The organism is Lysinibacillus sp. OL1 (assembly GCF_004332175.1).
Lineage (GTDB): Bacteria > Bacillota > Bacilli > Bacillales_A > Planococcaceae > Lysinibacillus > Lysinibacillus capsici.
The window spans coordinates 57,672-115,342 of record NZ_SJDS01000007.1 but is presented as its reverse complement, the minus strand read 5'-3'; the positions used below and the strand labels follow the sequence as shown (position 1 = coordinate 115,342).

At 37.1% G+C, this 57,671-nt stretch carries 48 protein-coding genes (2 of these 48 cut by a window edge); 16 read left to right on the top strand and 32 right to left on the bottom strand.

Features of this window, described 5'->3' with window-relative positions; translation table 11 throughout:
- Positions 1-1,142, bottom strand: partial view of an acetate--CoA ligase gene (gene acsA, locus EW028_RS13985; protein WP_371824157.1) — the 5' portion only. The gene continues 586 nt to the left of window position 1, outside the view; the window shows 1,142 of its 1,728 coding nt (coding positions 1-1,142); it begins with the start codon at positions 1,140-1,142; the stop codon falls past the left edge of the window.
- Positions 1,143-1,463: 321 nt separating this feature from the next.
- Between acsA and EW028_RS13980 the strand changes: the two genes are divergently transcribed.
- From EW028_RS13980 to EW028_RS13970, 3 genes are read left to right on the top strand one after another with little or no spacing between them, the layout of a single operon-like run.
- The gene (locus tag EW028_RS13980; RefSeq protein WP_131521315.1) at positions 1,464-2,096 is read left to right on the top strand and encodes a GNAT family N-acetyltransferase; all 633 of its coding nucleotides are present in this window, start codon (positions 1,464-1,466) and stop codon (positions 2,094-2,096) included.
- Between the two features lie 24 nt (positions 2,097-2,120).
- Positions 2,121-2,768 carry an acetoin utilization AcuB family protein gene (locus EW028_RS13975; RefSeq protein ID WP_131521314.1) on the top strand — a complete coding sequence of 216 codons (648 nt, stop codon included), beginning with the start codon at positions 2,121-2,123 and terminating at the stop codon, positions 2,766-2,768.
- Positions 2,768-3,928 (top strand): acetoin utilization protein AcuC, encoded by a 1,161-nt coding sequence (locus tag EW028_RS13970; protein WP_131521313.1) that lies wholly within the window; start codon positions 2,768-2,770, stop codon positions 3,926-3,928. The genes EW028_RS13975 and EW028_RS13970 overlap by 1 nt, the downstream gene beginning before the upstream one ends.
- Before the next feature lie 172 nt (positions 3,929-4,100).
- Here EW028_RS13970 and ccpA read toward each other — a convergent pair whose 3' ends face one another.
- Both ccpA and EW028_RS13960 read right to left on the bottom strand, forming a co-directional pair.
- The gene (gene ccpA, locus EW028_RS13965; RefSeq protein ID WP_048393506.1) at positions 4,101-5,105 is read right to left on the bottom strand and encodes a catabolite control protein A; all 1,005 of its coding nucleotides are present in this window, start codon (positions 5,103-5,105) and stop codon (positions 4,101-4,103) included.
- Positions 5,106-5,279: 174 nt separating this feature from the next.
- Positions 5,280-6,365: a bifunctional 3-deoxy-7-phosphoheptulonate synthase/chorismate mutase gene (locus EW028_RS13960; RefSeq protein ID WP_004226108.1), complete on the bottom strand. Its 1,086-nt coding sequence runs from the start codon at positions 6,363-6,365 to the stop codon at positions 5,280-5,282.
- A gap of 173 nt (positions 6,366-6,538) precedes the next feature.
- Between EW028_RS13960 and pilM the strand changes: the two genes are divergently transcribed.
- Positions 6,539-8,692 carry a pilus assembly protein PilM gene (gene pilM, locus EW028_RS13955; protein ID WP_131521312.1) on the top strand — a complete coding sequence of 718 codons (2,154 nt, stop codon included), beginning with the start codon at positions 6,539-6,541 and terminating at the stop codon, positions 8,690-8,692.
- Positions 8,693-8,745: 53 nt separating this feature from the next.
- On the opposite strand, the gene EW028_RS13950 is transcribed toward pilM, so the two are convergent.
- The 9 genes from EW028_RS13950 to EW028_RS13910 form a co-directional block, all read right to left on the bottom strand.
- Positions 8,746-9,246, bottom strand: a complete 501-nt coding sequence (locus tag EW028_RS13950) for a YtxH domain-containing protein (protein ID WP_131521311.1) — start codon at positions 9,244-9,246, stop codon at positions 8,746-8,748.
- 130 nt (positions 9,247-9,376) lie between these two features.
- Positions 9,377-9,880: a DUF948 domain-containing protein gene (locus EW028_RS13945; RefSeq protein ID WP_131521310.1), complete on the bottom strand. Its 504-nt coding sequence runs from the start codon at positions 9,878-9,880 to the stop codon at positions 9,377-9,379.
- Positions 9,881-9,989: 109 nt separating this feature from the next.
- Complete coding sequence (gene murC, locus EW028_RS13940) at positions 9,990-11,303, bottom strand: UDP-N-acetylmuramate--L-alanine ligase (protein WP_131521309.1); 1,314 nt, start codon at positions 11,301-11,303, stop codon at positions 9,990-9,992.
- A gap of 229 nt (positions 11,304-11,532) precedes the next feature.
- Entirely contained in the window at positions 11,533-14,682 is a 3,150-nt protein-coding gene (locus EW028_RS13935) for a DNA translocase FtsK (protein ID WP_131521308.1), read from the bottom strand.
- A 262-nt stretch (positions 14,683-14,944) separates the two neighbouring features.
- Complete coding sequence (ytpR, locus tag EW028_RS13930; RefSeq protein WP_131521307.1) at positions 14,945-15,559, bottom strand: YtpR family tRNA-binding protein; 615 nt, start codon at positions 15,557-15,559, stop codon at positions 14,945-14,947.
- A 2-nt stretch (positions 15,560-15,561) separates the two neighbouring features.
- Positions 15,562-16,380, bottom strand: coding sequence for a DUF1444 domain-containing protein (locus EW028_RS13925; RefSeq protein WP_131521306.1), 819 nt, complete (start codon positions 16,378-16,380; stop codon positions 15,562-15,564).
- 70 nt (positions 16,381-16,450) lie between these two features.
- The gene (locus tag EW028_RS13920) at positions 16,451-16,969 is read right to left on the bottom strand and encodes a hypothetical protein (RefSeq protein WP_131521305.1); all 519 of its coding nucleotides are present in this window, start codon (positions 16,967-16,969) and stop codon (positions 16,451-16,453) included.
- Between the two features lie 94 nt (positions 16,970-17,063).
- Positions 17,064-17,585: a DUF84 family protein gene (locus tag EW028_RS13915; protein WP_131521304.1), complete on the bottom strand. Its 522-nt coding sequence runs from the start codon at positions 17,583-17,585 to the stop codon at positions 17,064-17,066.
- Positions 17,586-17,644: 59 nt separating this feature from the next.
- Positions 17,645-18,721 (bottom strand): M42 family metallopeptidase, encoded by a 1,077-nt coding sequence (locus tag EW028_RS13910; protein WP_004226091.1) that lies wholly within the window; start codon positions 18,719-18,721, stop codon positions 17,645-17,647.
- A 165-nt stretch (positions 18,722-18,886) separates the two neighbouring features.
- Between EW028_RS13910 and EW028_RS13905 the strand changes: the two genes are divergently transcribed.
- On the top strand, positions 18,887-19,201 hold the full coding sequence (locus EW028_RS13905) for a hypothetical protein (protein ID WP_004226089.1): 315 nt from the start codon (positions 18,887-18,889) through the stop codon (positions 19,199-19,201).
- Between the two features lie 217 nt (positions 19,202-19,418).
- Here the strand turns inward: EW028_RS13905 and EW028_RS13900 are convergent, their stop codons facing one another.
- From EW028_RS13900 to pepV, 10 genes are all read right to left on the bottom strand, one after another.
- Positions 19,419-20,645: a carboxylate--amine ligase gene (locus EW028_RS13900; RefSeq protein WP_131521303.1), complete on the bottom strand. Its 1,227-nt coding sequence runs from the start codon at positions 20,643-20,645 to the stop codon at positions 19,419-19,421.
- Between the two features lie 127 nt (positions 20,646-20,772).
- On the bottom strand, positions 20,773-21,636 hold the full coding sequence (locus EW028_RS13895; RefSeq protein ID WP_048393489.1) for a YtnP family quorum-quenching lactonase: 864 nt from the start codon (positions 21,634-21,636) through the stop codon (positions 20,773-20,775).
- Positions 21,637-21,647: 11 nt separating this feature from the next.
- The gene (gene trmB, locus EW028_RS13890; protein ID WP_016991781.1) at positions 21,648-22,298 is read right to left on the bottom strand and encodes a tRNA (guanosine(46)-N7)-methyltransferase TrmB; all 651 of its coding nucleotides are present in this window, start codon (positions 22,296-22,298) and stop codon (positions 21,648-21,650) included.
- A 95-nt stretch (positions 22,299-22,393) separates the two neighbouring features.
- Entirely contained in the window at positions 22,394-23,326 is a 933-nt protein-coding gene (locus EW028_RS13885; protein WP_131521302.1) for a diacylglycerol/lipid kinase family protein, read from the bottom strand.
- Between the two features lie 3 nt (positions 23,327-23,329).
- Positions 23,330-24,334, bottom strand: a complete 1,005-nt coding sequence (locus EW028_RS13880) for a nuclease-related domain-containing protein (RefSeq protein ID WP_131521301.1) — start codon at positions 24,332-24,334, stop codon at positions 23,330-23,332.
- Between the two features lie 320 nt (positions 24,335-24,654).
- Positions 24,655-25,977 (bottom strand): GntP family permease, encoded by a 1,323-nt coding sequence (locus EW028_RS13875; protein WP_131521300.1) that lies wholly within the window; start codon positions 25,975-25,977, stop codon positions 24,655-24,657.
- Positions 25,978-26,035: 58 nt separating this feature from the next.
- Positions 26,036-27,319 carry a histidinol dehydrogenase gene (gene hisD / locus EW028_RS13870; protein WP_131521299.1) on the bottom strand — a complete coding sequence of 428 codons (1,284 nt, stop codon included), beginning with the start codon at positions 27,317-27,319 and terminating at the stop codon, positions 26,036-26,038.
- A gap of 253 nt (positions 27,320-27,572) precedes the next feature.
- Positions 27,573-28,559 carry a LacI family DNA-binding transcriptional regulator gene (locus EW028_RS13865; protein WP_227744953.1) on the bottom strand — a complete coding sequence of 329 codons (987 nt, stop codon included), beginning with the start codon at positions 28,557-28,559 and terminating at the stop codon, positions 27,573-27,575.
- 138 nt (positions 28,560-28,697) lie between these two features.
- Positions 28,698-29,549 (bottom strand): D-amino-acid transaminase, encoded by an 852-nt coding sequence (dat, locus tag EW028_RS13860; RefSeq protein ID WP_131521298.1) that lies wholly within the window; start codon positions 29,547-29,549, stop codon positions 28,698-28,700.
- A gap of 27 nt (positions 29,550-29,576) precedes the next feature.
- On the bottom strand, positions 29,577-30,983 hold the full coding sequence (pepV, locus tag EW028_RS13855) for a dipeptidase PepV (protein WP_131521297.1): 1,407 nt from the start codon (positions 30,981-30,983) through the stop codon (positions 29,577-29,579).
- A 357-nt stretch (positions 30,984-31,340) separates the two neighbouring features.
- Here pepV and EW028_RS13850 point away from each other — a divergent pair, with 357 nt between their 5' ends.
- Positions 31,341-31,562: a DeoR family transcriptional regulator gene (locus EW028_RS13850; RefSeq protein ID WP_004226074.1), complete on the top strand. Its 222-nt coding sequence runs from the start codon at positions 31,341-31,343 to the stop codon at positions 31,560-31,562.
- 395 nt (positions 31,563-31,957) lie between these two features.
- Complete coding sequence (locus EW028_RS13845) at positions 31,958-33,127, top strand: MDR family MFS transporter (RefSeq protein WP_004226066.1); 1,170 nt, start codon at positions 31,958-31,960, stop codon at positions 33,125-33,127.
- Between the two features lie 58 nt (positions 33,128-33,185).
- Here the strand turns inward: EW028_RS13845 and EW028_RS13840 are convergent, their stop codons facing one another.
- The 4 genes from EW028_RS13840 to asnB form a co-directional block, all read right to left on the bottom strand.
- The gene (locus tag EW028_RS13840) at positions 33,186-34,703 is read right to left on the bottom strand and encodes a diguanylate cyclase domain-containing protein (protein ID WP_131521296.1); all 1,518 of its coding nucleotides are present in this window, start codon (positions 34,701-34,703) and stop codon (positions 33,186-33,188) included.
- A 165-nt stretch (positions 34,704-34,868) separates the two neighbouring features.
- Complete coding sequence (locus EW028_RS13835) at positions 34,869-35,582, bottom strand: pseudouridine synthase (RefSeq protein ID WP_131521295.1); 714 nt, start codon at positions 35,580-35,582, stop codon at positions 34,869-34,871.
- A 10-nt stretch (positions 35,583-35,592) separates the two neighbouring features.
- Entirely contained in the window at positions 35,593-37,206 is a 1,614-nt protein-coding gene (locus EW028_RS13830) for a putative polysaccharide biosynthesis protein (protein WP_081011001.1), read from the bottom strand.
- A 263-nt stretch (positions 37,207-37,469) separates the two neighbouring features.
- On the bottom strand, positions 37,470-39,320 hold the full coding sequence (gene asnB / locus EW028_RS13825) for an asparagine synthase (glutamine-hydrolyzing) (RefSeq protein WP_131521294.1): 1,851 nt from the start codon (positions 39,318-39,320) through the stop codon (positions 37,470-37,472).
- A 287-nt stretch (positions 39,321-39,607) separates the two neighbouring features.
- Here asnB and EW028_RS13820 point away from each other — a divergent pair, with 287 nt between their 5' ends.
- Positions 39,608-40,858 carry a BaiN/RdsA family NAD(P)/FAD-dependent oxidoreductase gene (locus EW028_RS13820; RefSeq protein ID WP_131521293.1) on the top strand — a complete coding sequence of 417 codons (1,251 nt, stop codon included), beginning with the start codon at positions 39,608-39,610 and terminating at the stop codon, positions 40,856-40,858.
- A 41-nt stretch (positions 40,859-40,899) separates the two neighbouring features.
- On the opposite strand, the gene EW028_RS13815 is transcribed toward EW028_RS13820, so the two are convergent.
- Positions 40,900-41,592: an AIM24 family protein gene (locus EW028_RS13815; RefSeq protein ID WP_036118779.1), complete on the bottom strand. Its 693-nt coding sequence runs from the start codon at positions 41,590-41,592 to the stop codon at positions 40,900-40,902.
- 268 nt (positions 41,593-41,860) lie between these two features.
- Positions 41,861-43,129, bottom strand: a complete 1,269-nt coding sequence (locus EW028_RS13810; protein ID WP_004226054.1) for an L-lactate MFS transporter — start codon at positions 43,127-43,129, stop codon at positions 41,861-41,863.
- Positions 43,130-43,960: 831 nt separating this feature from the next.
- Between EW028_RS13810 and EW028_RS13805 the strand changes: the two genes are divergently transcribed.
- The 7 genes from EW028_RS13805 to EW028_RS13775 all read left to right on the top strand — a co-directional run bounded on the left by EW028_RS13805 (position 43,961) and on the right by EW028_RS13775 (position 51,829).
- Positions 43,961-45,532, top strand: a complete 1,572-nt coding sequence (locus tag EW028_RS13805; RefSeq protein ID WP_227744952.1) for an ATP-binding protein — start codon at positions 43,961-43,963, stop codon at positions 45,530-45,532.
- On the top strand, positions 45,529-46,197 hold the full coding sequence (locus EW028_RS13800) for a response regulator (RefSeq protein ID WP_131521291.1): 669 nt from the start codon (positions 45,529-45,531) through the stop codon (positions 46,195-46,197). The genes EW028_RS13805 and EW028_RS13800 overlap by 4 nt, the downstream gene beginning before the upstream one ends.
- A 280-nt stretch (positions 46,198-46,477) precedes the next feature.
- Positions 46,478-47,512, top strand: coding sequence for a DctP family TRAP transporter solute-binding subunit (locus EW028_RS13795; RefSeq protein ID WP_131521290.1), 1,035 nt, complete (start codon positions 46,478-46,480; stop codon positions 47,510-47,512).
- Between the two features lie 57 nt (positions 47,513-47,569).
- Positions 47,570-48,616 (top strand): DctP family TRAP transporter solute-binding subunit, encoded by a 1,047-nt coding sequence (locus EW028_RS13790; RefSeq protein ID WP_131521289.1) that lies wholly within the window; start codon positions 47,570-47,572, stop codon positions 48,614-48,616.
- A 245-nt stretch (positions 48,617-48,861) separates the two neighbouring features.
- Complete coding sequence (locus EW028_RS13785; RefSeq protein WP_048391136.1) at positions 48,862-49,359, top strand: TRAP transporter small permease; 498 nt, start codon at positions 48,862-48,864, stop codon at positions 49,357-49,359.
- Positions 49,340-50,608 carry a TRAP transporter large permease gene (locus tag EW028_RS13780; protein ID WP_048391134.1) on the top strand — a complete coding sequence of 423 codons (1,269 nt, stop codon included), beginning with the start codon at positions 49,340-49,342 and terminating at the stop codon, positions 50,606-50,608. The genes EW028_RS13785 and EW028_RS13780 overlap by 20 nt, the downstream gene beginning before the upstream one ends.
- 9 nt (positions 50,609-50,617) lie before the next feature.
- Positions 50,618-51,829 carry an MFS transporter gene (locus EW028_RS13775; protein ID WP_131521288.1) on the top strand — a complete coding sequence of 404 codons (1,212 nt, stop codon included), beginning with the start codon at positions 50,618-50,620 and terminating at the stop codon, positions 51,827-51,829.
- Positions 51,830-51,849: 20 nt separating this feature from the next.
- Here the strand turns inward: EW028_RS13775 and EW028_RS13770 are convergent, their stop codons facing one another.
- The 4 genes from EW028_RS13770 to EW028_RS13755 form a co-directional block, all read right to left on the bottom strand.
- A complete protein-coding gene (locus tag EW028_RS13770) occupies positions 51,850-52,749 on the bottom strand; it encodes a DMT family transporter (RefSeq protein ID WP_131521287.1) in 900 nt (299 codons plus the stop codon).
- 157 nt (positions 52,750-52,906) lie between these two features.
- The gene (locus tag EW028_RS13765) at positions 52,907-54,118 is read right to left on the bottom strand and encodes an amidohydrolase (protein ID WP_131521286.1); all 1,212 of its coding nucleotides are present in this window, start codon (positions 54,116-54,118) and stop codon (positions 52,907-52,909) included.
- Positions 54,115-55,365 (bottom strand): amidohydrolase family protein, encoded by a 1,251-nt coding sequence (locus EW028_RS13760; protein ID WP_131521285.1) that lies wholly within the window; start codon positions 55,363-55,365, stop codon positions 54,115-54,117. Before EW028_RS13760 ends, EW028_RS13765 begins: the two co-directional genes overlap by 4 nt.
- Positions 55,366-55,408: 43 nt before the next feature.
- Positions 55,409-56,968, bottom strand: a complete 1,560-nt coding sequence (locus EW028_RS13755; protein ID WP_131521284.1) for a glutathione ABC transporter substrate-binding protein — start codon at positions 56,966-56,968, stop codon at positions 55,409-55,411.
- A gap of 181 nt (positions 56,969-57,149) precedes the next feature.
- Between EW028_RS13755 and EW028_RS13750 the strand changes: the two genes are divergently transcribed.
- Positions 57,150-57,671, top strand: the 5' portion of a protein-coding gene (locus EW028_RS13750) for an ABC transporter permease (RefSeq protein WP_131521283.1). The gene runs 381 nt beyond the window's last position; 522 of the gene's 903 nt are visible here — the first part of the coding sequence; the start codon lies at positions 57,150-57,152; its stop codon lies beyond the right edge, outside the window.

Sequence of the window (57,671 nt, the reverse complement as noted above, 5' to 3'; positions counted from 1 at the left end):
GAACCTGGCTTAATATCCATCGATGGATAATTACAAATCATATGCGCTCCAGTCTCTGTCATCCACCATGTATCATGTATACGATGACCTAGTTCCTCTACTCCCCAGCGAATAACTTCTGGATTCAAAGGCTCACCAACAGACAGCACATGGCGTAAAGATGTTAGATCATAGCTTTCAAGCAAGCCACTACCTGCACCCATCAGCATACGGAATGCTGTTGGCGCACTATACCACACTGTCACACTATAATCTTCAATAGCCTGATACCATGCTTGTGGTGAAAATCTCCCTCCGACGATTAGCATTGTTACACCGTTTAACCACGGACCAAAGATGCCATAGGCTGTTCCTGTAACCCATCCAGGATCAGCTGTACACCAATAAATATCATCTTCACGTAAATCAAGTACCCATTGTGTCGATTGATATTGCTGAATCATAGCATTATGAACATGCAATACACCCTTTGGAGCACCTGTTGATCCAGAGGTATAGTGAAGAATCATCCCATCTTCTCTGTCTACCCACTCTATATCAAAATGAGCTGAAGCTTCTTTTAAATGTTTAGTAAAGTCCAGGATTTTATCTGTTTCCTCAACGCCCTCCCCTACTAAAAAGATATGCTCCAATTTAGGTAATTTAGCTAAAGGTACACGTTCAAGTAAAGCAGGTGTCGTGACTAATACTTTCGCCTCACTATCAGCAAGTCGATCATACACAGCACCTTCCATAAAAGCTTCAAACAATGGTCCAACAATAACCCCCATTTTCAACGCACCTAATAATGAAAAATAGAGCTCAGGTGAACGAGGCATAAAAATAAATAAACGATCACCTTTCTGCAGATTAGTAGTCGCTTTAAAAACATTTGCTGCTTTGTTTGTTAACCTTTTCATTTCATTAAATGAATATGCCTCTTTCCGTTTACCATCATTAAAATACAATGCCACCTTATTTTTGCGATGTGTTTCTGTATGGCGATCAATAGCCTCATATGCCATATTCACTAAACCTGTTTCGCTCCAACTAAATGCCTTTTCCGTATCTGCCCAATTATGAGATTCTGCCACTTCTTCATAATTCGTTAAATGGTGTTGACCAGGTAAAGCCATTAACTTCTCCTTCATTTTCATCCCCATGAAAATACCCCTTTCTTTGCTTTTGTTTTTGACTAAATTTCAACAATCCCCCCTGTGGAAATTCAGAGAATTTTCCAAAAGCAAAATTGATATGTAGCATTTGTTATATAACAGATATCCATAGTATTAATGTTGAAATCCCTAATAGCACTACTTTTATCTGTTAAATAACAGAAGCAATATAATCCTATTTTACACGAATTCGGATAGATTGTCTTAATATTTTTATTTTTCCAAAAATACAGGTATATTTTGCAAAAATAAGCGTTTTTACGCAAGAAATCAGCTATAATGGAATTATTAAACTCAGGTGGTGTAATTATGGAACATAAAAAAACTTTTTTTTCTGTCACAAAGGAAACAAAGCATGGTACTGTGTATGTGGAAGGACCTGTGCCTCCAGAAAAATTAGCTACATATTCATTCCATGAAGGCTTGGTTGCCTTCAGACCTCCAAAACAGCAACAGCAGGCCATTATAGAAATTGCTGGACTACCCGAAGGCCGAATTATTATTATTCGAAACGAAGATATTATTGTAGGCTATGTTACCTATCTTTACCCTGATCCACTTGAACGATGGGCAGAAGATCGTATCGATGACATGATCGAATTAGGTGCCATTGAAGTCATTCCAGACTACCGTGGTACTGGTGCAGGGAAAGCACTATTAGCCGTTTCATTTATGGGGGATGAAATGGAAGATTATCTTGTGATTACTACCGAGTACTATTGGCATTGGGATTTAAAAGGAACTGGTTTAAATGTTTGGGATTATCGTAAAATGATGGAAAGAATGATGAGTTCTGCTGGTTTCGAATATTTTGCAACAGATGATCCTGAAATTACATCACATCCAGCCAATTGCCTGATGGCACGCGAAGGAAAACGGGTGCCTCCTGAGACAATGGAAAGATTTGATAGACTTCGTTTTAGAAATCGTTTCATGTATTAAAACTAATACAAAGGGGATGCATATATGATTGTAGAAGAAATTATGAATGATAAGCCTTATACATTAGCTCCTACCAATACAGTGCAGGAGGCACTAAAGTTAATGCGTGAAAAGAAGGTTCGTCATTTACCAGTTGTAGATGAAGAACATCACGTTTTAGGTGTAATTACTGAACGAGATATTAAAGAGGTCTTGCCCTCATCTTTGCAGGATGAACCAAACTCTCCTATTTTTAATGCAAAAGTAGAGGATATTATGGTGAAAGACCCACTTATAGGTCATCCACTAGATTTTGTTGAAGAGGTAGCACTTACTTTTTACGAATCAAAAATAGGCTGTTTACCTATCGTCTCTGGAGGAAAATTGGTAGGCATTGTTACGACAACAGATTTACTCTATACATATATAGAGCTGACTGGTGCTACAGAGCCTGGGTCAAAAATCGAGATTCGGGTATCCGATACACCGGGAGTTTTATTTGAAATTACAAAAATATTTCATCAACATCATGCCAATGTTCAAAGCGTCTTAGTTTATCCTGACTCTGAAAATACACAAAACAAAATTTTAAGCGTCCGAGTAAAAACACTAAATCCTTTAGCAATGATTGAAGATCTACGCAAAGAGGGCTTTGATGTCCTATGGCCAAATTTACCGGGTGTTTCGCTATAATGAAAAAGGCCGTATTCGTATACTCGCCAGAACAACTCGGATATAAATTTTCAGATACACATCCTTTCAATCATAAACGCTTGACGCTAACTATGGATCTACTAAAAAATATAAATGCTCTCGATGATGTAGATATTGTACCAGCACGTGTTGCAACAGAAGAAGAGCTATTGCTTGCACATGATTCAAAATATATAGATATCGTAAAAAAAGCAGGACATGGTGAATTATCAGAAGCTCAATGTGAAAGCTATGGAATTGGTACTGAAGATACCCCCATTTTTGAAAATATGCATGAAGCAAGTGCACAGCTAGTTGGTGGAACTTTAACCGCTGTTGATTATGTAATGGAAGGAAAAGCCGAACACGCCCTTAACCTTGGTGGAGGACTCCATCACGGTTTCCGTGGTCGTGCATCCGGTTTTTGTATTTACAATGATAGCACAGTAGCTATTCGTTACTTGCAGGAAAAGTACAACGCGCGTGTACTTTATGTAGATACAGATGCTCATCATGGAGATGGTGTCCAATGGAGCTTTTATGAGGATCCTAATGTTTGTACACTGTCCATACATGAAACTGGTCGTTATCTATTCCCTGGAACCGGAAATATTACTGAACGCGGCAATGGTCAAGGCTATGGGACCTCGTTTAATTTTCCCATGGATGCATTTACTGAGGATGAAAGTTTCCTAGAGATCTATGAACAGTCCATGCGAGAGATTTTTGAATTTTTCAAGCCAGATGTTGTATTAACGCAAAATGGTGCAGATGCACATTATTTTGATCCATTAACACATTTACATGGAACAATGAATATTTATCGCGAAATTCCTAAGCTAGCTCATCAATTAGCACATGAATATTGTGATGGTCGATGGATTGCAGTGGGTGGCGGTGGCTACGATATTTGGCGAGTGGTACCCCGTGCCTGGTCCATGTTATGGTTGGAAATGACTGACCAAGCGTTACCAATAGGACCACTCCCTCATGCATGGCTGGATCGCTGGCAACCAGAAGCCCCCGTTCCTTTTATTCCAACATGGGAGGACCCGATTCCTTTATATGAGCCCATTCCTCGTAAAGCAGAAATAGAGGAAAAGAATGCTCAAATGTTAGCCAAAGCGCTACATATTATTCGGAATGAAAGACGGGATTAATTTGTTGGCCTCACGATATTCGTGGGGCTTTTTTTGATTGCTTTTGGTCGTATATCCATCAATTCTATTGTTCTATCCCTCACTTTTGAAACGCTATCCGCTATTTTTGACGTTCCATCCAGCAAAGAAAAACACGCAAATCCTTCATAAGCGATTTACGTGTTAGGTATCATTATTTACTTTTGACAGATTGTCGATGCTCAATACGGTGTGGTAAAATAACCGCTTCGTCCTCGACAGTTTCCTTGCTCATTAATTTTGTCAGCAGGCGCATTGCAACAGCTCCAATATCGTAAAGCGGTAGCGCGACACTTGTTAACTGTGGCCGAACCATTCGTGCTAACTTTGAGTTCTCAAAGCTGATAACTTCAATATCTTCTGGAACATTTTTGCCCGCATCTTGTGCGCCATGAATTAAACCGATGGCCAATTCATCACTTCCTGCAAAATAAGCTGTTGGTGGCTGTTCAAGAGCAGATAAAATCTCCCAAGCCTCTAAGCCCATATCATAGCTGGACTCTTCTGCAGCAATTAATGCTTCATCTATTGGTAAACCAGCATCCTGCAATGCTTTCTTATAGGCTGCTAGCTTGAATTTTCCGTTAATTGTATACGAAAGTGGGCCAGTTACAAAACCAATCCGTGTATGGCCATTTTGAATAAGTAATGAAATAGCTTCATAAGCCGCCTGGAAATAATCGATATTCACAGTTGCAATTGTTTGGGATTCATCCACAGAGCCTGCAAGCACAATTGGTACTGGCGAATGATCCATCGTTTGCTGCATCTTTTCTGTAACCTCATCACTCATCATGACAATACCATCAACCTGTTTTCCAAGCATTGTATCCAGTAGCTGTAGCTCTTTATCTTCATGTTGATCTGAGTTGGCTAAAATAATATTGTAACGATACATTGTGGCAATATCCTCTACACCACGAGCCAGCTCCGCATAAACATTGTTTGCAATATCTGGGATAATCACGCCAACTGTTGTTGTTTTCTTACTTGCTAAACCTCGCGCTACTGCGTTTGGACGGTATTCTAATCGTTCAATTACTTCTAGTACTTTTTTTCGTGTTGCTGGTTTTACGTTTTGATTACCATTGACTACACGAGAGACCGTTGCCATGGAAACATTTGCTTCTCTTGCAACATCATAAATTGTAACAGTCATCGTACGTGCCTCCCTTTTTTCCTATTATAGCCTTATCATACGATAATTTTCATATTATTTTCAAGAAGAACTACGTGAAAACCAAGTACTAATAGTCCTATTCTAGACATTATTTTGTCACGATATAACAAACACCGCCTGCCGAAGTAAGCAAGCGGTGTTCGCTGTTAACAATTAAGCATGAATTTCATGATTTTTCATGAATTTTTGTAGCGTTTCATAGAATGCGTCAAATGTTGGGATGTCCATTTGTTGTTGTGAGTCAGACAATGCCACAGATGGATCTGGATGCACCTCTGCCATAACGCCATCAGCACCAATTGCAATAGCTGCTTTTGCACATGGTAATAATAAATCACGACGCCCTGTTGAGTGTGTAACATCTACGAATACTGGCAAATGCGTTTCTTGTTTTAAAACTGGTACGGCTGAAATATCTAATGTATTACGTGTTGCTTTTTCATAAGTACGAATACCACGTTCACAAAGGATAATATTTTCATTTCCTTTAGACATAATGTATTCTGCAGCATGAATGAATTCATCAATTGTTGCAGCTAAACCTCGTTTTAATAAGACAGGTTTATTTGTTGCACCTGCTGCTTTTAATAATTCAAAGTTTTGCATATTACGTGCACCAATTTGAATGACATCAATATAATCCAATGCTTCCTCTAAATGACCTGGTGTCACGATTTCGGTAATAACACCTAAACCATATTCCTCAGACACACGTTTTAAGATTTTCAGACCTTCTAATCCAAGACCTTGGAAGTCATAAGGAGAAGTACGTGGCTTATAAGCACCACCACGAATTAACTTTTCACCTTTTGCTTTAATAGAAGCGGCAACTGCTGCTACTTGCTCATAAGACTCAACCGCACAAGGACCGAATACGAAAGAAGGTTTTCCTTGACCAATTAATTCACCATTGATATTAATAATTGTATCTTCTGACTTCTTCTTACGAGATACAAGCAACTCTTTCTTCTTATCAGCTTCAAGTTGTTTTAAAGCTGTTTTAAAGATTTGCTTAAATATATAATCAACCGTCATTTGGTTTAATGGACCTTGATTGTGTTCTTTAATAAGATCAAGCATGTGTCTTTCACGCAGCGGATCATAGCGATTCACACCTTGTTTTTCTTTAATTTTACCGATTTCATCAACTACAGCTGCACGTTCATTAATTAGACGAAGAATTTCTAAGTTTAAACCGTCTATTTGACTACGTAAGCTTTCTAAATCTTTTTGGCTCATGCTTTCTTGCTCCTCTCCTCATGACAGACACTTTCAGAACTCTGAAATGTATGTTACATTTTTAGATAATAGCATTATTATAATCAATGTTGTTCAGAATGTCACGCATTTTTAATTTAGCGCTTCAACTCGCTAAATTATTTTCAAGTATGACGCGAAAGGAAGCGATTACATTGAGTTCTAAACTATTCGCACTTGATATTGGCACTCGCTCAGTGGTCGGGATTATTCTACAAGAAGAAAATGACCATTTTCATGTGGAAGATATTTTGGTAAAAGAGCATAAAGAACGTGCCATGGTAGATGGACAAATACATAATGTCATGTATGTGGCAGATTTAATTAATGAAATAAAACGTGAACTTGAAGAGAAACATGGGCCTCTTACAAAGGTAAGTGTTGCTGCAGCAGGTCGATCTTTGAAAACTGAACAAGCTAGTGTGACCATCCATATACGTAATCGACCCATTTTTACTGAAGAAGATATTAGTCGCTTGGAACTTCAGGCTGTTCAACAAGCACAGCAGCAACTCTTGCAACAAAAAGAGGATGCAAAAATTAGCCACTATTATTGTGTAGGCTACTCAGTCCTGTATTATCGCTTGGATGGCGAGGAGATTGGAAGCCTGTTGGATCAACAAGGGGATGAAGCCCAAATCGAAGTGATAGCAACGTTTCTACCTCGGGTAGTGGTGGAATCATTGATTGCCGCTCTTAAACGAGCTGATTTAGAGATGGAAGCATTGACGTTAGAACCGATTGCTGCTATTAATGTGCTGATTCCTCCAACGATGCGTCGCTTAAATGTGGCCCTTGTTGATATAGGGGCAGGGACATCAGATATTGCCATTACGGATAAAAGTACAGTTGTAGCTTATGGCATGGTCCCTACAGCTGGCGATGAAATAACAGAAGCTTTAAGCGACCACTATTTGCTAGACTTCCCTGTAGCTGAAGAGGCTAAACGTCAGCTACAAACAGCTGAAGAGATATTGATTCAAGATATTCTAGGCTTTGATCAGTTCTATCCCAAGGAAGAAGTTTTTTTAGCAATTGAGCCTGCAGTGAAACAGTTGGCGAAGTCGATTGGAGAAGAAATTTTACGACTCAATAACCGAGTAGCACCCAAAGCCGTTATGCTGGTTGGTGGCGGTAGTTTAACACCCAACCTTACGATAGAACTAGGTCAAGTTCTAGATTTACCAGCTAATCGTATTGCTGTTCGAGGCATTGATGCTATTCAAAACTTGACAAAAGAAGAACACATAAAAGCCTCACCTGAATTAGTCACTCCTATTGGCATTGCCATTGCTGCTAAAAAGATGCCGATTCAATATATGAGTTTAACAGTCAATAATCAAGTGGTTCGCCTTTTTGAACTAAAAGAAATGACTGTGGCTGATGCCTTTCTAGCTGCAAATATTCGCGCAAAGCAATTATATGGAAAACCAGGACATGGGCTATCTATCAGTGTCAACGGACAGGACATTTTTATACCAGGTGAACATGGCCACCCTGCTGAAATAATGGTAAACGGGCAACAGGCATCAACTAAAACCCTGATTAAAACTGGCGATGCCATTCAGTTAATCGAAGGCCAAGACGGACAGCAGGCGACGGCTACAGTAAGAGATCTTATAGATGAGGCAGCAATAAAGACAGTGACAATCCAAAACACCAAATATGTGATTGAGCCAAAAATTACTGTCAATAACTCTTCTGCATCACTCGATACCGTTTTACATGATCGTGATATCGTCGCTTTTGATATAGCTGAAACAATTGAGGATGTATTTAAAATCACTAATAATTGGCATTTGTTAAAGCAATTTGAGTCCTATACGATTCAAGTGGATGGACAACCTTTATATTTACCAGAATTTTCTCCTCAGTTAATGATTAATGGAAAAGTTGCTAAATTGAGCTATGCTGTACAACATGGAGATGTGATAAGCTTCCAACAACCATCTCTACCCACAGTACAACATATCGCGGATCAAATGAATCTTTTGCTAGAGGATAAAATCATTATTCATTTCCAACAGGAAGTTTTGGAACTAAAGAAGACTGCAAATGAAGCGATTGTTAATAAAATGGTTGTATCTCCACAGTCCACTGTACACAATGGAGCGACTTTAGTATTTAAAGAAAAGGATCGCAGTCGTTGGATTTATCAAGATGTTTTTCGATTCTCTAATTGGCAACTACCAAGTGCCTTTAAGGGGAATTTTACGATTTTAAGGAATGGTCAGCCGGCGAGCTTTGATACAGAAATATTTGGTGGCGATCAATTAGAAATAATACTAGAAGCTACACCTATCATTTAAAAAAAGGGATACGTTACAACTTTATCTTGTAACGTATCCCTTTATATTATGCATTATGCACGAACTTCTTCAGTTGTTTCTTCTTTTTGATCAGCTTTTTCTGTCGTTTCTTCGGCTTTTGGTTCCTCACTTGGAATGTAATCCTCTAATGGTTCTTCCCCTTCAAAGGAAACTGTACCATCATCAAAAACAGTTGGTGCTTTTGCCGTTTTTAGTGTTTTTACTTTCTCTACTAATTGTGTAGATTGCTCTTGAATTTGTTTAGAAAGTTGAACTGTTTTATCTTTTGCAGTTGTCGAGAAGTCTGCACTCTTATCTTTTAGCTGAACAGCTTGTACAGCCACATCACTGCGTAAATCTTTTCCTGACTTTGGAGCTAACAGTAGACCTGCAGCAGCCCCTACGATTCCACCAACTAATGCGCCAATCACAAAATCCTTCATGTTTACACGCTCCTCTTCATAAATCGAGTCTTGCGGATGATAAAGCTGAGGCAAAGAACTTTCAAGCTGCTGTTCCTTTACTTCGTTAAAATTTGGCTTTTGAGTTGTCATGCAACAATTCCTCCCCATCTAATTATCAAATTTGTCTAGACTGGTTGTCCATCTCAAAGATGCATCTTCAACTTATATGTCTAAGACTTTATTTTTATTCAGCCAGCATAGAATACTCACTGAATAATTATCATTTTTTACGACCCCATTTTCTTTTTGGTGTTTCTTCTACTTGCACAGTTTCAAATGCATAGACATCTGGTGATACCGCTTCCTGCTCGATGATTTTGCGCTTTTTCCATTTATCAGCAATACCCATCGCAACATTACTCCATTGTACAACTTGTGCAATTTTTTCTTCATTTTGTTCTACGCTTTTAGAAACTGAAGAAGTGATCTGCTGAACAGAATTATTTAAACCATTAACGGAATCACCAATACCCTTAACAGCTTGAACTACTGAATTTAATTGTTCAGATTTATGTTGAATATCCTCTGCTAAGCTATTTGTTTTTGTTAATAAAGACGTTGTTTCGCGAGTGATGCCTTCCATTTGGCCTTCAATCCCAGATAATGTCCCAGCTAAGCTGTTTAGAATGGATTTAAGCGAGAATAATGTCATGCCCACGCTCACACATAAAATTAAAAAACCGATTGCAGCAATAATGGCTGCAATATACAAAATCACTTCCATAAGTTTACCTCCTGCTAGTAAATTGTCTTTACTATTACTTTCCCTATCTTCGACAAAAAAAACGGAATTCCTGCTTAAATTTGAGAAAAAACAGCTTAACCCCTACGGACTAAGCTGTTTCATTGTTTTTAAGCACGTCTTCAAAAGCATCTTGGAACTTGTGAACATCACCAGCGCCCATAAATAAGAATACTGCGCCATTATGTTTTGTTAATATATCAATTCCTTCAGTGGTAATCACTGCACTGCCTTCAATAAGTGACGCTAAATCATGAATAGAAAGCGCGCCTTGCGTTTCTCTCGCAGAACCAAATATATCACATAAATAGGCTGTATCTGCAAGGCTCAAACTATCCGCAAAATCTTGTAAAAAAGCTTGTGTACGTGTAAATGTATGTGGTTGGAAAATCGCAACTAGCTCACGTTCAGGAAATTTTTGTCGTGCTGATTGAATTGTCGCGCGAATTTCCGTTGGATGGTGTGCATAGTCATCTATTAAAACATTATCCCCTATGTCCGTCTCAGTAAAACGTCTTTTTACACCTTTATATGTGTGTAAACGCTCCTGAATAATATCTGGAGAAATGCCTTCATACTCACATAGCGTAATAACCGCCAATGTATTTAGAACAGCATGGTCTCCAAATAATGGGATAAAGAAAGTGCTATAAAATTCATTACGTACAAAAACATCAAATTTTGTACCCTCAGTTGTTTTTTCAACATTACGTGCTTCAAAATCATTTTCAGCACCAAATCCATAATAAACAACTGGTACTTTTGCTTGAATACGTTGCAGCTGTTCATCATCACCACATGCTATAATTGCTTTTTTCACTTGTAATGCTAATGACTGAAATGCAGAATATACGTCCTCTATATTAGCGAAGTAATCTGGATGATCAAAATCGATGTTCGTCATCACAGCATAATCAGGATTATATGCTAAAAAGTGACGGCGGTATTCACACGCCTCCATTACAAAGAAATCAGCATTTTCATGACCTGCCCCAGTACCATCACCAATCAAATAAGATGTCGGTTTATAGCCACCTACCACATGCGCCATTAAACCAGTCGTAGACGTTTTACCATGTGCACCTGTGATGGCAATGGATGTATAGTTGCCAATATATTCACCTAAAAATTTATGGTAACGAATGACTTCTACACCTATTTCTCGAGCACGTACTAATTCAGGGTGATCATCGGAAAATGCATTACCTGCGATCACTGTCATACCTGCTTTAATATTATCTGCATTAAATGTAAAAATTGGAATATTACGTTCACGTAACGGCTGCTCCGTGAAGAAATATTTATCGACATCTGAGCCCTGTACTTGTTCACCAGCATCAAATAAGATTTGTGCAAGCGAACTCATGCCAGAACCTTTAATGCCTGTGAAATGAAAAACTGTCATTAATTAAACCCCCCGGGAATTTCAATATCCCATCTATCATCTATTAGGTGTATCGTATTATTTGACGAATGGTTAGGTATTAATACCTTCACAAGTGTTAAAAAATACGTACTATTCAACACATCTTGTCTATTATAGCACTTTTTATGCATAAGGATAGATGTGTAACTTTTCTAAAAAAACTAAATTCGACGTAAATTAGATAATCTAGACGAAAACAATGCAATTCTTATTCAAACATAGTAATTAAATCTTCTTCTGTAATGTAACTTTCACGTGGCTTACTTCCTCTTGCCTCCGAAACAAAACCATGTGATTCTAACATGTCAATTAAACGAGCAGCACGATTATAGCCAATATGATACTTTCGTTGAATCAATGAGGTAGAAGCGCCACCTTGCTCATAGACAAATCGACAAACATCTTCAAATAAATCGTCCTGTTCTGCCGACACCTCTGTTTTCTTTAATAATTCCTCTTGATCGAAAATATAATCAGGCTCACCCTGTTCACGAACATGCTCAATAATTGATTCAATTTCATCATCTGTAACAAAAGTTCCCTGTAAACGCACTGGCGCTGACATACCATTACCTAAATATAGCATATCCCCTCGACCAAGTAACCTTTCTGCTCCCTGCCCATCTAAAATGGTACGAGAATCAATTTGAGAGGAAACTGCAAAGGCAATACGTGTAGGAATGTTTGATTTGATTAACCCAGTAATAACATCCACTGAAGGTCTTTGCGTTGCAACAATTAAATGAATACCACATGCACGTGCCTTTTGAGCAATACGGCAAATGGCCTCCTCTACATCTGCTGGAGACATCATCATTAAATCAGCTAACTCATCAATGACAATTAAAATGTAAGGCAACTTCAGGCTATGTTCATTATTTTTATCCGCTATGGCGTTAAAACGTGTAATATCACGTGCACCTGCATGAGCAAATAGTTGATAGCGGCGCTCCATTTCTTCAACTGCCCATTTTAGTGCAGCCGTTGCCGCCTTTACATCTGTAATGACAGGACTAACTAAATGTGGAATATGGTTAAATGGCGCCAGCTCTACCATTTTAGGGTCGATCAGCATGAGTTTTAGCTCGTGTGGTGCAGCTTTATATAATAAACTAACCAAAATAGAATTAATACAAACAGATTTACCCGAACCTGTTGCACCAGCGATTAAGCCATGTGGCATTTTACGTAGATCTAACGTAACAGGCTTTCCAGTCAAATCAAGTCCTAATGCTGCCTCTAATGGTGAATCCGACTCAACGAAGGAGGCACTATTTGTTACCTCAGATAAGCGAACAGCTCGTGATACTCGATTTGGGATTTCAATACCGATTGAACTTTTCCCAGGAATTGGTGCTTGAATACGAATATCTTTTGCTGCTAAGGCCAGTTTTAAATCATCTGCTAAGTTTCGAATTTTACTCACCTTTGTACCATGGCTCACGGTTATTTCAAATTGAGTAACAGCAGGACCTTGCATAATCGATTCAATTTGCGCAGAAACTTGGAAATAAGATAGCGCTTCGACTAATGTTTCTCCCTGTTGCTCCATCCAATCCGTATCCTGTGTTTTTTCCTCTGGTGGCTCTAGGTATTCATCAGTAGGCTTTTGATAGACGTGTACAGGCTTTGCTGGTATCTCAGCTTCTACTTCTACTACTTGTGGTGCTACTTGATTCTCAACAGATTCTACTGGAGCATACTCTACAATTTCTGAAACTACTTCAGGTTCAATAGCTTGTTCTGGTTCTGACACTTGTTCCTGTTCTGAAGCTAGTTCTGGTTCTGGTTGTAACTCAAGCTCTGGCTCAATAGTTGCAGAAATTTCATCAGCAGTTGCTTTTTCAATTTCTATTCTTTCATTTGTTGAGATACTTGACATTGATGTAACAGGAGCCATTTTAATTACAGCAATAGGCTCTTCAGCACTGCTTTTTGTAGTGACACTTTCTACTTCATCTTTTATATCAAGTTGCACTGGACCATCTACTTGCAATTGAACATTCTCTGTCATATAGAAATCGTTGTCATCTTCTGGTGGTGAAACGGACATTTCATTTGTTGTCATACTGTCTAAGGACGATGATTTTTCTGACATCACATCCACTAGTTTGTTTTTCTCTGTTTCTGGCTTTCTCTCTACACGTAGAGGCTGCTGAGCCATCTTCAATTGCTGTTGGATTCTCCATTTTTCTTTATCTGTTTTTAACATTAGTACATTAAATGGAATTCGACTTTTTTCTTCCCTCGATGCAGTATCAGGAGATTGGTCATCCATTGACGGTTGAACGACAGTAACTTCTCCAATATGGATCGTAGAATTTTCAATTTGTACTTGTTCCACAATCATTTCTTTGACATGGATTTCGGATTGATCTGCTGAAAGTTGTTGAACTGTTTGATCTTGAACCACAGCCTCCTTCTCTTGCCCTTCAAAATCCATAGCAAAAGAAGTCGTTTGAGGCACAGCTACATTTGATGACAAATTTTCCTTGTCATCGTTCTCTTCAACCAACAGTTCTTCCTCAAAAATAATTGGTTCACTTACTGTCGAAAGTTCTTTCGATTGAATGATCTCATGATGTTCCGTTACAACCGTTTGGTTTGTGCTAGCCGGCTCTTTTTCTTCTAGTATATTTTCATTGACCTCATTTGTTGTCGCTTCTTTTAAAGGCTTTACAACAGTAACCGCTTCAACTGCCTGTACATCGGTTTCTTGCTTCTCGTATTCCTCTTTTCTTTTATCTAATAATTCTTTGATGGGACTTGGTTTTGCAAAACCATAGACAGGTGAAGGCACATCTGTTGGAACAAATCGTTTGCGATTCTCAGGCATAATATTTTCAACTTTTTGTTCTTTTCGCTGACTCTTTTCTTTTGGTTCAGGTGCAGTCATAGGGCTTATAGTAGCTGTTTCATTTTGTGCATCTCGAAACACTAAGCTTGCTCTTGAACGAAATTCTTGTTCTGGAGGCTGACTTTTCATCATTGTTTTTCTACCTGTACGTTTAGAGCGATTTGCGAGTAAATCTCGTATTCCTGAAACCTCTACATCATAAACACTTGAATCGACAATATGATGATTTAAATGTTTTGGTAACGATAAATCCCCAATTTGTCCATAATCATCATCTTCCATTTGATCATACATTTCGTTTGAGGACGTATAGGATGCCTCACCTTCATTATCGTCAATCAAAGGGAAACGGAAAGTCTTTTGCTTAGCGATTGGTGGTTCTTTTTGTGTATGTAATTGCTCCGACTGAACTTCTCCATAATCCTCATAATATTCCTCATACTCATAGTCTTCATCTTCTTTATTAATAAATTTACTAATTTGTTTTTTAAACCAGTTCACTTCGTTTCACTCATTTCTCTTACACTTCATTTATAGCATTGTCTAGTTTTAAATTTATCAATAGCTCAATGTCTACATCAAAAAGCATACCATAAAAACGGTCTTGAAACTTGCATTTAGAGGCTCATTCTAAACAAAAAAATCGTTATGCTACTAGCATATTAGTAACATAACGATTTAGGGCATTTCACCTTGATACAAGGAATAATATCATGATAAAACATTTAAATTTTAATAATTTCTTTTTTTAATAGGGGGATTTTTATTTAGTTGGTGCTTCAAAAGCACTACCTACTATAGCATCCTCTGGTAATACTAAAATTCCTTTTTCAGATGGTGCATTAGGAATCGCTAATTCACGCGCTGAACAAAGCATGCCGTAAGACTCAACACCACGTAAATTCCCTTCTTTAATAAGCATTCCTGAAGGCATTACGGCACCAATTTTCGCAACAACTACCTTCTGTCCTGCTTCTACATTCGGAGCACCACATACAATTTGTAGTATCTCCTCTCCTACATTGACTGAACAGATACTCAATTTGTCAGCATTTGGATGCTTGTCCTTTGTTTCTACATAGCCAACCACAAATTTTGGTGAAAAATCTACATCAAGATTAATATTAGCTCCATTTTTTTCGATTGCCACTGCTAGCTGTGCTACTAATTCTGGAGTCACTTCTACTAATCCTTTTGCATCTGTTTGGATGTAACTGCTCGCATTAAATAAATTGAAGGCTTTAATTTCTCCCGTTTGAGCTTCCTTTAAAATAGCAATATCACCAGCACGCTCTACTTCTGTTTTCACAATGGCCTCTGTTGCTAGTTGAACTAGTAAGACATCTCCTACATGCTCTTTGTTGTAAAATACGTTCATTGTTATTCTTGCTCCTTTTTCACTCTGTTTTTTGCTAAGATAAAGATTGGTTCTAGTTCCCCATCTTCATAAATAAAAGATAATGACGTAATCGGTACAGTACCAACTGCAAAGAAATGCATCGTCATCTGTGCTAATACATCATACCCTGTTTCATTACGAATATCACCTATAATTAATACATCTTGATGAGGCACGGATAATGTCATATCGCCCTCTACTTGTGCCTGCATTTCTTTTAAAAAGCTCTCATTTAAAATACGGCTAGCATCATAGCCATCATTCACATTGACAAAATAAAAAATATTTCCTGCTACCTCATCTTTTTTATAGGCGGTTGGTAGTTGTTTCACCGAAAAGCGTGCCATTTCTCGAATTTGTTCTACGGTTAATTGTAAGGCTTCTAGCATAGATTCATCAATAAAGCGATACGTTTTACCTAAATCGAGTGCATAAAAAATGCGCGTTTCAGCTGTATGCTCAGTTGCAATAAAGGCATGCCCTTCTTTCGATGCCTGTGGATAAGAAGTGGCACGAATCACGGGATAAATCTGTGTAGTCGTTTGGAAACCCTGTTCTTTTTCTTGTACCATCGCATTAAAGGTTTGCTCAATTGTATATACAACTTCTTCAATCGCTGACTCTTGCTTCTCATTATATTTTGCTAAGATTCCAGGTAAAGAGAGCTCCATCCCTTTTTCAATCATCTTATGATTCAAGCGTAATTTATCGTACTTTTTATCAAAATGAAATTCATATTTCTCTTCAGTTAATTGCTTTTTTAATAGCTCGACTAGTTGTTCAGACTCTATTTGCTTCATCTTTTTCACATCCTAACTTCAAAATGAAACGGCTCACATGTTTGTGAACCGTTCTGTTCATACCTTCTATTTACTTCATCTTAACCGAATGAACGATTTTCGTCATCTCACGTAAATTATTTTCAATTTGTTTAGCCTTTGAAATGGTTGTCATCTTCACACCACCACTGCTAACAATGAGCTCCATTTCATTTTCTTCGTCTGTTTTTAGAACCGCTGTGAAGCCAAAACGACCATCCTTATCAAAAGTTGATTCCTCAATAATTTTGTCCGCTTCATTTTCTTTTAAAAGATTATAATAAAGTTTACTGTCTTGTGCTTCACGATCATTGATAAAAAGAATGTAGCTTTCTTTTCCTTTTGAAATCACAATATTATAAGCATCTGAACTGTCTTCAATTTTAAAGTTTGAAGGTAAGTATAATTTGATATCCCCAATTTCTACTGTATGTTCTTCTGGCTCTTCAGCAAAAACCTTCTCCGTTAATTGGAGCCCATTAGCAATTTGATCATCAATAGATTGATTGCAGCCAGAAAGGACAAGGAGTAAAAGCATTAGGCCAATTGCTCTTAGCCATGAAAACAACATGTCTCTCTTCCTTTCACTACTAACTTTTTTCTATTTTAAAAAAATTATTCATAAGATGCAACCTAACTATCCTCTTACCACTAATTCTTTTTAACTATTTTCGTGAAAATGTGAACAAATATTGACCAAGCAAAAGTGAGACAATATGCTCAAACATCATCTGCCTACTAACTAAACCTTGCGTAAAAATACCTACAGCACCAGCACCCTGACGAATATCTCGACGTTTTGTATATTGCTCCATAATCGGTCCAAGTTCTCCACCAGTTCGTATTTCCTGGGCAATTTCTTTTGGCAGTATAATTTGTGCGCCAGCCGCTGTAATCATTGTTCCGTCTGACACAGTTAATGCACCCCAGTTACAAACATACATTTCATCATCGATTTCAGTTACGCCACCTTCTAAACCAAATGATAATTCTGCATCCGTTAAAATCAAGGCGTTTTTAGCACGATTCATTGCTCCTAATCTCGTTTCTTCATTACTTATTGGTTGATCTGATACTTCAGAAGCAGCTTTGACATGAGTAAAGAGTGAGTCCTCAAAGTATTTTCGAACAATTACTTCAACTGCTTCTGTTTTGGCTTTATTAGTTGTGCCAATTGCTATCTTCATTTAATCCCCACTTTCTTTCCATAGAAAAAGATGCCTCTAAAAGGCATCTTCCTAGCTTCTTATACATTAGCGTGAATTGTCTCTAATGTCGAACGATCTGCTTTTTTCACTAATTCAACAATTAATGCTTTGGCAGCTGCATAATCATCAATGTGAATAATTGACGCTGATGTATGAATATAACGTGAGCATACACCAATAACTGCACTTGGAACGCCATCGTTTGCCGTATGCACTCGACCAGCATCTGTTCCTCCTTGGGAGACAAAGTACTGATAAGGGATATGATTGGATTCGGCTGTATCTAAAATAAATTCACGCATACCACGATGTGTTACCATTGTACGATCTAAAATACGAAGTAAAGTACCTTTGCCAAGCTGTCCAAATTGACTTTTTTCACCTGACATATCATTAGCAGGAGAAGCATCTAGTGCAAAGAATAAATCAGGCTTAATCATGTTTGCTGATACTTGTGCACCGCGCAAGCCAACTTCCTCCATTACGTTTGCACCTGAGTATAAATGTGAACCTAATTTTTCATGCTGTACTTCTTTCATTAATTCAATCGCTAGACCACAGCCATAGCGGTTATCCCAAGCTTTAGCCATAATTTTCTTCGGATTTGCCATTGGTGTGAATGGACAAATCGGTATAATGGATTGTCCAGGACGAACACCCATAGACATAGCATCTTCTTTATTATCAGCACCGACATCGATAAGCATATTTTTTATATCCATTGGCTTCGCTCGTTCTGCATCCGTTAATAAATGTGGTGGGATGGATGAAACGACACCAGGAATTGCCCCATTTTTCGTATATACTTCTACTCGCTGTGCAAGCATAACCTGGTTCCACCAGCCGCCTAATGTTTGAAAACGGATCATTCCATTATCTGTGATAGAAGTAACCATAAATGCTACCTCATCCATATGACCAGCAACTAATATTTTCGGTGCATCCGTAACATCACTGTGCTTAACACCAAAAATACCCCCTAAATTATCTTGAACGATTTCATCCGAGTACTTTTCTAATTCAGAACGCATGAACGCACGTACTGCGTGTTCATTACCCGGAGCGCCTGGTAATTCTGTTAATGTTTTAAATAATTGTAATGTTTCCTCATTCATGATGACTCTCTCCCCACGAAGTAGAATTTTCTTCCTTGCCTATTGTAACACAATTATTTCCGAATTCGAAATATTGATACATTTCCTAAATCCGCTTAATTGTGAACGTGCATTCACTCTATAGGCTATGCTAAAATAAAGGTATAGAAAAAGGAGGAAAAAAGTATGAAATTACGTGATTTTTTAATTGGTGTCGCAACTGGCTTAGCTGCCGCAGTCATTATTAAAGAAGCTAGTGAAAAAGTTTCTCCGTTCGTACCTGCAGGACAAGTACTTGAAAACATAAAAAGAGAATTTAAAAAGGATTCACCGATTGATGGTTCTTGGATTTTCATGAAAACTGAAGATTTCACAAATGGTATTATTACCATCCCAGTATATCGTGGGGGGATCTCGCGTATGCATGAAGGTGAGATGCAGACATTCGAATTTGCTGCTGATGCACGCTCTGGTGTTGTCGTGGAACTAACAGAAGTTTAATTATGTATATACGAGAGAAGCCATCTCATAAATTGGAGATGGCTTCTTATAATGTTGAAAAACAAAACATTTTTGCGAAAGGTGAAAAGAGATTTCCACTGCGCTGGCGGAACGGAAATCACCCCCTCACCTTGCTAAAAGGGCTTTGCTGCTTCTCATCATATCTAATTCAATAACATAAGAAGCCATCTCATAAAATGAAGATGGCTTCTCTATGTTATTCGGATAAACCTTTATTATTAAAGTACTTTTTATACTTTCGGTAATAATTTAAATTATTAAGTGTTAGTTTCACCCAACGCTTCGCATTCATATCCTCGTTAAAGTAAAGAGAATTTGTGTATTTACCCTCACTAATTAATTTTTTTGCTTCTAGTTTGAGCTTTTCATTCGATGCATATTTGAATAATACACCTTTAGGAATAATCATCCATAAATGCTTGTCCTGCACATATGTGACTTCTTGCTCGATATTTAACATATGGTCATCCGCAACATACTTCATTAAATTATGCCCACTTGCTGTTACATAATAGCTAGAACGCCCATTACGTAAATTGATTTCAAAAAGTTTATATTGCTTGTCTCGAATATCATATTTCATATCAAAATTCGCAAAACCTGTATAGCCAATGTCCTCTAGGAAGAAACGTACTTGATCCATTAATTCTTTATCATAGGTTGTCACGATGGCTGCATAACTTCCGATTCCTTCAGGAGAATGTTCTTCTAGAATAGGGTTACCTAGACACATCAGCTTCACTTTTCCATCCTTCCCTACATAGGCATTTAATACACGCATATAGGAATCGTCCCCAGGAATAAATTCTTGAATAATCATTGTATCCTGATAAGTAGAGCTATAAATAGCTTTTAATATAGCCGTTTTTTCCGCGTCATCATGTGCAACAAATACTTTTTTCTTCCCAGGGAATTTACAAGCCCAATATTCTACAGAGTTTGAAGCCTTTAAAATAATAGGGTAAGCAAATGGTGGTGTAAAGTTTTCATAGTTGTCAGCTGTCACCGTTGTTGTACCTGGATATTTAAAATTATATTGATCACACATTTTATAGAAATTTTCTTTCAATAAAATTTCATCCATCAACGATTCATCGATATAAGGTACGGTAAAATGCTCTTGTAATGCTGGCTTATTTTTGATGATCAGCTTGGCATAATCGTCCCCACATGCTAAAAGTAATAGTTTTTTATCAGCATATTTTTTTGCAACTTCTGCAAGGGCAGGTGCAAAAACATCTTGTTCATTTAAACGGTCTATTTCTTGAAAGTGTAGGATATGGCTATCTTGTGTTGCTGTTAGATGAGAACGTCCTAAGACAAGTGGTTTAATACCATATGCTTCATAAAACGCACGTGCCATACCATATGCATTCATATCTGATCCAAGTAAAACGGGTAAAAATGGTTGTTCAGTTGCCATGTTTATTTCAACTCTCTTTTGTATTTTAGTATCGTGTTAAGTGTATCATATTTTCTATCCTGTTCACGAACAAAAACGCGAGGTATTGACATTTTATATGCCAAATACCTCGCCTTTGCTTGCTCGATTAAAATGTAATAACAGCTTGTCTACTACGCTCTAGTTTATCCACAATCTCTTTGCCTGACTCATCCCATCGAATCATACGGTAATAAGCATCGTGATAGAAAATAAAGCCATAGTTATTTGCAAGGGCTTCCTTCATCAGTCGCTCTTTTGCAAATACACTTGTCATTGGATAATCGTCATAGGCTAATACCCATAATGGATTTTGATGAGCATGAGTCGGCATAATATCTGCCATATGCAATAACACTTCATCATTTTGTGTTAGCTTGATGACAGCATGTCCCTCACTATGACCACCAGTATGAAGCATTTCGATTCCAGGTACTACTTCCAATGACTCTTCGTAGGTTTCAACTAAATGCTGAACTGGCTCCCAATTTTCTTTCCAATACGTATTTTTAGAACGGATATTGGGGTTACGCATTTCATCCCATTCAATTTTCGTTACAAAAATCTTGGCATTTGGGAAAGTTGGTACAAGTACATCCCCTTCCCACTGCGTTAACCCCCCAGCGTGATCAAAATGTAAATGCGTCATTAACACTGCATCAATATCTGCTGTCGTTAATCCTAGCTCTTGTAAGCTATCAGCTAACGAAGATTCTTCTGTTACTCCAAAGTTTCGTAGCTGCTTTTCATTTAATTTGTTAAAGCCAACACCCGTATCAATAAGGTAGTTCTTGCCCCCAAATTGAATAAGAATAGGTTCTGTTGGTAATTCAATTTGGTTTTTTTCATTGACTGGATATTTGCGGGACCAAAGAGGCTTTGGTACAACACCAAACATCGCACCACCATCTAGGCACGTAACACCCCCGTTTAGCCATGATAATGACATATTGTGAAACTGTAACTGATCCATCCATATTCCCCCTACAATTTAGTGATAAATTGCGATTCTAAGCGATAAATCGGCTGCCCCTTCGCAGAAAACTTCTCTTCATATTCTGTCATCACATTATCCTCTGGCATATTTGCATGCAGGTCGAGAGATACATACTTTAATAACATCCCATATTCAGACATACTGATTAAAGAATACTCGAAAAGACCTCGGTTATCCGTTTTAAAATGGACTTCCCCATTATCCACTAAAATCGACTCATATAATTTCAAAAAATCCCCGTGCGTTAAACGTCTTTTTGCATGTCGTGTTTTTGGCCAAGGATCTGAGAAATTCAGGTATACACGTGATACATCGTTTTTGTCAAAGAATTTATATAAATCTGCGCCATTTACTTTTAGTAAACGTAAATTCGCTGGAGATTTTGCCTCTAACACTTTTTCTAGTGCACAAACAATCACACTATCGTAAAGTTCAATGCCAATATAATTGATTGTTGGATTTTGCAAAGCCATACCGGTTACAAATTGTCCTTTTCCAGACCCTACTTCAATATGAATAGGGTTGTCATTGCCGAAAACAGCCTGCCAATTTCCTTTAAAGTCTTCAGGATTTGGAATAATCACCTCTGGGTGATCTGTAATCATTTCCTCTGCCCAAGGCTTATTTCTTAATCTCAATGTTGTTCCTCATTTCTTTCTTGTGAAATTATTGATTTTTTTATAGTATAACGTATTCCCCTATAATTCGCATGATATTATTGCACAATGATATTTTAGGAATATTTAGCAATCACTTGCCATGCATTTTGCTGCACTGTGCAATGGATAGGTGTCTCTTGATCAACAACGCCGATATAATTACCATCTGTATGACCATCAACTTGATGTGTGCCTACGCTCATTTCAAAGTATTGTCCCTGTAAAAAAGTAATCTCCTTAAATTTTGTATGCTTTTCAAAAAAAACAGTGACAAAAATAAGTAATAATTTGATCCGCGATATACCATGTACAATCGTTATATCAACTTGACCATCATCCGCTTTTGCAGCTGGTGATATTTTCATACCTCCCCCAAAATAAGGCTGATTACTCATAGCGACAAACCATGCCTGTTTGAACTGCCACTCTTGTTCACCTGAACGTATCGTTACATCAAAACGCTCAAAGCGAAATAACCCTCTCATAACAGCGACAGCATAGGAGAGCTTTCCTAGTCCTATTTTATTGAGATAAAATTTTAGACGAGATGCATTAATTGATTTTGTCACATAGGCATCAAAGCCTATGCCCGCATTATTGACGAAAATTTCATTCCATCTATCGCCGAGCTGAATGACCCCTGCATCCATCTTTTCATTGGCCATAGTGGTTCTGGCATAATCCTCTATTTGCCTAGCATGATGAAAGGTTGGGAAAAAACGAGCAAAATCATTACCAGAGCCGGCTCGAACGACACCTATGATGACGAACTTATTATGTACTACACCGCTAACTACCTCATGGATAGTGCCATCACCACCAACAACGACAATTAACATGTGTTCTTGCTGTTGTTGTGCCCATCGTTTGGCTATTTCCTGTCCATGTCCTTCATATTCTGTAAAAGCCACTTGATAGGAGATCGTTAGTTGCTGTTGAAGCTGAAGCCAAACCTTCTTCCCTTTCCCATTTCCTGCTGCCTCATTGACAATAAATAGAACCTGCATCTATCAATCCTCTGTTGGTTGTGGTGCTTGTTGCCAAATGTCTCGATTAAAGGAGGTTGTTTGGACCGTATTTAAAATGGTTTGCGCAGCCCGTATTTGCATATGTTTCATAGGAGAGGAAACTTTTTTCAACTGCTCTATCCATTCGTGGTAATTTCGACGATCAACAAAGCGAACCCCAAATGGTGAACCAGGATAATCAAAATAACCATTCCGAGTTAGCACAACTTTACGGATTGGCATATCAATATTCTCTTGTTTAAATAATTGCGACAGCACCGATTCCATCCGCCCTAAATTAATTGTCGGGTTCAATACTTTAGCATCTCTTGTTCCAACCTTCTTCATCCAAAAGCGATCACTACTACCTACATAAACAGCTTGGTTTTCTGCTTCTAACACCTTAATGCAAATACATTCTGTCGGTGACATGAGCACGACATCAAGCTCAATTGGTGCTTTTCTTATTTGTAGAATCGGATAATAAAACAACAAATAGTTATCAGGTAACGTTTGCAATAACGTACGTAATAAAGAGTCACGCATGAACCGAGGATCCACATATGATTTTTCACGTAAAGTTGAACTCGCCCATTTCATTTGAAAATGAAAAAATTGATCGATAAACATTCGTTTCAGCTCATGGATGGATTGTGGTGCAAACACAATATTAGGTTCAAATGTGAGCGTTGTTTCTTCTTCTGGGATGGAATCTTCATCACTGACAAGCTCATTGGATATTTCTATTTCCTCAACATCCTCTGTAGCTTCCTTTTGGCGACTAGTAAACATTTTTTTCAAGAAAGCAAAACGTTCCTTTTCCTCAAAGGCTTCCGACTCGACCTCATTATCAACATGTTTCCATTCACTAATGTCCTCTCCCAATTCCCACTGACGCTTAATACGCTCCCACTGGCTTTTCTTCAAACGCACAAATTGAGTTGGGTATCTCGCTAAATCAATTTGATAGCGTGAAATATAATCTTGTATTTTTACTAATTGTGCCAATGTGTTATCACTCCTATCTTACGAGCATGCATAATTATATATATGTAAAACTTGTTATCCTTTCTATTTTACATGACACGTCATAAGATTACATCCATTTTTATCCCTATAAATGTTGTCATAATGCAACTGTTCGATAAGAGTTTATGAGAATAGTAGTAGAATCCCTGTTATAAATCTTAAGAATATGTATGATTGATTTTAGCTTTACGACATATAGAAAAATAGATCGATTATGTATCCTTTATGTTATCTGTAAATACAGGAACCCAACAAACAATTTTCAATTGCCTGTTGGGTTCTTGATTTCTTCTATTTCCTTATATACCTAAACCAAATGAGAATAAGATTACAGCTAATATAACCCCTATTGCCGGCACTATTACTGTCAATGCTCCAAATGCAGGGTACGCATCTTTATGTGTTTCTCCACAGATTGATCGAATGGTCGTTACAACATATCCACCTTGTGGAAGTGAATCAAGTGAGCCTGAAGCAATGGCAACAGTTCGATGTAATGCTTCAGGATTGACACCTAAATCCAAATAATGCGGAGCTAATAATGGTAATGCAATGGCTTGTCCACCAGAAGAAGAACCCGTTAAACCAGCAATTACTGCTACAGCAAGTGCACCACCTACTAATGGGCTTCCTGGAATATCAGTCATAAATGCCACAGCAGATTCAAAAGCAGGCGTTACTTTTACAACACCACCAAAGCCAACCACTGCAGCTGTATTAGCAATAGCTATAATCGCTCCCATTGCCCCTTCTCCAACTGCGCCGCCAAAATTTTGGAAGTATTTTCTGTTGATGAGATAGCTAGCTAATATACCGCCTGTTAACGCGATGATTAATGCTGACGTTCCTAATGAATTATGGAATGTAAAAGAAATAATCAATACTACTAATAGCGGCACTACACTTAAAATCGGGTTTGGTAAATCTGTTCGTGATGATGTAAATACATCCGTCTCTCTACTAACAAATCGTTCTCCATTCGCTAATGCTTTGTTGATCATCTTTTTTAGCCACCAATAACCAAACACAAGCATAAATATTGCAACGATAAAGCTAACTTCCCACCCTGCATATGGTGAGGTACCTAAAAATTCAATTGGAATCCAGTTTTGAATTTCAGGAGAACCCGCAGAAGTCATTGTAAACGTTGTTGAACCAAAGCCAAGGGCCGCGGGAATAAAACGTCTTGGTAAATTTGCCTGTTTAAATAGGCTAAGTGCCATTGGATAAACAGAGAAGGCTACAACAAACAAGCTTACGCCACCATAAGTTAAAACCGCACATGCAACCACAATAGCTAAAGCAGCTTGCTTCATTCCAATTTTATTGACAATCCATTGTGAAACACTATCTGCAGCTCCGCTATCCTCCATTACCTTACCGAATATAGCTCCAGTTAAGAACATTAAATACCAGGATGCAATAAAGCCTGTGAAGCCTGACATGTAATTTGTTAAAAAGTTTGCAGCATCTTTTTCTGCAAGCTGTGGGAAAAGCGGAAGTCCATTTAGTAATCCTACAAGCAACGCTGTTAAAGGTGCAGCAATGAGTAGGTTCATCCCCCTCATTGTTAAATATATTAATAATGCTAATCCGCCAAATAACCCAATCATACCTAACATAATCTTTCCCCCAATTCCCCATTTGTGCTTATATGATCTTCACTTACTTTCCGTCAGATTAATTATTCTTTTTGCCGTATCTTCTTACACGTAGAAGGGCTTGCTCTGCATGACCTGCAAAGTTTTCTAGTTGACAAAGGCGTGCAGCATATTCCCCAATGTAAGCACTTGCCTCTGGTGTTACCTTTTGATAAGTTACAGTCTTAATGAACTTACCAACCCATAATCCACCTGTATAACGAGCAGCACCCTTAGTTGGTAACGTATGATTTGTGCCAATGACCTTGTCACCATAAGCAACATTTGTCTCTGGGCCTAAGAATAAGCAACCATAGTTTGTCATATTGTCCAGGAAGTAATTTGGATCTTCCGTTAAAATTTCTACATGTTCAAAGGCAAGTCGATCTGCTTCGATTCTAGCTTCCTCGATAGAATCCACTAGCAGTATTTGGCCATAATCTTCCCAAGAAACGCGTGCAACATCTGCTGTTGGTAACGTTTGCAATTGACGTTCAATTTCTTTAACAGTTTCTTCTGCAAGTTTTTCAGATGTTGTAATAAGGGCACCAGGTGAAGTTGGTCCATGCTCGCCTTGTCCAAGAAGGTCTGTAGCGATCATTTCAGCATCTGCTGTATGGTCAGCAACCACTAAAGTTTCCGTTGGACCTGCAAACAAGTCAATTCCTACACGACCATATAATTGTCTTTTTGCTTCAGCAACGAAAGCATTCCCTGGTCCAACAATCATGTCTACAGATTCGATTGTTTCTGTACCTATTGCCATTGCTGCCATTGCTTGAATTCCGCCTAAAAGATAAATTTCATCAGCACCTGCTAATGACATTGCCGCAATTGTGGCATGTGGAATCTCCCCGTTAATAGGAGGTGTACATGCAATAACTCGTTTTACACCTGCTACTTTAGCTGTTAATACACTCATATGTGCCGATGCCACCATTGGATAGCGTCCACCTGGTATGTAACATCCAACACTGTTTACTGGAATATTCTTGTGACCTAAAATTACACCAGGAATATTTTCTACTTCCACATCGTGTAACGAAGCTAGTTGCGCCTCTGCAAATTCACGGATATTTTTTTGAGCAAATTTAATATCCTCAATCACATCATTAGGGACTTTAGATACAATGTCATTAATTTGTTCTTGCGTTAAGCGGAACGATTCTGGAGACCATTTATCGAATTTTTCCGATAGTTCACGTACCGCTTGATCTCCTCGTGCCTCTATATCCTTAATAGCTTCCGAAACAATGATAGAAACTTTTGAATCGTTTGCATTTACTTCTTCTTTTGACTTTCCAAATTTTAATACTTTAACCATAATTATTTCCCCTTTATGTTCATTTTTTATTTCTGCATACGTATGCAAAAATTATATAAGTAAGATTATTCTAAATATAAAAGGTTGTCAATAAAAAATTAATTTCGTTATTTTTATTATTTATTTCAAAACAACTTATGAAAAAAATGAAAGCATCATACTATTATTCTCATAAGATGCCATACAAATTACTGTATGTATCCTATTTTGATATAGCATGATGCTTATTTAATAATCATAATTTAATTTTGCACTATGTTGTTTTTCGTAAAATAAGTGAACCGTCAATTTCTAGATTTTTTGCTTCACCGGAGTATTCCTCAATTTCACTAAGCAAGTATTTGACAGTCTCTTCAACCATCTCTGTAATTGGTTGTTCCCATGTTGTGAGATTATATGTTGGCCAAGCTGCCATCTCAATATTATCAAAACCGATCACTTTCGTCTCATCTGGAATAGCAATTGCGTGCTCCTTTAATGCATCCACTACACCTAACGCCATGATATCATTTGCCACAAAAAACGCATGTGGTAATTGTTTTTTTTCTATAATTTGCTGGGTGGTATTGTACCCACCTTCATAAGTGTAGTCAGCATTATATTTTTTATAATTTACTTTATTCCCCTGCAAAATAGCACTAAATCCCGTTTCTCGTTCTCTACTTGTAGATGTATTTTCATTCCCTGAAATATAGATCATCTTGGTACAACCAATACTTAAAAGATATTCAGCAATTTGCTTACTTGCTTCAAGATTGTTACAACATACGGAATAAAATTTATTATTATCTATTTTTCGATTAAACAGTACTAATGGTATACGATAATTAATAAAATCTTCTGTAACTGACAAAGAAAGTGATGCATCCGTAATAACTACACCAGCCACATTATAATTCAATAATGTCTCGATATCTTCCTTTTGGATTTCATCATTATTGGTATAAACGAATAGTACACTGTAACCATGTTTTTTAAAAGAAGTGGTAAATTGCTTTAATACTTGTGGGTAGAATGGGTTTTGAACGCCCTTCATTACCAATCCAATTATTTTTGTTTGGTTAGTAATCAAACTTCGTGCAAATTCATTCGGGCGATAGCCCAGCTCCTTAGCTGCAGCTAAAACCTTTTCTCTTGTTTTCGCAGATACCGACGCACCTTCAAAATAAACTCTTGATACTGAAGATTGTGAAACACCAGCCAATTTTGCTACATCCTTGGCAGTAATTCCTTGTTTCATGATGTACATAACCTCTTTCGATCCATATTTCATCTCAACAAATTTGTTGTATGAACTGAAAACTTCTTTTTCTCTATAAAAAAACTACCTTAGAACTTGTCTGAAAGCAAGTCCTAGGTAGTCTTTTAGTTCGTTTACTTAGGCATCCACAGAAAGTGGTAATTTCGCCTCAAAAGCTTGTTGTAATTGACGCGTCCATCCACCTGGAACACCTGCACCAATTTGGTTTCCATCAACATCAATAACAGGCGTCACCTCAGAAGATACAGACGATACAATGATTTCATCCATCGTTAATAAATCAGCTTTTGTCATTGGCTCTTCCACAACAGGTAACTTTATTTCCTCTGCACATTTTAAAATGACCTGACGAGTAATACCGTTTAAAATGAAGTTATTTGCTGGGTGTGTATAAAGCTTACCGTCTTTAATCCCATAAACATTTGCTGATGAACATTCTGTTACGATATCCCCGCGATGTAAAATTGCTTCGTAGCAGCCCTTTTCAGCTGCCTCTTGTTTTGCTAATACTGCACCAAGTAAATTTAACGATTTGATATCACAGCGCAACCAACGAATATCCTCTACAAACGTAGCCTTAACCCCTTTTTCAAAGTTTTCATATGCACGTTCACCAGCTTTCACATTACCCGTTAATACAGCTGGAACACTTGCATCTGGGAAAACGTGATTACGTGAATTGGCACCACGTGTAATTTGGAAATAAACATGCCCTGTATCAAGATTATTTTTTTCAATCAGCTCATGTAATAATTTGTGTAAAACGTCTTTTGTATAAGGAATAACAAGACGAATTTTTTCGGCGCTTGCATAGAAACGATCAATATGCTCTTGTGCTGTAAACATATTTCCGTTATAAACTTTGATTACTTCATAAATACCGTCACCAAATTGATAGCCTCTATCTTCTGGTGATACTACAATGGATCCTTCTTCAACAATTTGATCATTCCATAATGAATATGCCATGCTTTGTTCATCCTTTTCGTCTTTGAGTTATTTTTTTCCTGCAAGTTCAACAATTGCTTCAGCATAAATTGCCGCTGCTTTTACAAGGTTTTCAACGACAACAAACTCATCCGCTCGATGCGCTACATCTGGCTCCCCTGGGAAGAGCATGCCAAATGCCACGCCTTTTTTCATCACACGTGCATACGTCCCACCACCAGTTGATAATAAAGGTGTTTCTGTATCTCCTGTTTGACGTCTATAGATAGCTGCTAATGTCTGGATGAATGGATCATCTTCGCTGACATAATGTGGCTTGGAGTCGTCTTGTATGTCTAGAGAAAACCCTTTTTCTACCGTTAAGCGTTGTGCTGCTGTTATTTTTTCATCGAATGGATAGGAAACTGAATAGCGCATACTAATTACTAAACTGCCGCCTTTATGGACATTATAGCTTACGATCCCTGGATTTAATGTTGTTTGTCCTGACATTGTATCCTCAAACTGCAGATCGAGCTGACTACCATAATGATCCTGATAAAAAACATCTGCAATAAAGTCGACAAATTGTTTACTTGCTTCTGTCGTCAACTCTTGTTGTAAAAATGCTGCAAGATAAACAGCTGCATTGATACCTTTATCTGGTTCCATTGCATGGGCTGCTTTACCTTTGATAGTTATTATATAGCGAGAGTCCTCCATTAATAAAGAGCCTTCTAGCTGATTTTTACTTAAAAATGTTTGAAAATTCTGTTCGAATGATACTGTTACGTGCTGAATCGTCGCTTTTGCAAAATCAGGTACCATATTTGGGCGCTTTCCTGCATTAAATAGTAGTAGTTGTTCTTTCGTTGCATCACCCACTTTATTTTGAGAGAACACAAGCTCTGCAATGCCCTTTTCTGCATTGATGAGCGGGAAATCCGCATCTGGTGCAAAACCAATTGTCGGCATTTCCTCCTGTTTAAAATAGTGGTCGACACAGCGGAATCCTGTTTCTTCGTCTGTACCAATAATCATTCGTACTCTTTTTTCTAACGGAATACCTGCATCTTTCACAAGCTTCATGGCCATCCATGCCGCAATCGTAGGCCCTTTATCGTCAATCGCACCACGTGCAAATAATTTACCATCAGCTACTGTGCCGCTGAAAGGAGGGTAAGTCCAATCTGCTTCTTCTCCAATTGGGACAACATCAACATGACATAAAATACCAAGTAAATCTTCACCAGTTCCCATTTCAATATGTCCAGCATAATTATTAACATTTTTCGTGAGCAGGCCTTCATTTTGACCTTTTGCTAGTAACCATTCAAGCGCTTGAAGTGGACCATCTCCAAAAGGTACTTCAGTAGTTATTGTATCCTCATCGAGCACACTATTTATTTGCACAAGCTCCTGTAACTCTTGTATTAATTCGTCTTGCCTTTCTTTTGCAGCTTGTAACCAATCCATACCATGTACCTCCTTCAAAGTATTAACATTATTCTACACCTTACAACATATATGACAATCAGCTTTCTGACAACTATTTTCAGTAACTTCTACTGTCACTACCATATATAGCACGTTTTTCACGTATTCCCACAAAATACAGTATAAATTTTATATATTAATTGTAAATTTCTCTTGCATTCACTAGAAAATTAAGTAGTTTTTCTATATAATAAAGTTATCAGAATAATTGTTCTGACTATAAAATTAGAAAAGGGGATGTCTAAGGCAGCTACTTATTAGCCTAAGTGCACTCCGCACATATTGTCGTCCGCTAGTCTTTGCCAAGAGAATTAAGATGAAGGAGTGGTTCATTTAATGAAACCAACTACTGATCGAATGCTTAATCGTATTAAAGACGTGTACATGTTTATTTTAGACAAAGGAACCGTGTCTACACAGGATTTAGTCGAAGAGTTTAGTATCACTCCTCGCACCGTTCAAAGAGATTTGAACGTGTTAGCCTTTAACGATTTGGTGACGAGTCCAAGTCGAGGCAGATGGACAACGACGAAGAAAAAAGTAAAATTAACGTCTTAGTTTTACGTTTTGTACGTAAAGCATTATGTATGGAAAAAGAATGACCTTTCGTCGGGGTCATTCTTTTTTGTCGTTAGAAGATTATTAGATTTTTCACCCAGTTTGCTGACTGACTTTTCCAGCTTGCTTTCTGTGTAAAGTCATTATTATCATCACTTTTTCAATCTTCGATCTATGTAAAGCGATGATTTTTATCTCACTTCTATTCATCTATATAAAGCAATTATTTATATTGCTCCTTTACCCTTCAATCTGCGCTTCACATCTTAGCATAGCAACATAAATCCACGCGCCATTATCTGCTCTGTGCTCTTTCAAGATTATTTTAACTATTTACAGTTGCTTAACAATCCGTTAAACTCGAAACATTCTAAATGTTGAGAGGAGGATTTTATATGACTTTGTCAAAGCTGTTTCATCCATTAGTTTGGATTATTTTAGGTGGAACAATTTTCACACGTATTGCAAGCTTTATGGCAATGCCTTTTTTAGCTATTTATTTACATAATGAAATTCAAGCCTCTCCCTTACAAATTGGATTGACCATTGGTATCGCGCCGCTCATTTCCACAGTAGGTGGATTTTTCGGGGGTTATTTAACAGATCGCTTTGGTAGAAAAAGCGTTATTCTATTAACAATTATCGTTTGGAGTCTTGTGTTCTTTGGCTTCGCAACGGTTCATGCTGTTTGGCTTTTTATTCTATTCAATGCTTTGAATGGTCTTTGTCGATCATTTTTTGAACCTTCCACACAGGCATTGATGATTGACTTTACACCTGCCGATAAGCGAAAAAGACTATTTTCCTTACGTTATACGGCCATTAATATTGCGGCGGTTATTGGTCCTATTATTGGCGTGTATATCTCACAGCTCTCCAGTCCCAGTATCCCTTTTATGCTGACAGGGATGATGTATATTATTTACGCAGTCTTTTTATTTTTTGTCTTAAATCGCTATCAAATGCAGCAACCCAAAGCGGTTACACAAACAAAAATACTCAGTACATTCACAATTCTTTTGACAAATCGTGTGCTACTTAGCTTCATATTGGGAGCCATTTTAATCAATATTGGTTACTCGCAATTTGACTCAACGCTACCACAAATTATCGAATTAAAGATTGATGAAGGCGCAAAACTTTATTCGTTATTAATCTCTCTTAATGCAGCAGTGGTGTTATTACTACAATTACCTATTAGTATAGTATCAGAGCGTTTTTCATCTACAGCAACATTATTAGTAGGTGTACTGTTCTTTGCTATTGGATTATGTATGTTTGGATTCTCCAATAATTATACACTCTATATCATTGCCATGATTATTTTTACCATAGGTGAAATCTTTGCCTTCCCTACAATGAATGTCATGATTGATGAAATTGCGCCAGATACTCAAAAGGCAACCTATTTAGGTGCTGCACAATTTAAAAATTTAGGTGGCTTTATTGGCCCAATAATAGGCGGTTGGCTCTTGACGCATTATATGAACGCTATGTTTCCAGTCATCGCTGTTCTTGTTTTATGTAGTTGTATCTTTTATAGAACAAAAATAGCTGCTCATTAATAAACGCCCCATTGCTATCAAAATAGCTAATTATGCTATCGATAGAATGGGGCGTTTTTTAACTATTATAACCCTCGTCAGCAGCGACCTCTGCAAAACTAGAATATTGATCCTTACCAGCATTTTTGGATTGATAAAGCGCTTTATCGGCCCGTTCAAATAAGCTCATTTCTGTATCCTCAGCATGGTTATAAATGGCTCCGCCCATACTCACAGACAACACAGACCATTTCTCGCTAGCATGGCCATCATATCTAACTGACCTTATTTGAGTCAAAATGGCCTCTGCCATGTGTTGCATCTGTTCCTCTGTTGTATCGTATAAAACAATGGCAAATTCATCCCCACCGAAGCGTACGACAAAGCCACTTTGTTTCACAACATGCTTTAAAATCTTTGCTGTTTGAATGAGGATATGATCTCCTTCTACATGACCAAATTGATCGTTTACTTGTTTAAAGTTATCTAAATCAATTAACAATAAACCTGGCACATTCAATTTTCTTTTTCTTAATAAATTATCAATTTTCCTAATATATGTAGCACGGTTATAGACACCAGTTAACGGATCGAAGGTAGCTAGGTGTATTGTTTTAGATAAAATTTTATTAATAACTAACAGCATAATAAAGGATGTTAGTAGGGCGATAAACAGTAGAATCCAAAATTGTTTCGTATTTTTTTGGAGAGCTTCCATTTTAGTGAAATTGATAAATTTCACATAGACAATTCTTTTGGATGACTCCCCTCTGACTGTCTCTGCTTCATAGGGCAGAAAACGATGTGTTTCTATATAACCATTGTCTAATGCCTTTTCATACTCAACTGGCTCCATTGTTTTCTTTGCTAGCTCGAAGTATTCTTGAAATTTCTTAGATTGCTCCTGTACAGTGATTTTCTTTGATCTCGAATCATTAAAGAAAACGCCACCTGCATTAATGGCTTGCACATCCACTAAATCAATATACTTACCAATTAAGTACTGTGCAGTTTTCTCAAAATTAAAGGTTTGGAAGACAGGATCATTTAGTAGGTCTATACCTAACTCAAACAAATATTTCTTATCATGTGTTGCTAGATAGCCAAATTTTCGATATTCGCCTGTTGATGTTGAAATATCAATTCCATCTGTAAAAAATTCGCCGCTAGCGCGCCTTTCATCCAATAAAGTAGAAAAACGTTGACAGCAAAGCGAGAAATCCAAGCCAATATCTTTGGCAAAAGTCGTGTAAACCACTGTATTGGATTGATCCACTATGTAAATATCCATGCCATGCTTCTTTTTCATTTGCTGCAAATCCCAAGTAGCTACATTAGGGTTTTCATGGTAATAGTTTTTTAACTGTCTAAGCTCCTGTTCCATTTTGTCTGACATATTATTATCAAAATAAAAATGGGCGTTATCAACAGTTTGCATATCTGTCAAAATATGATTTTCAATTAATATTTTATTCATGCTCACTTGTTTCTCTATCTCTGTTACCAGTATTTGCCGGTTCACATATGAAATAACAGCAACAAGTATGACTGCAAATGCTATTAAAGATAGTAATAATTTAATACGCAGGTTCTTCATTTAATTGTCCTCTACTTATTTATACCATCGTCTTTTGGGGAACATTTCAAATATGATACATTCTATGACTATATCACAATAACTCATTTCATATTATACAGTTACAGTCATATTACTGTATATTAAAATCCCCGATGCTATGTGAGACATCGGGGAATAATATGTTTAATGATTGTTTTGTAAACCGTTTAGCTCTTCAGTAGTGAGTTCACGATATTCACCTAACGCTAGATTTTCATCTAATATCAGGCTTCCCATAGAAATACGCTTTAAATATGTTACACGTTTTCCTACAGCCTCAAACATTCGCTTTACCTGATGAAATTTGCCTTCTTGAATCGTTAGCTCTATTTCAGATTGCTGTGCAGACTTTAAGATCACAAGCTTTCCAGGCTTTGTAACATAGCCATCATCTAGCTCAACACCATTTGCAAATTTCTCGGCATCTTCTTCTGTCACAACGCCTTCAATCTGTGCGTAATAAACTTTCGGCACATGCTTTTTGGGAGACAATAAATTATGAGCTAATTGACCATCGTTTGTTAATAAGAGCAACCCTTCTGTGTCTTTATCTAATCGACCCACAGGAAACGGTTGAAAATGCTGATGTAATGGCTCTAATAAATCAATGACTGTTTCATCTCTTAAATCTTCAGTGGCAGAAATAACACCAGGTGGTTTATTCATTATAAAATAAACAAATTCTGTATAAACAACGCGCTCTCCAAACACTGATACAATTTGCTTTTCTGGATCTACGTGTAAAGCTGCGTCCTTGACATAAGCACCGTCTACTGTGACTGCTTTTTGCTTTAATAGCTGCTTCACTTCCTTACGAGAGCCGTACCCCATATTTGCTAGTAATTTATCTAAACGCATCGTTCCACTCCTATTTCAATCCCAGTTTACTCATAATACGGGTTAATCGTTCACCTAATAGCTTTTGGGCTAAACCTAGGCGTAATGATAAAAAGCCATAAACAGCCGCACCAACACCCGCACAAATAATTGAGAATAATAAAGCTGAGAATTTACTATCAACTGGTCCCATTAGTAATTCCAATAATTTATGCACAATCAGCACGCTAATGGCCATCGCCATTGTCAATAAAGCAATTAGCATGACACGACGCACAACCATTTCTGATCGATAATTCAATGTTTTTCGTAACACAAGCATATTAATGATAATCGAAACACTATAGCCAATAGCTGTAGCTACTATAGCACCATCTGCCTCTAACCAGCGAATTAAAGGAATATTTAATGCTAGTTTTACGAAAATTCCAGATAATAAGCTGAAAACAATCCACTTTTGAAAATCAATGCCTTGAAGTAAGGCTGCTGTGACTTGGAATAACGCAAATAAAATCGCAACAGGTGCATAATGCGCTAAAATGGTTGCCCCCATTTCGCTTTCTGAATAAAGCATAAAATAAATTTCATTGGCTAATAGAGAAATACCAACCACAGCTGGCAATGTAATAAAGATTAAAATTTGATAGGTTTTATCCATTGCATGGCGGAGGGCTAAATACTCCCCCTGTGTAAAATACTTTGTAATTGTTGGTACAAGCGCCATCGAAAATCCAGTCGCTAGCATAACAGGGATGATAACAACTTTATGTGTCATAAAGTTAATCATTGATAAATAAGTATCTGTTACTTCTGCTAAACCAATGGACGTCATTGCTCCATTAAACGTAAGCATGTCGACTAATTGGAATAACGGATTTGCCACCCCTACAAACACCATTGGGATGGAATAGGTAATCACTTCTTTATAAATATTGGACATTGGTAGCTGTGTGGAAGTCACACTTTGGCTACGTAATAAGTTAAATTCAGGCTGATATTTTTTCCAGTAATAATAAAGAACACCTAATCCACCGATTGCCCCGATAAATGCAGCAAACACAGCAAAGGAGATGGCTGTCTCTGGTTTTCCTTTAAACACAATCACCACTAGGAACGACCCACCAAGTAACACAACAATCCGCACAATTTGTTCTACCAATTGTGAAACGGCAGTAGGCTCCATTTTGTCGTAGCCTTGGAAGAAGCCACGCCATAGACTCATAAATGGTACTACGATTAAGGCAAAACTAACCCATCGTATTACTGAAGCAATTTGTTCAACTGTAAAGACCTGTTCCTCACTCTTAATAACTAGCCCTGCAATTGGCGTAGCAAGTAAAAAGAGGGCAATAAATGCTGCAAAGCCAGTCATCATCATAATAAGAATGCCCGATTTCATCAGCTTGCGACCAGATTGATAATCTCCCATGGCATTATATTTGGATACAAATTTAGAGACGGCTATTGGCGCACCTGAAATGGCGATTGCCAGCATAATTGAATAGGGAATATATGCATATTGGTAAAGCGCAATGTTCTTCTCGCCAACAATTGCATAAAACGGAAAAATATAAATTAATCCGAGTACCTTCGATAAAAACATCCCCATTGTTAATATCGCAGTACCTTTCATTAAATTGGACATCATACCCATCCATTCATTGTAAAATAAATATTATTATCGTAACACTTCAAAGGATACTTATAAAACTTTTTCGTTTTAAAACAAACGATATGCAAGCGCTGTCACCCTAAGAGCAATAAAGTAAACCAACTGTAATCTTAACATATTTATAGGAAATGAGACGCATAAAAACACCAAAAAGTTCATTCATAAAGAAACTTGATGAAAAAAGGCCTTAAAATAATCGGTGAGGAATTGAACATCCCCACCGATTTAGGTATTTCTTATACCATGTCCACAAAGAACTTTTTATACCATACTAGGAATACATAAACTGTCCAAATATAACGACCGCGATTTGCTTTCCCTTCGTAGTGCTCATCTAGATAGCCAACTAATTGTTTTGTATCAAAAAATTCATTTGCAAAGTCAGTTGTAAACATTTCTTTTACCATACTGTAATACTTTTCTTCACGTAACCAGTGACGAATTGGCACTGGGAATCCAAGCTTCGGACGCTTTGCCCATTCTTCTGGCAATTCCTGATGCGCAGCTTGACGTAGAACATATTTTGTATCGATATCATTCACACGGTATCGTGATGGAATATTTTTCGCTAACTCCATTACTTCTTTATCTAAAAATGGTACACGTAATTCAATTGAGTGTGCCATACTCATTTTATCTGCCTTTAATAAAATATCACCAGGCATCCAAAGATTTAGATCTAGATACTGCATTTTTGTCACATCATCATCGCCAGGTACTTCATCATAAATACGTTTTGTAATCGATTTTACAGATGGCGCATTTTTATAAGCTGGCTTTAAAACATTAATAGCATCCACTTCATCCCAAACTACCGCTTCCCCAATAAAGCGCTCTTCTACTGTTTGAGCACCTTTGATAAGGAAATTCGTGTATTGATTTTTCGGTAGGGCTTCTGCCATTCCACGTAATGTTTTACGAAGACCTAATGGTAATTTTTCATATTTTTGCATTCTTCCAGAGTTTTGATACCAAGCATACCCACCAAAAATTTCATCAGCACCTTCACCTGATAGGACAACCGTTACATCTTTTGAAGCAAGCTCCGAAAGGAAGTAAAGTGGCACTGAGGATGGATTGGATTGTGGTTCATCCATATGCCATTGAATTTTAGGTAGCGCTTCAAAGCACTCATCTGCGGTAATGTATCTACGTTCATTTTGAATATTCAACGTATCTGATAAATCTTTTGCAAGATTTGTCTCATTGAACATATCTTCATAGTCCGCAAACCCGACTGAGAAGGATTTATCTGGGCGTAATAAAGACGTAATATAACTAGAGTCAATACCACCCGATAAGAATGAACCTACTTTTACATCACTGATTTGATGGGCCTCTACAGATTCTTTAACAGTTGAACGAATTTCTTCAATATATTTTTCGATTGGTGCTTCTTTTGCATGGAATTTTTTATCCCAATATTGCACGATTTGCTTTTGTCCATTTTGAATCAGCATATAGTGTGCTGGTGGTAATTTAAAGACACCTTTAAAGAATGTTTCATCCATAGATGAATACTGGAATGTTAAATATGGGCGAAGTGCCTGTTTATTTAACTCTTTAATAAATGATGGGTGTGGTAAAAACGATTTAATCTCAGAGCCAAAGATAAACGTACCGTCTGTTGTATGCTCAGAATAATACAATGGTTTGATCCCAAAGCCATCGCGCGCAATGAATTGTAAATCATTCTTTTTATCCCAAATACAGAAGGCGAACATCCCACGCAGTTTCTTCACAAAATCTACGCCATATTCTACATAGCCATAAATAATGACTTCACTATCCGACTGCGTTTTAAACGTATGACCTTTTTCAATAAGATCTGCACGCAGCTCTTGGAAGTTAAAAATTTCTCCATTAAATACAAGCACAATATTACCATCTGCACTATATAATGGTTGATTTGCTACGTCTGATAAGTCAATAATACTTAATCGACGGAAACCTAACGTTACTTTATCGTCACTATGAATACCACCGCTATCTGGTCCACGGTGAATAATTGTATTCATCATATTTTCTATCGTCTGATGATGATCAATCACATTTGTTCCATTAATATAACCTATAAATCCGCACATTCTATTTTTCACCTCATAATTTAGTGCATAACCTTTACCATAATAGCACGAAAAGACATTCATTTCATGCTGACAATGCTAATAAAGGAAAACTTTCATTCATCCAATTGTATAACAAAGAATATTGTGTTTCATTCTACTGTATAAGCTCTTCATCCCAAAAGAAGAGATAAAGAATTATAAAACACTTTTCTATTATTTTCAATGTCAAAGAAAGTCCCTCTCTATATAGACTTCATGTATAATAGGAAAGATTCCTAATTTGAACAGAAAGTGAGTTTCTAACTATGTATGATGTAATCGTGATTGGTGGTGGCCCATCTGGTTTAATGGCGGCGATTGCTGCTGGAGAGCGCAAAAAGAAGGTGTTATTGTTAGAAAAAGGCACAAAACTAGGCAAGAAATTGGCCATTTCTGGCGGAGGACGCTGTAATGTTACAAATCGTTTGCCTGTTGAAGAAATTGTGAAGCATATACCCGGTAATGGCCGTTTTCTCTATAGTCCATTTACCGTTTATAATAATGAAGATATAATTGCATTTTTTGAAGGGCTTGGTGTCGCCCTAAAGGAAGAGGACCACGGTAGAATGTTCCCTGTATCCAATCGCGCACAAGATGTCGTTGATGCGCTGATTAGACAGCTACAACGTCTTCATATTGAAGTTCGTTTACACACAGCTGTCAGTAAGCTTCTAATGGATGAAGATAAAATTTTGGGTGTACGTCTTGCTGATGGCACCGAAGTCCGTAGTCAAGCAGTCGTTGTAGCCGTTGGGGGCAAGGCGGTTCCACAAACAGGCTCAACAGGTGATGGCTATCCTTGGGCTGAACGTGCGGGTCATACAATCACTACCTTATTCCCAACAGAAGTTCCTGTTATTTCAAAAGAAGATTTTATTCAAGCACGTGAGCTACAAGGACTAGCATTGCGTGATGTTGCTGTCTCCGTGCTAAATAAAAAAGGCAAGGCACTCGTCACCCATCAAATGGATATGCTCTTTACCCATTTTGGTTTAAGTGGTCCTGCTATTTTGCGTTGTAGTCAATTCGTTGTGAAAGAATTAATGAAAACAGGCTATGAGCCCGTGACAATGCGTATTCAAACACTGGTACATTATAATGAAGAAACATGTCTACAATATTTAAATAAATTAATAAAAGAAGATCCGAAAAAGGCTGTGAAAAATGTTTGGAAAGGCATAGCACCTGAACGATGGCTCTTGTTCTTATGTGAGCGAGCACATATTGATGTTCAATTGACGGGCGTTGAATTATCCCAAGAGAAAATTCGTCAGCTAGCACGTTTACTAGTAAACTTCACGTTAACAGTGAGTGGCACACAGTCACTTGATAAGGCGTTTGTAACAGGTGGCGGTGTCTCTGTAAAAGAAATCGAGCCAAAAACAATGGCCTCAAAGAAAAAAGAAGGACTGTTCTTTTGTGGAGAAATTCTTGATATTCATGGCTATACAGGCGGCTATAACATCACTTCAGCCCTCGTAACGGGACGTATTGCAGGAATGCATGCGGCATTATAATAGGAGAAAAAGCGTGTCCGTGGAACAACGGACACGCTTTTTTAGCTTTCACTAGACATATAAACTTCTTCAAATGGTTGGATAATGACAAAGCCCTCACCAGAAAACGCCATCTGGATGGATTCTCCACTGCCTCGGCCGATAAATGTACGGAAGCTAATATCTGTTTTAAATTCAGGTGTTAAGTTGCCTGACCAGGCGACAGTAGCATGCGGATCAGTATATACTGTTTCACCTGGTTTCACTAATAATGTCAGTGGTTCAAAATGAGTTGTAATCGCAACCTTCCCTGTTCCTTGAAGGGTTACATTAAATAAGCCACCTGACATGATGCCAGCCATTTTACGCATCAAACGTATATCCCATTCGATGCTAGGCTCAAAGGCAAGTAAATCATTGCCATTGACACAAATACTGTCGTTTTTCAAATCAAAAACAGTTACTTTCTTTCCTTGATCCGCTAAGTAGAGTCTGCCCTTTCCGCTAGCTTTCATCAATTGCGTACCTTCACCCGTTAAAGCCTTTTTAAACATTTTGCCAAGACCATGCTCCAAGACGCGCTCACGTTCAAATTTAATATCACCTGTATAGGAAATCATAGCGCCCATTTTTGACCACACTTCACCGTTTAGATTAACCTCTAATACGCGTTCAGTTTCCAATTCAAAATAATCATTCTCATTATCGTCCTGCTGTGTTTTATGAACAAATTCATCTAAAGAAAATTTCCCCATGATTGATCCCTCCCTAATTACTTTATATACGTTGTTCTTTGAGAAAAGATTCAATTTTTAATGGATTGTTCCTCATCGTGCATTTCGTTACAAAATTTCTCTTTTAATTACGAAATCACTTTATTTCCAGTAATGTTATTGACTTCAGACATGTGCTGTTATACATTAAACAAAGAAATTACAATTGTTATATAACAAGCACTTCAAAAAAATAACTATATAAGTGCCATCCACGAAATGACACCTATATAGTAATTGAAAGTTCATATTATTGTGTAGCAGATACATCTCCAACATTTTGCGCTGCTTTTAAAGCTGTTTGCTTACGTACATCTGCACGTAACGTTAAGGAAATAATCAACGAAGCTGCGATTAAACCTGCGAATACATAGAATACAGGAATGTAGCTTCCATACGCATTTTTGATTGCACTTACTAACAATGGTCCAAAAACTCCACCCAATGACCACGTTGTTAATAAATAGCCATGAATCACACCAAGTTGCTTTGTGCCAAATAAATCACTTGCAAATGCAGGTAGATTTGAGAACCCACCACCATAGCAACTAACAACTAAGAAGATAAGTGCTTGGAAAATAATTACGTTAGTTGTATGTGGTAAAACGATAAATGTGATTAGCTGTGCAGTAAAGAAAATAACGAAAACGTTAGAACGACCGATATAATCAGACACAGCGGCCCAGATTAAACGACCACCACCATTAAATAACCCCATAATTCCTACCATTGCGGCAGCACCTGCTACTGATAGACCGACAATTTCCTGTGCCATTGGTGAAGCAACAGAAATCATCATAATCCCTGCTGTTACATTAACTAAGTGCATGGACCAAAGCATCCAGAAGTGCTTTGTTTTAACAGCTTCTCGTGCTGACATAACAGCTAAATCTTTCTTCACTACGTCCTTACCATTATTGGCAGCTGCTTTCATATTAGCAGGCATATAACCTGGCTTAGGTGGTGCTATATATGAAGCCCCTAAAATCATTAACGTGAAGTAACTTGCCCCTAGAATAAAGTATGTTGTAGAAATGCCAACTGCCTCCATTAAGTTGGCTGCGACTGGTGCTGTAATAAGTGCACCCGATCCAAAACCAAGTACGGCCATACCTGTTGCTAGACCACGACGGTCTGGGAACCATTTTACAAGTGTTGATACAGGTGCAATATAGCCAATCCCCATTCCTAATCCACTAAGAACACCATATGTTAACCAATACATAACAACAGAATCCATTGAAATGGCTACACCAGCACCAGCTTGTCCTGCTCCAAATAAGACAGCTGCTACCATCGCCGATTTACGTGGTCCCATTTTTTCTACTAAACTACCAAATAATGCAGCTGAGAAACCAGCTAATCCCATCATAATGGTAAAGGCAATCGTTACCTTTGTTTCACTCCATCCCATTTCTGTGACAATCGGTAGCTTGTATACACTGTATGCATAGGCTCCACCGATTGAAAGGTGAATAGCGATTGCAGATAATGCAATTAACCATCTATTTTTATTCATAAATTCTCATTTCTCCCCTCTTTTGCTACCTGTGAAAATTCTATGAACGTCCATGTAAAACAATTTACCACTTAGAATTATTCAAATGCAAGATGTTTTTCTAAAAAATATTATTTCTCCAAAAAGTTTTTTATTCTTTTCTTAAAAATTAAAATCAAACAAACCTTACAGCCTCTAAGAAAAATAAAGTTTTACAAACTAAAAAATCTACATATACTAGATTTTATTATTTTTCTACTCTACTTTATCGTTATATATTAATTATTCTTGAATAATTAATTTTGTGTATATATTCACATACTGTTTATGAATAAAATCTTAATTAGAATATTAATTCTATTATTTATCTACAGAAAGAACGTTTTCTTTAGTTTATTTACGCTAGAATTTTTAAGAACAGAAGAGAAATTCGGAACTATTTTCTACAAGATTTTCACTTTTATATGTATGAATGAAACACTGATTCCCGTCTTTTATTTCCATATTTTTTATCTTATTCAAAAAATCAACAATACAATCAATGTATATTTCAAATTATTTATTGAAAGTGAACTATTTTTTATTATTCAAATATATATATTAGAGTGCAATTTTCTGGCATATATACGCCACTACAACAATATAAATCATATTTATCATTCGTTTTGTTATACTACACAATAATAAAAATGCTCTTCAACAAATCTTGTATTACAACAGCTATGTTATTTATGGTAATTTAGTATAAACTAAGAATTTTTAGTATGTTTTAAGGTAAACATGCTTATTTTGTAGAATAGGGGTGATGAATGTATAAAAGAAAGCTAATAGCTATCGCTCTTTTATATGTCTATGAAAAATATATCTTTACGTCTAAAAATGTTTATTTTTTCATTTATTATTGTCCTTTTTTCTATAGCAACAAGTGGTGCTATCATGATCCATAACCTTTCGGGTGCATTTGAGAAAGAATTTGGAGCACGAGCCATTGCTATCGCGAGAACCGTTTCACAACTGACAGAGGTACAAAATAATGTTGGGAAGCCGAATGGATTTGAAGTTATTCAACCCATTGCAGAGAGAATTCGTTTAACAACTGATGTTGATTATATCGTGATTATTGATATGAAGAAAATCCGCTATTCTCACCCTTCTGAGAGCAAACTTGGCACAGTTTTTGAGGGTGGAGACGAAATAGAAGCTTTTTCACAGCATGAATACATATCAAAAGCTCAGGGAGTGCTTGGCTATTCCATCCGTGCATTCGTTCCTATCATGAATGAAGAAGGTACACAACAAGTTGGTGTTATTACAGTTGGGTTACTTACCCCAAAATGGTACAACCTACTAGATGAATATCAATTTGATATATTGATTTCTCTTTTTTGGGGACTAGCTATTGGATTAGGTGGTTCAGTCTGGGTAGCTAATCACCTAAAGCGTCAAACATTTAATTTAGAGCCATACGAAATCGCTCGCTTAGTGGAAGAGCGATCTGGCATTATACAGGCAATGGATATTGGTATATTAGCAACCGACGAAAGCGGTAATGTATCATTTATTAACCGCCTCGCAAGGCAATATACTCATTTCTTTGAACAGAGAATTTCTCGCAAAGAATTATTTAATGGGACATGGCTTGCGGAAGACATTTTACAGCAGCATGAAATATATAGACCTTTACTTATACATGACCAGATGTATTTAGTACGCACCTTCCCTATTCGAATTTTAGATCAAAATGCCGGATACCTTATAATGTTAACGGATCGTAAAGAGGCAAATATGTTAGCTGAAGAATTAACAGGGATTAAAATGCTTGTGGATTCCTTACGAGCTCAACAGCATGAATATATGAACCGTTTACATAGTATTGCAGGATTAATTCAACTAGACCGTAATGATGAAGCTCTGAGTCTTATTATTGATGAAATTACGGATGAAGAGGAAATTATACAAATTTTACATGATAAAATACTTGATTACTCGATTCAAGGTTTACTACTTGGGAAGTACTCGCGAGCAAAAGAACTCGGCGTGGAACTGACCATTGATGATGATTCAAAGCTAGACGATATTATGAGCGGTTTTTCTAGTGGTGATTTGGTAACTATAATTGGGAATTTGCTTGATAACGCGATGGAAGCATGCTTTGAGTGTACGTATAAAGATGTACGATTAACGTTAATTGGCGATAAGCATTATCTATATATAGAAGTACAGGATAGTGGCATGGGGATAATAGGTTTACCGAAACGAATTTTCGAATATGGTTTTACTACCAAACAAAAGGAAGGACATGGTATTGGCCTTGCACTTGTTAAACAAATTGTAGAATCTAATAACGGAAATATACAAGTTGAATCAACGTTCAATATTGGTACAAATATTACTATTGAGGTAGGGGTGATAGAAGAACAATGAGTAAACTTTCAGTTTTTATTGTAGAAGATGATCCAATGGTGCTTGAAATAAATAAAGGTTTTTTAAATAAAATGGTTGGTTTTCAGCTTGTAGGCGAATCTATCACTGGTCGTGATGCTTACGAAAAAATTAAAGTAAAAAAACCAGATTTAATTTTACTAGACATGTTTTTACCAGATATGACCGGTATGGATTTATTTTTAAAACTCCGTTCAGAAAGAATTCCTTCAGATATTATTCTGATAACTGCTGCGCGAGATGCACCGACTGTTCAAGAGGCTTTACGATTTGGTGCAAGCGATTATCTCATTAAGCCCTTTCGCTTCGAACGTTTTGAAAAAGCTTTACAGCAATATAAAAATAGCTCTAAATTGTTTACTAATTGCACAGCCTTAAATCAAGAGGATATTGATAGTTGGCTAGGTATACAACAAGAGTCAAATGAATTACCTAAAGGCTTAAACAATTTAACGATGAAACAAATATTAGATTATTTAACAACATATCGAGTAGCTATAACCTCCGAGCAGCTGGCCCAAAATGTTGGAATGGCAAGGGTTACAGTTAGGAAATATTTAGATTTTTTAGCAACTAAAGGAACCGTTAGCATTGAACTACAATATGGAACAGTTGGACGACCAACGAAATATTATTCCATAAAATAATTGAGCATAAATAGTTATTAAAATAAAAACTCATATAGAATCTGCTATTTTTCTTATTATGCATAGCTTTATGATGCTTTACTATGCACATTAATAAAAGAAAAGTAAGCAGATTCTTTTTTCTCTAGCAATTATCTTGTATTATAACAATTTATCAATATAACTAATTGTTATATACCATAAATACCAAAATGTTCATTAAAACCATAATATTGAATATTTATTCGTATAAAATACAATAGAAAGCGTTCACATCTTATACAGTTAGGAGTGAATAGACATGTGGCGTAGTCCTATAAAAGTACTTTTCTTAAACTTATGTTTTTTAACCATCCTCATAGGTTGTCAACAGCAGACCTATCCAACTGACAATGAGCAATTAAGTCATGAAGAACAAATTGTCATTCGCTTTTCACATGTTGTAGGTGAAAACACACCTAAAGGAATGGCAGCAATTAAATTTGCAGAGCTTATTAAGGAACGAAGTAATGGTCATGTAGAAATTCAAGTTTTCCCGAATGGCGTACTGTACAAGGATGGCGAGGAGATGAATGCTCTTTTAAGAGGAGATATTCAGATGATTGCCCCTGCCATTTCAAAAATAACTACGTTTGTACCCGAATGGTCTGTCATGGATTTACCTTATGCATTTAAAAATGCAAAAGAAGTTCATACATATGTTGAAAGCGAAGTTGGACAATCATTAATGAAGAGATTAAATAAACACAATCTAATCTCGATGGGCGTATGGGATAGTGGCTTTAAACAGTTAAGTAATAGTATTCGTCCCATCCAAAACTTAACTGATCTACAAGGCTTACGCATGAGAATAATGCCAAGTGATATTTTAGCTGAGCAATTTTCCATTGCCGGTGCCTATCCTAGACGAATTGATTTTAATACGGTCTTCCATCAACTACAAAAAGGCAATGTTGATGGGCAAGAAAATACGCTAACTAATATTACAAGCAAAAATCTACATTCACTTCAAGATTACTTAACTATTAGTAATCATGGTTATCTAGGCTATTTGTTATTAATGAATAATGAATTTTGGAATTCCCTCCCTAAAAATGTACAGGAGCTTTTGATTGATACTCTTGAGGAAGTACAAAAATGGGAGTGGCAACAAGCAGAGAATTTAAGTACGGAAAGACTTCAGGAAATGGAAGCATGTCAATGCATACAAATTCATTATTTAACGGAGGAAGAAATAGAGGATTGGGAGAACGCCTTTAAACCTGTATACGACTATTATGCAGAAAATTATGGTTTTAAATATATTGAGGCACTTCCTAAAAATCAATTTCATTAACTAAGGTTTAAAAGGTTGCCCTTTTAACTATAAATATAAATTTTAGGGGGATATAGAATGAAAAAATGGCTTTTCATGTCATTCATGGCTTTGCTTTTAGTCGTACTTGCGGCTTGTGGTGGCGAAAAAAAAGAAGCAGCTTCTGCTCCAGCAGCTGAGGGAGATGGTGGCTACACCAAAGAAAAACCTCTTGTTATTAAATTCTCTCATGTAACTTCAATTGATAGTGTTAAAGGTAAAGCAGCTGAGGCATTTGCAAAACTAGTGGATGAAAAAACAGAAGGTAAAGTGAAAGTTGAGGTTTATCCATCCTCACAACTATATGGAGATAATGATGAATTAGATGCCTTAGTATCAGGAAATGTGCATATGATTGCTCCTTCTGTAACGAAAATGGTAAAAATCGATCCTCGTTGGCAATATGTTGATATGCCTTACCTTTTTGAAAATCAAGAGCATGCTCGTAAGTTCTTTAATTCAGATGTTGCAAAGCTGATTCTAGAATCTGACCAACTAGCAGCTAACGATATTAAAGGTCTCGTTTTCTGGGAAAATGGCTTTAAACACTTTTCCAATAACAAACACCCACTTGTGACAGTGGACGATTTTAAAGGACTAAAATTCAGAGCACAAGCAGGTAAAGTTTTAGAATCGCAGTTTAAAGCTTTGAATGCTGGTTCTGCGACAATTGCATTTGGTGAAACATACGCTGCCTTACAACAAGGAACAGTAGATGGACAAGAAAACACATTTAATAACTTTGATACTCAAAAATATCAAGAAGTTCAAAAATACTTCTCCGTATCTGAACATGGTCGTCTAGACTATGCCATCTTTGTAAACAAAACATTCTGGGAAAAAATACCTTCAGAGCTATTGACAGCAGTTGAAGAATCATTGAATGAGGCAACAACGTTAGCTTGGGATTTAGCTGCGGAAGAAAACGGAAAATCATTCGAAAACATTAAAAACTCTGGTATTGAGGTCATTGAGCTATCAGATGCTGAAAAAGAAGCCATCAAAAAACAACTGGAACCAGTCTATGAAGAGTTTACTGATGTTATCACAGAAGAACTAATTAATGGTATTCGTGATTTAAAATAAACAGAGTTCTTAAAAAAACTTACTATTCCAACAATTAGTTGATGTAAGGAATAGGAAATTGCAACAATTTCTTGGGTATTCTTTGTTAGGAAGTTGCCCGTAGTAGTGAGTTATCGTCAATATCAATAATTTTATTAGTATATCGCTTACTTACAAACGGGTGCTAAGAAGCTCACTTCAAACTGCAACATTTACAGTGGGAATAAAAGCATCCGTTTTTAACTTTAAATAAAGGAGGCATCAACATGAAGGCCGTTTATAAAATATGGGGCTACTTAGAAGAAATTCTTGCTGGAATTTTTTTCGTAGCAGGTGTTGTACTCATTTTTTATGGGGTTATTATGCGCTACATATTCAATGAACCACAAGCATGGGTAGAGGAATTAGCACGCTATTCTATAATTTGGGGTACATTTTTGGGATTTGGCTTAGCTCTTCGCCACAATCAGCATATACAGGTGGATATTCTATATGACAAATTAAAGCCATCGAAAAAACGTCTATTAGATTTAGTAGCAACAGGCTTGAGCATCGCCTTTTGCTTAATTTACACGTACTATGGTTTTGTTTTAGTGGAAAATCGCTATACATCTGGTATGGTTTCACTTGATATCGGGATTCCAATGTGGATTGTATATTTAGTCCTACCTCTTTCAGGTATTTTATTTTTACTAAGATTCGTAGAACGATTAGTTAATATTCTACGAGGAAAGGATGAAGAATATGCTAATCCTCTTACTTAGTTTCTTTTTGCTATTATTTCTACGAGTACCTGTTGCTATTAGCTTAGCACTATCAACAATTCTAGTGTTCTTCCAAATAGATTTTAATATGAATATGATTCCACAGCGCATTTTTACTGCATTAGATTCCTTCCCTATGATGGCCATCCCAGGATTCGTGCTGGCTGGCGTATTAATGGCGCGGGGTGGGATATCCAAATATTTAATTGAAGCTTTACGTGCATGGATTGGTCACCTGCCAGGTGGTCTTGCAGTTGTTACAATTGTTGCCTGTGCTATTTTTGCCGCTATTTCAGGCTCTTCACCTGCCACAGCAGCAGCAATCGGCTCTATTATGATCCCAGCAATGATTTCAGCAGGCTATAAAAAACGTTATTCGATGGGACTTGTGGCAGCAGGTGGTACATTAGGCATTTTAATTCCACCGAGTGTTCCATTAATTATTTATGGTATCACCTCAGAGCAATCAATTGGTGAATTATTTATGGCTGGGGTTCTTCCTGGATTAGCTTTAACAGGAATCTTAATTATTGCTGCTATCGTTTATGCGAAACGCAATGGATTTAATGGAGATCAACCAGCTTCTTGGGAAGAACGTGGGCGTAAATCTTTAAAAGCCATTTGGGGAGCATTTTTACCTTTTTTAATTTTAGGAACAATCTATTCAGGAGTTGTGACACCAACTGAATCAGCGGTGATAGCTGTTTTCTATGGTCTTATTGTATCCTTGTTTATCTATCGTGAAATGAAGCTAAAGGATTTCCGCGAAGTATTAGTAGAATCTATTAATATTACCGCTATGATTTTCTTAATAATAGGTGCCGCTTCGTTATTTGGACTCTATTTAACAAATGCACAAGTACCACAGCAAGTGGGTGCATGGATTGCAGAAAGTGATTTAAATAAGTGGATTTTTATGATAGTTGTCAATATTTTGTTCTTTATCATGGGTATGTTCTTAGAAGCCGTCTCCATTATTCTAATTACTTTACCAATTTTATTACCAATCCTTGCACACTTCGATATAAATTTAATCCACTTTGCCATTATTATGACGATTAATATGGAATTAGGAATGATCACTCCACCAGTTGGATTGAATCTCTTCGTGGTTAGCGGTATTGCAAAAGAAAAACTTGGGGAAGTGGTAAAAGGCGTTATACCGTTTATCATTTTAATGATTATCTTCTTAGCACTTGTTGTCTTAATCCCACAACTTTCTCTCTGGTTACCAGAGCAAATGAAATAAGGTTTTAAGATGGGTATAAATACAAAGGGTTATTCAATAAGAGATCGCTCTTTTTGGACAATTGTCATTAGTTTGGGCGGGGCTTCTGTTTTTGTATTTGCAGCAATGTATTCTGTTCAGCCCCTGCTCCCCTTCTTTACAGAGCAATTTCATATTTCTGTATCCGTTGCAAGTCTATCCGTATCTATGACTACTCTATCAGTAATTCTTGGATTAATCGTGCTAGGTTTTTTATCAGATCGTTATGGAAGAGTTTTGTTCATTCATTTATCCATAGTTTTTACTGTCATACCTTTTTTTTTCATGCCACTAACTGATTCTTTTTCTACTATTATTTTATTACGCTTTATTCAGGGCTTTGCTATTGCAGGTGTACCTGCAGCAGCACTTGCCTATCTTAGCGAAGAAATTGATCAACAATCAATGGGCTTTGCCACTGCATTGTATATTTCTTGTAATGCACTAGGCGGAACAATTGGTAGACTCATGATGGGGTATGTCACTGAATATTTTTCATGGAAAATGGCATTTATTTCATTAGCCATTATGGGATGCATCGTTATGGTAATTGTCTGGTGGATGCTACCTAAATCCAAAAATTTTTCGGTACAACAGCGTACGATTCAACAGGATTTACAAGGCTTTTGGTTTCATTTGAAAAACCCTCATTTATTGATGCTTTTTGGATTAGGAGTTATTTTACAATTATCCTTTACTGGAGTTTGGTCATTTATTCCCTATTACTTAACAGCCCCTCCTTTTCTATTATCTTTACAAAGCATTTCTTTTATTTTTTTAGCGTATGGTTTAGGTATTATTGGTTCGCCTCTTGCTAATGCACTCGCAGGAAAAGTTGGATTACATACCATTCGAACATTTGGTGTTTGTTTATTAACTGTGGGAATACTTTTTACATTAAGCAAGTCACTTTTCATTATTGTCATGGGACTTTGTCTAGCATGTTTAGGTTTTTTTACTGCTCATGCATTAACTTCCTCATTGGTAAGTCGGCTAGCTCTTTACCAAAAAGGAAGCGCCTCTAGTCTATATCTGGTCGCTTATTACCTTGGGGTGGCCTCTGGAAGTACAATACTAAGCCCTGTTTGGTCATTATTTCAATGGCATGGTATCGTGACCATTACTGCTTTTCTGCCAATAACATACCTATTTATTTTAAATTCGCTACAGAAACAGCAAAAAAGAGATGTACTCAAAAAATGAGCATCTCTTTTTTTGCTAATTCATTGTTTTTTTTCAAGGACAATTGCTTTAATTTCTTTATAATATATGCACAGTAAAATTCCTACTAAGATTAATAAAGAGCCATATAATTGAACACTTGTAGGGAATTGTTTTAAAAATACCGCACTCAATAGCATAGCTATAGCTGGCTCAAAGTTTAACAACAGCGACGCATTTGTTGAGCCGACCTCCTTCATTTTTTGATTCCACATTAAATTGCTTACTCCGTGAATAATAATCGCTGATAAAATGAGCAAAAACCAGTAGGGCATTGCAACTTGCCAATTCGTCTGTGGCAAAATAGTAAATGAAAACGGTACGAGCACTAGTAAACCTATTAAATTTGTATAGAACGTAATCGACTGGGCTGACATTTTCTGACTAAGATGATTGACAATAATGAGAAACAAAGCAAAGCTTAGCATTGTAATTAAGCTCAACACTTCACCCACACCGATTGAAATGGTGATAAGTGCCCCTTTTGTAATGATGAGGCCAACACCAACAAATGAAAGTACCGCACCTAGCCAAAATATGCCGTTACGTGATTCATGATAGATCATTTTATTCAGTAGAGATGTAACAATCGGTGCACAGGCTAATATTAAAGCCGCAGTGATAGGAGAAGTGTGCTGGAGACTAGCATAAAAGCTATAGTGATTAATGGAAACGCCCAGTATTCCTGCCAGAATCAATAACAATAGATCCTTTCTTGTAAATGTTGTTCGGCAAATTGCTTTCCAACTAATCCCCCCTAAAAAGAGAACAATGACAATTAACCTAAAAATGGCGACCGTTAAAGGATCCCAATGGTCAATTAAAATAGAGCCAATAATGAAGTTACTGGCCCAAAAAAATACACAGCTAAATAAAATCATATAGATCGTTAGTTGTTTCATATTTTATCGCACCCGCAAATAAAGAGATTTCTACATAAGTAATGGCAAATCTACTTTCCTTTCCTTTATTCATCTTTTCTATTAAAACATAAGTATAGCAAACTAGAAAATTTCTAGTTTGCTATGTTATCTAAATAAGGGGGATTTAGATTTATGCTTAGTTGATAAACTTTCCTTTAGACATAACCACTCGGTTGGATGGTTTACGTGCAATAACTTCCGCGCTTGATACTGCGTCAAAAAATACAAAACTTGCTTCGTCCTTCACATTCGGCCAAACCTTCTGACCATTTGCATCTAATGGCGTGACACCACCTGTAATATATTTTAATGTTCGTCGAATAGAGCGTTCGTCAAGTTTACGAGAAATATCTGCAAAAGTAGTCGCTTTTTCTAAAATATCTCCTGAGCCATTAGGACTCCAAGAATCATAAAAGCCGTCACAACCAAAATGGACATCCACGCCGTGCTCTGTTAGTAATTCAATCGGTGGAATTAATCGTCGCAAATCAAATGGCACCGTTGACATTATTTTTACTTGTTGTTGTGCTAAACGATCTGCAATTTTATGCTGTTCCATGATCGATACATCACCAAGTGAAAACGCATGACTTATTGCCGTTCTACCCTGATATTTGGCATCCTCCACGATATCTATCCATTTATCGATTGTATAATACCCAACATGGCCACCATCATGTAAATGAATATCGACATCAACATTAAATTCCTGTGCAATATCCATCACTTCATAAAGAGAAGGCTCGATTGAGTTATCGATGCCTGCTGGATCTAGGCCACCAATCATCGTCGCTCCATTGCGTAAAGCTTCACGCAATAATTTAGGGACATCATCTCTTAATAGACCATGCTGTGGAAAGGCAATGACGTCGGATGTCACGACATCTTTATAATCGTCCAATGCCGCTAGAACACCTTCTAAATTTTTTAATCCAATGTATGGATCAATATTGACATGTGTACGAATATGATTCGCACCATTCTTAAGGATTTTTTCAATCATTGCAGCCGCACGTTGTTTTCCTGTTGTAGCAAGAACGGATAACTCTTGTGCTTCACGTTCAAGTCGTTCCTTTAAATTCTTTACGGGCACACAAGCCTTCCACGGTAAAGATAAGTATGTTTTATCTAAATGATTATGCATTTCCTTAAAGGCAGGTAATAGCAGCTTCCCTTTCATATCTGTGACTTCGTTTGGAGAATCAATTGCGTCTGTTGCGGGTACAATTTGCGAAATGAAGCCATCTGTAATTTCAAGGTGAAAAAGCTCCACTTTCGTTCCAACTGTATCATTTTCCTTTAGATATTCTCCTGTTTCAAGTAGAACATTTGTAAGCCAGTGCTTCATCTGAATTCTCCTTTCAACTCTCCTACATCCTGTTGGTGAATCATTTTGCCTTGTGAAATGACCGTAGTAATTGGGCATCTTCTTGCTATCACATGAGCAGTGCTCACGCCATCCACTAACAGCATATTCGCTTTATCACCAACTTGTGGCCAAACACGTTCTCCAGCATCATTTAAGGGTGTGATACCACCAGAAGCGTATTTCCAAGCTCGACTTAATGAGTATTCATCAATAAAACGGAATCTCTCCGCCATGACATTTAATTTCATAATCGTATTACCAGTACCATATGGTGACCAATGATCTGTTAAGCTATCATGTCCGACTGATACCTTTACACCATTGTTATAAAGATAAGGGATTGGAATTGTCGAACGGTTCAAATCAATTGGTACAGTTGTTGTTACATCCATTTGTACCTCAGCCATTGCTTGAACTAAATTTTCTAAACGTGACTGTTCTAAATCAGCAAGTGCCATCGCATGGCTAATTGTGACTTGTCCTTCTTTTTTCGCTTGTTTCGTTAACTCTATCAGTTTATAAAATTCAAATTCGCCTAGGGTGTTCGCTGTGTGAATATGAATATCGATCCCTGCATTATAGTCTTGTGCAATACCCATTGTTGCTTGCAATGACTTTTCGATATTGCGATCTACAATGGATGGGTCAACGCCTCCAACAAGCGTTGCTCCCATTGCCATTGCCTCACGGACGAGTCCCTCTACATTGGAGCGTAATAAGCCATGCTGTGGAAAGGCTACAATATCATAGGTGATTTGATCTTGATAGTTTGCTAAAACCTGCTTTGTAATTTCAATATGCTTTGTCCCAATTTGTGGGTCAACATTACAATGTGAACGAATATGTGTGTGTCCTTGGGAAATGAGCCACTTCACCATTTCCTCAGCTCGATAAGCAGCTGTCGGCAATTGTTTAGGTAGTAGTGTTCTTTCCTCTTCAATGCGTGTTAAAATCCCTTTAGTAATGGGTCTTGGTGCCTGCCATTCTCCGCCGAAATACGTTTTATCAATATGAATATGCATCTCTCGGAATGAAGGGACTAATAGTTGCTGTTGTGCATCTATTACTTCTACATCTTTATCAGCCACTATATCCTTATCTACTTGTTGAACATGCCCATCTTCGATTAGAACATCATAAATACCTGTACGAGTAGCAACAATGTGTTCATTTTCGCGCTCATATGCTTCTTCTAATCTCACATTTTTCAGCAATAGTTTACTCATAGTTTCCTCCCAATTGGTATTTTCCGTCTATCCCCAAATTTATTTACTCTACAATTTCAACGCCACTGATCATCGTGTAGTTAGATGCATCTAACCAAAAACCTTTTACAGCATTGCTGTAGACTGCTAAATGCTCATAGTTACGCACTGGAATATAGACAGCTTCGTCTAACTCGATTTGCATTGCTTTTTTGTAGATTTCATTACGTGCCTCTTGGTTTGCTTCAGAACGCCCTTGCTCAATTAGCTTGTCTACTTCTGGATTTGAATAGTAGAAATGGTTTCCTGGAGGTCCCATAGAAGCAGTGTGGAATAGATTGTATTGGTTATAATCAGCATCCCCCGTTGCATTACCCCAGCCACTAATAAAGATTTGGTGCTGTTCTTTCGTAATTTCAGAAATAAATGCACCATACTCCATTACTTGAATATCAACATCTAATCCGATTCCTTTTAATTGAGATTGAATAACCTCCGCCATATTAATACGCTCTTTACGATCACTTGTCAGTAATTTAACTTTTGTTCCCTCTTGAACGCCAGCTTCTTTTAACAATTCTTTTGCCTTCACTACATCATAGTCATACGGTTTCGTTTCACTAGAATATCCAATAATTTTTGGACTCATTGCAGAATTTGCAAGTGTCCCTACATTATCATAAATACCGCTAATAATTGCTTCACGGTCAACAGCATAGCTAATAGCTTGACGTACTTTTACATCCGATAATAATGTATCTTTTACGTTGAATCCGATAAATTCTACTGCTAGTCCTTCTGCACGGAATAAATTCATCGTTGAAGAATTTTCAATTCGATCAATCTCTGTCACAGGTACTTGTTCAGCAATATGTGCTTCTCCACTTTCAATCATTGCTAGACGAGTAGAATCCTCTGGTACAACTTTAAATGTTACTTTATCTACTTTTGGTACAGTTCCCCAATAGTCTTTATTGGAAATTAAAGTAATTTCTTGACCAGATTTCCAAGTTTCAAATACAAATGGGCCTGTCCCTACTGGATGAGTTGCTAATTCGTCCGCTGCTTCAGCTATCGCTTTCGGGCTCATCATACTACCCTCTTGACTTGCTAAAATAGATAGAAGCGGAGCATATGGTTCTTTTAATTTCAACGTTACAACATATTCATCATCTACCACTACTTCACTAATCATAGATAATTTATCACGCTGTGGTGATCCAGTTGCAGGATCTAGAATTCGGTCAAATGTCGCTTTTACAGCCTCTGCATTAAAATCTGCACCATCATGGAATTTAATGCCTTCATTCAATGTAAATGTCCAAGTGATTTCATCTTTTTGCTCCCACTCTTTTGCAAGTAATGGAACAATTTTACGATCTCTATCGAAAGCGACAAGTGTTTCATATACCTTGCCATGAATAATATTTGCTGATGGAATATCTGTAATAAAGTGAGGATCAAGACTTGTCGCATCTGCTGCTCTTAGAACAACTAATTCTCCTCCTACGCTTTTTGATCCCTCTTTGGAACCTTCTGTACTATTATTGCTAGCAGTAGAGCATGCTTGCAGAATAAGTACAGTCATTAGTGCCATGAATAAAAACAACTTCATTTTCTTCATCAACATTTCCTCCTTATGTGATTTGTTCCTTACATTTCGAATTATAAAGAAATAAAATTCACTTGTTTTTTAATATTTTTACGTGTTTTTTAAATTTTCTGACTAATAGACCATAAAATATTTACATTCTTTACGCTTTTCACTAAATTGAAATCAAATCAAATAGAAAAGGAGTTTCGATATGAATAAAGTAACAACTACTATCGATCGTTCTGTTTTAGTGAATGCACGCAAGGCATCTAGAAAAAAGAATCTTGTTTCTTTCCTAAACAAAATCAAAAAAAATAAAGCAGCTGTCGTAGGAGGCATCATCATACTTCTATATATATTGATGTTTCTTATCGGGCCCATTTTAGCCCCTTACGATCCCTACGACGTACAATTAGATCAAAAATTACAAGGACCAAGCGTTGAACATCTAATGGGAACAGATGACAAAGGGCGAGATATTTTAAGTCGAATTTTATATGGATCACGTTTATCAATTGGTGTTGGTATTTCAGCTGTTTTATTCGGTGGTACAATCGGCACTTTCTTAGGTCTTATTGCTGGCTATTATGGCAGATGGGTTGATTCTATTATTAGTCGAATGTTAGATATCATGCTTGCCTTCCCAGGTATTTTGCTAGCTTTAGCGATTGTCAGTGCATTGGGGCCAAGCCTTATCAATGTCACAATTGCTGTTGGGTTTTTCTCTATTCCT

What these genes read in the sequence shown, in the direction of transcription:
- EW028_RS13980 (WP_131521315.1), top strand. Translation starts at nt 1,464, where the DNA reads ATGGAACATAAAAAAACTTTTTTTTCTGTCACAAAGGAAACAAAGCAT.
- EW028_RS13975 (WP_131521314.1), top strand. Translation starts at nt 2,121, where the DNA reads ATGATTGTAGAAGAAATTATGAATGATAAGCCTTATACATTAGCTCCT.
- EW028_RS13970 (WP_131521313.1), top strand. Translation starts at nt 2,768, where the DNA reads ATGAAAAAGGCCGTATTCGTATACTCGCCAGAACAACTCGGATATAAA.
- ccpA (WP_048393506.1), bottom strand. Translation starts at nt 5,105, where the DNA reads ATGACTGTTACAATTTATGATGTTGCAAGAGAAGCAAATGTTTCCATG.
- EW028_RS13960 (WP_004226108.1), bottom strand. Translation starts at nt 6,365, where the DNA reads ATGAGCCAAAAAGATTTAGAAAGCTTACGTAGTCAAATAGACGGTTTA.
- EW028_RS13950 (WP_131521311.1), bottom strand. Translation starts at nt 9,246, where the DNA reads ATGACAACTCAAAAGCCAAATTTTAACGAAGTAAAGGAACAGCAGCTT.
- EW028_RS13945 (WP_131521310.1), bottom strand. Translation starts at nt 9,880, where the DNA reads ATGGAAGTGATTTTGTATATTGCAGCCATTATTGCTGCAATCGGTTTT.
- murC (WP_131521309.1), bottom strand. Translation starts at nt 11,303, where the DNA reads ATGACAGTTTTTCATTTCACAGGCATTAAAGGTTCTGGCATGAGTTCG.
- ytpR (WP_131521307.1), bottom strand. Translation starts at nt 15,559, where the DNA reads ATGAACGTATTTTACAACAAAGAGCATGTAGGAGATGTCTTACTAGTT.
- EW028_RS13925 (WP_131521306.1), bottom strand. Translation starts at nt 16,380, where the DNA reads ATGAAGCAAATAGAGTCTGAACAACTAGTCGAGCTATTAAAAAAGCAA.
- EW028_RS13920 (WP_131521305.1), bottom strand. Translation starts at nt 16,969, where the DNA reads ATGTTGTTTTCATGGCTAAGAGCAATTGGCCTAATGCTTTTACTCCTT.
- EW028_RS13915 (WP_131521304.1), bottom strand. Translation starts at nt 17,585, where the DNA reads ATGAAGATAGCAATTGGCACAACTAATAAAGCCAAAACAGAAGCAGTT.
- EW028_RS13910 (WP_004226091.1), bottom strand. Translation starts at nt 18,721, where the DNA reads ATGAATGAGGAAACATTACAATTATTTAAAACATTAACAGAATTACCA.
- EW028_RS13905 (WP_004226089.1), top strand. Translation starts at nt 18,887, where the DNA reads ATGAAATTACGTGATTTTTTAATTGGTGTCGCAACTGGCTTAGCTGCC.
- EW028_RS13900 (WP_131521303.1), bottom strand. Translation starts at nt 20,645, where the DNA reads ATGGCAACTGAACAACCATTTTTACCCGTTTTACTTGGATCAGATATG.
- EW028_RS13895 (WP_048393489.1), bottom strand. Translation starts at nt 21,636, where the DNA reads ATGGATCAGTTACAGTTTCACAATATGTCATTATCATGGCTAAACGGG.
- EW028_RS13885 (WP_131521302.1), bottom strand. Translation starts at nt 23,326, where the DNA reads ATGCAGGTTCTATTTATTGTCAATGAGGCAGCAGGAAATGGGAAAGGG.
- EW028_RS13875 (WP_131521300.1), bottom strand. Translation starts at nt 25,977, where the DNA reads ATGTTAGGTATGATTGGGTTATTTGGCGGATTAGCATTATTAATATAT.
- hisD (WP_131521299.1), bottom strand. Translation starts at nt 27,319, where the DNA reads ATGGTTAAAGTATTAAAATTTGGAAAGTCAAAAGAAGAAGTAAATGCA.
- EW028_RS13865 (WP_227744953.1), bottom strand. Translation starts at nt 28,559, where the DNA reads ATGAAACAAGGAATTACTGCCAAGGATGTAGCAAAATTGGCTGGTGTT.
- dat (WP_131521298.1), bottom strand. Translation starts at nt 29,549, where the DNA reads ATGGCATATTCATTATGGAATGATCAAATTGTTGAAGAAGGATCCATT.
- pepV (WP_131521297.1), bottom strand. Translation starts at nt 30,983, where the DNA reads ATGGATTGGTTACAAGCTGCAAAAGAAAGGCAAGACGAATTAATACAA.
- EW028_RS13850 (WP_004226074.1), top strand. Translation starts at nt 31,341, where the DNA reads ATGAAACCAACTACTGATCGAATGCTTAATCGTATTAAAGACGTGTAC.
- EW028_RS13845 (WP_004226066.1), top strand. Translation starts at nt 31,958, where the DNA reads ATGACTTTGTCAAAGCTGTTTCATCCATTAGTTTGGATTATTTTAGGT.
- EW028_RS13840 (WP_131521296.1), bottom strand. Translation starts at nt 34,703, where the DNA reads ATGAAGAACCTGCGTATTAAATTATTACTATCTTTAATAGCATTTGCA.
- EW028_RS13835 (WP_131521295.1), bottom strand. Translation starts at nt 35,582, where the DNA reads ATGCGTTTAGATAAATTACTAGCAAATATGGGGTACGGCTCTCGTAAG.
- EW028_RS13830 (WP_081011001.1), bottom strand. Translation starts at nt 37,206, where the DNA reads ATGTCCAATTTAATGAAAGGTACTGCGATATTAACAATGGGGATGTTT.
- asnB (WP_131521294.1), bottom strand. Translation starts at nt 39,320, where the DNA reads ATGTGCGGATTTATAGGTTATATTAATGGAACAAATGTGATTGATCAT.
- EW028_RS13820 (WP_131521293.1), top strand. Translation starts at nt 39,608, where the DNA reads ATGTATGATGTAATCGTGATTGGTGGTGGCCCATCTGGTTTAATGGCG.
- EW028_RS13815 (WP_036118779.1), bottom strand. Translation starts at nt 41,592, where the DNA reads ATGGGGAAATTTTCTTTAGATGAATTTGTTCATAAAACACAGCAGGAC.
- EW028_RS13810 (WP_004226054.1), bottom strand. Translation starts at nt 43,129, where the DNA reads ATGAATAAAAATAGATGGTTAATTGCATTATCTGCAATCGCTATTCAC.
- EW028_RS13805 (WP_227744952.1), top strand. Translation starts at nt 43,961, where the DNA reads ATGAAAAATATATCTTTACGTCTAAAAATGTTTATTTTTTCATTTATT.
- EW028_RS13800 (WP_131521291.1), top strand. Translation starts at nt 45,529, where the DNA reads ATGAGTAAACTTTCAGTTTTTATTGTAGAAGATGATCCAATGGTGCTT.
- EW028_RS13795 (WP_131521290.1), top strand. Translation starts at nt 46,478, where the DNA reads ATGTGGCGTAGTCCTATAAAAGTACTTTTCTTAAACTTATGTTTTTTA.
- EW028_RS13790 (WP_131521289.1), top strand. Translation starts at nt 47,570, where the DNA reads ATGAAAAAATGGCTTTTCATGTCATTCATGGCTTTGCTTTTAGTCGTA.
- EW028_RS13785 (WP_048391136.1), top strand. Translation starts at nt 48,862, where the DNA reads ATGAAGGCCGTTTATAAAATATGGGGCTACTTAGAAGAAATTCTTGCT.
- EW028_RS13780 (WP_048391134.1), top strand. Translation starts at nt 49,340, where the DNA reads ATGCTAATCCTCTTACTTAGTTTCTTTTTGCTATTATTTCTACGAGTA.
- EW028_RS13775 (WP_131521288.1), top strand. Translation starts at nt 50,618, where the DNA reads ATGGGTATAAATACAAAGGGTTATTCAATAAGAGATCGCTCTTTTTGG.
- EW028_RS13770 (WP_131521287.1), bottom strand. Translation starts at nt 52,749, where the DNA reads ATGAAACAACTAACGATCTATATGATTTTATTTAGCTGTGTATTTTTT.
- EW028_RS13765 (WP_131521286.1), bottom strand. Translation starts at nt 54,118, where the DNA reads ATGAAGCACTGGCTTACAAATGTTCTACTTGAAACAGGAGAATATCTA.
- EW028_RS13760 (WP_131521285.1), bottom strand. Translation starts at nt 55,365, where the DNA reads ATGAGTAAACTATTGCTGAAAAATGTGAGATTAGAAGAAGCATATGAG.
- EW028_RS13755 (WP_131521284.1), bottom strand. Translation starts at nt 56,968, where the DNA reads ATGAAGAAAATGAAGTTGTTTTTATTCATGGCACTAATGACTGTACTT.